The 57,671-nt window shown below is 70.9% G+C and carries 45 protein-coding genes (2 of these 45 only partly in view); 14 read left to right on the forward strand and 31 right to left on the reverse strand.

The features are described 5' to 3' along the window. Nucleotides 1-1,075, forward strand: the 3' portion of a protein-coding gene (locus tag ACZ45E_RS05840; protein ID WP_468216987.1) for a DNA gyrase/topoisomerase IV subunit A. It extends 1,382 nt beyond the left edge of the window; only the last 1,075 of its 2,457 coding nucleotides appear in the window; its start codon lies off the left edge, out of view; it ends in the stop codon at nt 1,073-1,075. A 15-nt stretch (nt 1,076-1,090) separates the two neighbouring features. Here ACZ45E_RS05840 and ACZ45E_RS05845 read toward each other — a convergent pair whose 3' ends face one another. Next, nucleotides 1,091-2,215: a CobW family GTP-binding protein gene (locus ACZ45E_RS05845; protein ID WP_468216989.1), complete on the reverse strand. Its 1,125-nt coding sequence runs from the start codon at nt 2,213-2,215 to the stop codon at nt 1,091-1,093. Nucleotides 2,216-2,609: 394 nt separating this feature from the next. Here ACZ45E_RS05845 and ACZ45E_RS05850 point away from each other — a divergent pair, with 394 nt between their 5' ends. The 5 genes from ACZ45E_RS05850 (at nt 2,610) to ACZ45E_RS05870 (ending at nt 7,119) form a co-directional block, all read left to right on the forward strand. Then, nucleotides 2,610-3,095: a DUF6082 family protein gene (locus ACZ45E_RS05850; RefSeq protein WP_468216992.1), complete on the forward strand. Its 486-nt coding sequence runs from the start codon at nt 2,610-2,612 to the stop codon at nt 3,093-3,095. A 136-nt stretch (nt 3,096-3,231) separates the two neighbouring features. Next, on the forward strand, nt 3,232-3,468 hold the full coding sequence (locus ACZ45E_RS05855) for a hypothetical protein (protein WP_468216994.1): 237 nt from the start codon (nt 3,232-3,234) through the stop codon (nt 3,466-3,468). Nucleotides 3,469-3,785: 317 nt separating this feature from the next. Then, nucleotides 3,786-4,724 (forward strand): sucrase ferredoxin, encoded by a 939-nt coding sequence (locus ACZ45E_RS05860; RefSeq protein ID WP_468216996.1) that lies wholly within the window; start codon nt 3,786-3,788, stop codon nt 4,722-4,724. 77 nt (nt 4,725-4,801) lie between these two features. Beyond that, nucleotides 4,802-6,445, forward strand: coding sequence for a sensor histidine kinase (locus ACZ45E_RS05865; protein WP_468216999.1), 1,644 nt, complete (start codon nt 4,802-4,804; stop codon nt 6,443-6,445). Then, nucleotides 6,442-7,119: a response regulator gene (locus ACZ45E_RS05870; protein ID WP_468217001.1), complete on the forward strand. Its 678-nt coding sequence runs from the start codon at nt 6,442-6,444 to the stop codon at nt 7,117-7,119. The genes ACZ45E_RS05865 and ACZ45E_RS05870 overlap by 4 nt, the downstream gene beginning before the upstream one ends. Before the next feature lie 56 nt (nt 7,120-7,175). Here ACZ45E_RS05870 and ACZ45E_RS05875 read toward each other — a convergent pair whose 3' ends face one another. From ACZ45E_RS05875 to ACZ45E_RS05900, 6 genes are all read right to left on the reverse strand, one after another. After that, nucleotides 7,176-8,762: a solute symporter family protein gene (locus ACZ45E_RS05875; RefSeq protein WP_468217004.1), complete on the reverse strand. Its 1,587-nt coding sequence runs from the start codon at nt 8,760-8,762 to the stop codon at nt 7,176-7,178. Next, nucleotides 8,759-9,346, reverse strand: a complete 588-nt coding sequence (locus ACZ45E_RS05880) for a DUF485 domain-containing protein (RefSeq protein ID WP_468217007.1) — start codon at nt 9,344-9,346, stop codon at nt 8,759-8,761. Before ACZ45E_RS05880 ends, ACZ45E_RS05875 begins: the two co-directional genes overlap by 4 nt. Nucleotides 9,347-9,440: 94 nt before the next feature. Continuing rightward, nucleotides 9,441-10,148, reverse strand: a complete 708-nt coding sequence (locus tag ACZ45E_RS05885; RefSeq protein ID WP_468217009.1) for a response regulator — start codon at nt 10,146-10,148, stop codon at nt 9,441-9,443. Then, nucleotides 10,145-11,302, reverse strand: coding sequence for a sensor histidine kinase (locus tag ACZ45E_RS05890; RefSeq protein ID WP_468217011.1), 1,158 nt, complete (start codon nt 11,300-11,302; stop codon nt 10,145-10,147). The genes ACZ45E_RS05885 and ACZ45E_RS05890 overlap by 4 nt, the downstream gene beginning before the upstream one ends. Beyond that, a complete protein-coding gene (locus tag ACZ45E_RS05895) occupies nt 11,299-11,805 on the reverse strand; it encodes a DUF1453 domain-containing protein (RefSeq protein WP_468217013.1) in 507 nt (168 codons plus the stop codon). The genes ACZ45E_RS05890 and ACZ45E_RS05895 overlap by 4 nt, the downstream gene beginning before the upstream one ends. Nucleotides 11,806-11,951: 146 nt before the next feature. Beyond that, nucleotides 11,952-14,075, reverse strand: coding sequence for a DNA gyrase/topoisomerase IV subunit B (locus tag ACZ45E_RS05900; protein ID WP_468217016.1), 2,124 nt, complete (start codon nt 14,073-14,075; stop codon nt 11,952-11,954). A gap of 441 nt (nt 14,076-14,516) precedes the next feature. Here ACZ45E_RS05900 and ACZ45E_RS05905 point away from each other — a divergent pair, with 441 nt between their 5' ends. Continuing rightward, entirely contained in the window at nt 14,517-14,747 is a 231-nt protein-coding gene (locus ACZ45E_RS05905) for a DUF7455 domain-containing protein (protein ID WP_468217018.1), read from the forward strand. A gap of 93 nt (nt 14,748-14,840) precedes the next feature. On the opposite strand, the gene ACZ45E_RS05910 is transcribed toward ACZ45E_RS05905, so the two are convergent. The 7 genes from ACZ45E_RS05910 to ACZ45E_RS05940 all read right to left on the reverse strand — a co-directional run bounded on the left by ACZ45E_RS05910 (nt 14,841) and on the right by ACZ45E_RS05940 (nt 26,550). Further along, on the reverse strand, nt 14,841-15,671 hold the full coding sequence (locus ACZ45E_RS05910; RefSeq protein ID WP_468217020.1) for a serine protease: 831 nt from the start codon (nt 15,669-15,671) through the stop codon (nt 14,841-14,843). A 164-nt stretch (nt 15,672-15,835) separates the two neighbouring features. Continuing rightward, nucleotides 15,836-17,380, reverse strand: a complete 1,545-nt coding sequence (locus ACZ45E_RS05915) for an RNA polymerase sigma factor (RefSeq protein ID WP_468217022.1) — start codon at nt 17,378-17,380, stop codon at nt 15,836-15,838. 452 nt (nt 17,381-17,832) lie between these two features. Beyond that, nucleotides 17,833-18,714: a FadR/GntR family transcriptional regulator gene (locus ACZ45E_RS05920; RefSeq protein ID WP_468217025.1), complete on the reverse strand. Its 882-nt coding sequence runs from the start codon at nt 18,712-18,714 to the stop codon at nt 17,833-17,835. 163 nt (nt 18,715-18,877) lie between these two features. Further along, nucleotides 18,878-21,073: an ABC transporter ATP-binding protein gene (locus tag ACZ45E_RS05925; RefSeq protein WP_468217027.1), complete on the reverse strand. Its 2,196-nt coding sequence runs from the start codon at nt 21,071-21,073 to the stop codon at nt 18,878-18,880. A gap of 383 nt (nt 21,074-21,456) precedes the next feature. Continuing rightward, a complete protein-coding gene (locus ACZ45E_RS05930; RefSeq protein ID WP_468217029.1) occupies nt 21,457-22,218 on the reverse strand; it encodes an NUDIX hydrolase in 762 nt (253 codons plus the stop codon). Between the two features lie 163 nt (nt 22,219-22,381). Further along, on the reverse strand, nt 22,382-24,292 hold the full coding sequence (locus ACZ45E_RS05935; protein ID WP_468217031.1) for a glycogen debranching N-terminal domain-containing protein: 1,911 nt from the start codon (nt 24,290-24,292) through the stop codon (nt 22,382-22,384). 863 nt (nt 24,293-25,155) lie between these two features. Next, nucleotides 25,156-26,550 (reverse strand): DUF4192 domain-containing protein, encoded by a 1,395-nt coding sequence (locus tag ACZ45E_RS05940; protein WP_468217033.1) that lies wholly within the window; start codon nt 26,548-26,550, stop codon nt 25,156-25,158. A gap of 133 nt (nt 26,551-26,683) precedes the next feature. Between ACZ45E_RS05940 and ACZ45E_RS05945 the strand changes: the two genes are divergently transcribed. Further along, nucleotides 26,684-28,846 (forward strand): RecQ family ATP-dependent DNA helicase, encoded by a 2,163-nt coding sequence (locus ACZ45E_RS05945; RefSeq protein ID WP_468217035.1) that lies wholly within the window; start codon nt 26,684-26,686, stop codon nt 28,844-28,846. A gap of 218 nt (nt 28,847-29,064) precedes the next feature. Next, complete coding sequence (locus tag ACZ45E_RS05950; RefSeq protein WP_468217037.1) at nt 29,065-29,703, forward strand: hypothetical protein; 639 nt, start codon at nt 29,065-29,067, stop codon at nt 29,701-29,703. An 81-nt stretch (nt 29,704-29,784) separates the two neighbouring features. On the opposite strand, the gene ACZ45E_RS05955 is transcribed toward ACZ45E_RS05950, so the two are convergent. The 3 genes from ACZ45E_RS05955 to ACZ45E_RS05965 form a co-directional block, all read right to left on the reverse strand. After that, complete coding sequence (locus ACZ45E_RS05955; RefSeq protein WP_468217040.1) at nt 29,785-30,399, reverse strand: hypothetical protein; 615 nt, start codon at nt 30,397-30,399, stop codon at nt 29,785-29,787. 68 nt (nt 30,400-30,467) lie between these two features. Continuing rightward, the gene (locus ACZ45E_RS05960; protein ID WP_468217041.1) at nt 30,468-31,169 is read right to left on the reverse strand and encodes a ribonuclease HII; all 702 of its coding nucleotides are present in this window, start codon (nt 31,167-31,169) and stop codon (nt 30,468-30,470) included. A 51-nt stretch (nt 31,170-31,220) separates the two neighbouring features. Then, on the reverse strand, nt 31,221-31,847 hold the full coding sequence (locus tag ACZ45E_RS05965) for a TetR/AcrR family transcriptional regulator (RefSeq protein WP_468217158.1): 627 nt from the start codon (nt 31,845-31,847) through the stop codon (nt 31,221-31,223). A 146-nt stretch (nt 31,848-31,993) separates the two neighbouring features. On the opposite strand from ACZ45E_RS05965, the gene ACZ45E_RS05970 reads away from it, so the two are divergent. After that, nucleotides 31,994-33,547, forward strand: a complete 1,554-nt coding sequence (locus tag ACZ45E_RS05970) for an MFS transporter (protein ID WP_468217043.1) — start codon at nt 31,994-31,996, stop codon at nt 33,545-33,547. 168 nt (nt 33,548-33,715) lie between these two features. Here the strand turns inward: ACZ45E_RS05970 and ACZ45E_RS05975 are convergent, their stop codons facing one another. The 4 genes from ACZ45E_RS05975 to ACZ45E_RS05990 form a co-directional block, all read right to left on the reverse strand. Continuing rightward, nucleotides 33,716-34,624, reverse strand: a complete 909-nt coding sequence (locus ACZ45E_RS05975; RefSeq protein ID WP_468217046.1) for an ADP-ribosylglycohydrolase family protein — start codon at nt 34,622-34,624, stop codon at nt 33,716-33,718. Nucleotides 34,625-34,636: 12 nt separating this feature from the next. Further along, entirely contained in the window at nt 34,637-35,296 is a 660-nt protein-coding gene (locus ACZ45E_RS05980; RefSeq protein ID WP_468217048.1) for a histidine phosphatase family protein, read from the reverse strand. Between the two features lie 140 nt (nt 35,297-35,436). Further along, entirely contained in the window at nt 35,437-36,042 is a 606-nt protein-coding gene (locus tag ACZ45E_RS05985) for a YdbC family protein (protein WP_468217160.1), read from the reverse strand. 34 nt (nt 36,043-36,076) lie between these two features. After that, the gene (locus ACZ45E_RS05990) at nt 36,077-36,898 is read right to left on the reverse strand and encodes an arylamine N-acetyltransferase family protein (RefSeq protein ID WP_468217050.1); all 822 of its coding nucleotides are present in this window, start codon (nt 36,896-36,898) and stop codon (nt 36,077-36,079) included. Between the two features lie 77 nt (nt 36,899-36,975). On the opposite strand from ACZ45E_RS05990, the gene ACZ45E_RS05995 reads away from it, so the two are divergent. After that, nucleotides 36,976-37,512, forward strand: a complete 537-nt coding sequence (locus tag ACZ45E_RS05995) for a TerD family protein (protein ID WP_468217053.1) — start codon at nt 36,976-36,978, stop codon at nt 37,510-37,512. 99 nt (nt 37,513-37,611) lie between these two features. Here ACZ45E_RS05995 and ACZ45E_RS06000 read toward each other — a convergent pair whose 3' ends face one another. Both ACZ45E_RS06000 and nrdR read right to left on the reverse strand, forming a co-directional pair. Beyond that, complete coding sequence (locus ACZ45E_RS06000) at nt 37,612-40,527, reverse strand: vitamin B12-dependent ribonucleotide reductase (protein ID WP_468217055.1); 2,916 nt, start codon at nt 40,525-40,527, stop codon at nt 37,612-37,614. A gap of 137 nt (nt 40,528-40,664) precedes the next feature. Further along, nucleotides 40,665-41,210: a transcriptional regulator NrdR gene (nrdR, locus tag ACZ45E_RS06005; protein ID WP_468217059.1), complete on the reverse strand. Its 546-nt coding sequence runs from the start codon at nt 41,208-41,210 to the stop codon at nt 40,665-40,667. Nucleotides 41,211-41,756: 546 nt separating this feature from the next. Between nrdR and lexA the strand changes: the two genes are divergently transcribed. Then, complete coding sequence (gene lexA / locus ACZ45E_RS06010; RefSeq protein ID WP_468217061.1) at nt 41,757-42,542, forward strand: transcriptional repressor LexA; 786 nt, start codon at nt 41,757-41,759, stop codon at nt 42,540-42,542. A gap of 52 nt (nt 42,543-42,594) precedes the next feature. Here lexA and ACZ45E_RS06015 read toward each other — a convergent pair whose 3' ends face one another. The 5 genes from ACZ45E_RS06015 to ACZ45E_RS06035 all read right to left on the reverse strand — a co-directional run bounded on the left by ACZ45E_RS06015 (nt 42,595) and on the right by ACZ45E_RS06035 (nt 51,204). Then, a complete protein-coding gene (locus tag ACZ45E_RS06015) occupies nt 42,595-44,592 on the reverse strand; it encodes an ATP-dependent DNA helicase (RefSeq protein ID WP_468217062.1) in 1,998 nt (665 codons plus the stop codon). Between the two features lie 40 nt (nt 44,593-44,632). Continuing rightward, the gene (locus ACZ45E_RS06020) at nt 44,633-46,705 is read right to left on the reverse strand and encodes an IucA/IucC family protein (RefSeq protein WP_468217065.1); all 2,073 of its coding nucleotides are present in this window, start codon (nt 46,703-46,705) and stop codon (nt 44,633-44,635) included. 57 nt (nt 46,706-46,762) lie between these two features. Next, nucleotides 46,763-47,494, reverse strand: a complete 732-nt coding sequence (locus ACZ45E_RS06025; protein WP_468217066.1) for a GNAT family N-acetyltransferase — start codon at nt 47,492-47,494, stop codon at nt 46,763-46,765. Nucleotides 47,495-47,548: 54 nt separating this feature from the next. Further along, nucleotides 47,549-49,612, reverse strand: coding sequence for an IucA/IucC family protein (locus tag ACZ45E_RS06030; RefSeq protein WP_468217068.1), 2,064 nt, complete (start codon nt 49,610-49,612; stop codon nt 47,549-47,551). Nucleotides 49,613-49,776: 164 nt separating this feature from the next. Then, nucleotides 49,777-51,204, reverse strand: coding sequence for a diaminobutyrate--2-oxoglutarate transaminase family protein (locus tag ACZ45E_RS06035; RefSeq protein ID WP_468217070.1), 1,428 nt, complete (start codon nt 51,202-51,204; stop codon nt 49,777-49,779). 441 nt (nt 51,205-51,645) lie between these two features. Between ACZ45E_RS06035 and ACZ45E_RS06040 the strand changes: the two genes are divergently transcribed. Then, nucleotides 51,646-52,869 carry a trypsin-like serine peptidase gene (locus tag ACZ45E_RS06040; RefSeq protein WP_468217072.1) on the forward strand — a complete coding sequence of 408 codons (1,224 nt, stop codon included), beginning with the start codon at nt 51,646-51,648 and terminating at the stop codon, nt 52,867-52,869. Nucleotides 52,870-53,083: 214 nt separating this feature from the next. Beyond that, nucleotides 53,084-54,289, forward strand: a complete 1,206-nt coding sequence (locus ACZ45E_RS06045) for a trypsin-like serine peptidase (RefSeq protein ID WP_468217073.1) — start codon at nt 53,084-53,086, stop codon at nt 54,287-54,289. Nucleotides 54,290-54,372: 83 nt separating this feature from the next. Here the strand turns inward: ACZ45E_RS06045 and hflX are convergent, their stop codons facing one another. The 3 genes from hflX to ACZ45E_RS06060 all read right to left on the reverse strand — a co-directional run. Further along, nucleotides 54,373-55,878 (reverse strand): GTPase HflX, encoded by a 1,506-nt coding sequence (hflX, locus tag ACZ45E_RS06050; RefSeq protein WP_468217075.1) that lies wholly within the window; start codon nt 55,876-55,878, stop codon nt 54,373-54,375. Between the two features lie 191 nt (nt 55,879-56,069). Continuing rightward, nucleotides 56,070-57,527: a M1 family metallopeptidase gene (locus tag ACZ45E_RS06055; protein WP_468217077.1), complete on the reverse strand. Its 1,458-nt coding sequence runs from the start codon at nt 57,525-57,527 to the stop codon at nt 56,070-56,072. 98 nt (nt 57,528-57,625) lie between these two features. Then, a protein-coding gene (locus ACZ45E_RS06060; RefSeq protein WP_468217081.1) for a RelA/SpoT family protein crosses the window boundary here: on the reverse strand, nt 57,626-57,671 show its end. Its footprint extends 2,087 nt past the window's final position; only the last 46 of its 2,133 coding nucleotides appear in the window; its start codon lies beyond the right edge, outside the window; its stop codon occupies nt 57,626-57,628.

The following is a 57,671-nucleotide window of genomic DNA, read 5'->3' on the forward strand; positions in this document are numbered from 1 at the left end:
GATCGACGAGCTGACCGGCATCCTCGATTCCGACGCGGAGCTGCGCAAGCTCGTCTCCGCGGAACTGGCGGCGGTGGCCAAGAAGTTCGGCACGGACCGGCGCACGGTGCTGATGGAGTCCTCGGGCCCCACGGTGGCCACGGTCCCGCTCCAGGTGGCGGACGACCCGTGCCGCGTGCTGCTCTCCTCGACGGGCCTGCTGGCCCGTACGGCCAACGGTGAGCCGTTCGCCGCGGACGAGGACGGCAAGCGCGCCAAGCACGATGTGATCGTCTCCGCGGTCCCGGCCACGGCGCGCGGGGAGATCGGCGTGGTCACCTCCACGGGCCGGCTGCTGCGCCTGAACGTCGTCGATCTGCCGCAGCTCCCGGACACGGCGGCCGCGCCGAACCTCTCCGGGGGCGCCCCCCTCTCCGAGTTCCTCTCCTCCTTGGAGCCGGACGAGGCGGTCATCTGTCTGACGACCCTGGACGAGTCGTCGCCGGGCATCGCGATCGGCACCGAGCAGGGCGTGGTCAAGCGCGTGACGCCCGACTACCCCTCCCACAAGGAGGAGTTGGAGGTCATCACCCTCAAGGACGGTGACCGGATCGTGGGCGCCGTCGAGCTGCGGACCGGCGAGGAGGACCTGGTCTTCGTCACGGACGACGCTCAACTGCTGCGTTTCCAGGCCTCCGTGGTGCGTCCCCAGGGCCGTCCCGCCGGTGGCATGGCCGGTATCAAGCTGGCGACCGGCGCGAAGGTCATCTCGTTCACCGCGGTCGACCCCGCGGCCGACGCCGTCGTCTTCACGGTGGCGGGCTCGCGCGGCACGCTCGACGACTCGGTGCAGACGACGGCCAAGCTCACCCCGTTCGACCAGTACCCCCGCAAGGGCCGTGCGACCGGTGGCGTGCGCTGCCAGCGCTTCCTGAAGGGCGAGGACTGTCTGAGCCTGGCCTGGGCGGGTCCGGCGCCCGCGCGCGCGGCGCAGAAGAACGGTCTGCCGGCCGAGCTGACCGAGATGGACCCGCGCCGCGACGGCTCGGGCATCTCACTGCCGAAGACGGTGGCGGCGGTGGCCGGCCCGGTCTAGGCGGTTCGGAGGGCGTCAGCGGTCGTCCGTGAGGGCTTCGGCTTCTTCGGCCCCGCCCTTGTCCTGTACGTAGCGGAGAACGCCCCACATGCCGTGCTCGTCGACGGTGTGCGGGGCGTCGCTCGTCCCCGTGTCCCTGCATGCGGCGAGCTGCGCGCGGAGTGCCTCCGTGTCGATGCCCGCGCCGATGAGGACGAGCTGGGTGAGCCGCGCTTGATCGGCGGGCCACGGCTCGGGGGAGAATCGCAGGAACCGTCCGACGACGTGCACCGCGTACCGGTTGGCCGCATCGGCGGCGCCGAAGTCGACGTACCCCTTGATGCGGTAGACCCCCTCGGGTCGGCTGTCGAGGAAACCCATCAACGCGCGCGGTCGCATCGGCTCTTCGGAGGTGAACGCGACGCTCTCATAGGCGGAGTGCAGATGCGCGCCATGTACCCCGCCCGCGTCATGCCGATGCAGGTCGTCGAAGGAGAGCTGTCCGATCCGCTCCCGCGAGGGCCGGCAGTCGAAGAGCAGCTCGGGGTCGATGCGCCCGTACGACGCGGTGACGACGGCGGCGCGCCCGGCCGACGCCCGCACGGCGCCCAGGACCCGCCGCCGCTCGGCGTCGGGGACCCGGTCGCTCTTGTTCACCACGACGAGGTCCGCGATCCCCAGGTGACGCTCCACCTCCGGGTGCTTCTCCCGGGTCGCGTCGAACTCGGCCGCGTCGACGACCTCGATCAGCCCTCCGTAGACGATCCGCGGATTCTCGCTGGCCAGCACCATGCGCACCAGCTCCTGCGGCTCCGCGATACCGCTCGCCTCGATGACGATGACGTCCATGCCCTGGGTGTCACGGCTCTCGCGACCGTCAGCGGTGGGATGGATGGGGCGTGTCAACTTGTCCAGGTACACGTCGAGTTCACTGGCGTCCACCGCGCAGCACAGGCATCCGTTGCCGAGCGAGAGCGTCGAGTCGCCCAACTGTCCCGCCACGGCCATCGCGTCGATCTCGATCGCCCCGAAGTCGTTGACGATCGCACCGATCCGCGAGCCCCCGCTGTGGTGCAACAGGTGGTTCAGCAGTGTGGTCTTCCCGGAGCCGAGGAAGCCGGCGAGGACGACGACGGGGATCTGCGGGCTCACCTTGCTCAACGCGACCTCTCTCACGGCGATCCCCCCGCGACCCCCGGCGGTCCGCCGCCGGAGGCCACCGGTCGGGGACCGGCTCTCCTACGAAAAATGCATGCCGCTTCAGAATAAGCGCGCGTAGAAAGGCGGTGAAGTGAACGATTGTTAGCGCCACCGGCGGGGCAGACGTTGGTCATGGCGCCGGTTTTCGCGACCCAGGCATGCTTCCGTGCGCCTCCTCTCCGCCTCCCTGCCGATCGGAGCCGCTCGGCACCCTGGGAGGCGGCAAGCGCGCCGCCCATCGCTCGCCGGTCCCATGCCCATCGACCCACGCCCGACGACCGGCGGACGGTCGCCTGACTCGGGGGTTGACATGGCCACACAGAGTACGAGGACGTGGCGATCAGTAGTCGCCGCAATGATCACCGGCGGGTTCGCAGGAGCTACCACGGCACATATGTGGCAGCAGTACGGCCCCAACCGCACCGGGGCCGCGGCGGAGTGGCGACGGCAGGCCCGGGCCCATCAACAGCGCATGCACTGGGAGCTCCTGAGCAAGGCCCTCGACGACCCCTCCCTGGCTGTCGTCATCGACAACTACGGGCTGGACCTCTCCCCGGAGAAGCGGCGTCAGTACCTGTACGCCAACCTCTGGTACATCAACGCCTTCCACCTCTACGAATCCGGCGTACTGGACCGGCGTCAACTCCACGGACACCTGCGCGAGCTCTTCCAGAGCGCGTACATCCGGGAGTACTGGGAGGCCTCTCGGCCGCATCGCGCCTCGCTCGACCCGTCGTCCACGGAGGCGGAGGTCGGGCGCATCGCCGAGACGCTGCTCCAGGAGCGGGACGAGTCGGATACGGACGAATGGTGGGTAGTGGGGGAACCGCCGCCCCTCTGACACCCCAACAGGTCACTCGTACCGGTGAAATTCCAGGCCAACTCCCTCTGGAATCCCGCCTTTGGGTACTCTTCAGTCCCGGTGGGCGCATTACTGTAATGCCGTAACGTCGCCCTTGCAGAAGGAACCGGTTCCCTTGAAGATCGTACGCCGCATCGGGGTGCCCCCGAGCGCTCGTGGAAGCGCCTCCGGCGCCACCTGCCCCGATGTTTTCGAACTCAGCGACGGGAACTTCGCCGTGATCGGCACGGAGGCCACCGCTGACCTCAAGAAGGAACTTCCGGCGGACGCGGGGGTCGCCGACTACGAGCGCATCGTCATCGTGAACCGGGAGACCTTGCTGCGCGCCAAGAGCGACATCCCCGACGCCTGACGCCCGACCCGCCCCGCACGTACGACGGCCGCCGACCGGACCTCCGGACGGCGGCCGTCGTCCTGCATTCGCACAAAGCCGTACCGCGCGGGACAACGTGAACCACAGGGCACGTCCGGCGTCCAGGGGCCCCTCCCCACCTGCTACCGCGCCCACAGCGACCCCGCGGTCGGACACGCCCTGCTGCTCGACACCGGCCTCGCTCGCCCGTGGACAGTCGAGTCCCTGGCCGCCGAGGCGTGCATCCCCCGCGCCGCCCCGACATCCGGCTGTGCTGACCGGCCTGGGGAACGCGCGAGCGGGTTAGGCTCGCCTTCGTGAGTACGTGCGCGACCACCTCGATCGACCTCGACGAACCCCTTACGGGGACCGCGGCCACCGCCCGGACCTGGCTCTTGATCGAGCAGCCCGGACCCTGGGGGGCGAAGGCCCTGACCGCGAGCCATCTGGACCCCGATGTGGGCCGCGCCCTGGAGACCGCCGCCGAGGGCACCGGAGTGCGCGTCGCACTCGTGCGACGTCCTGGTCGGCACGCCCACTCGCCCGCTCCGGCGCGCCGCCACGTGTACGTGGCCCACACGGTCCCCGGAAACACCTGGCTGCGTGGCACCACTGTCGCGACGCCGGAAGAGTTGCTGCGGCTCGACTTCGCCGCTCTGGGAGCCGGGGACCACGGCGATTTCAGCGAGCCGCATGAAGGCGCTCCTCTCGCGCTCGTGTGCACCAATGGGAAGCGGGACCGCTGCTGCGCGCTTCTGGGACGGCCGCTCGCCTCCGAACTCGCGCTCTCCGTGGAGGAGGGCGTCTGGGAGATCACGCATCTCGGCGGCCACCGCTTCTCCCCCACCCTTCTGGTGCTGCCGTACGGCTACGCCTACGGCAGGGCCACCGCGGCGGGCGTGAAGGAGATCCTGGAGGCCGTGCGCGCCGACCGGATCGTCGTCCAGGACTGCCGCGGCAACTCCGCCTGGGACCGTCCGGGCCAGGCCGCGGAACTGGCCGTGCGCCGTGCGGCCCACGAGTACGGCGCCGGCGCCCTGACCGTCGTACGTACGGACACCGTGGCCCCCGCGGAGGCCACGGACGCGGAGCAGTGGGAGGTGACCGTCGCCCACACCGACGGGCGCCAGTGGCAGGTGACGGTAGCCCGGGGCGCTTCGCTTCCTCCCCGCCCGGAGAGCTGCGGCGCCGCTCTCGGATCGCCGGCCCGTATGGATGTCGTGGCTGTGCGTGAGGTTCCCGCGGCGCTCGGCTGACGCGGCCGGCGCGGCGTACGAGATCCCTGCCACAAGGGCTTCGACCGGAGGCGGAACGGCCCGTACCGTTCGTCACCATGAGCCCGACCTCCCCCGCCCGCCGTCTGCGCTTCGGTCTGCCGAGGCGGGTGTTCGCGCAGGTGCTGCTCATGCAGGTGGCGATCGCCGCCGGGGTGGCCGTGCTGGCGACCGGCCTGTTCCTGGCACCGTTGAGCGACCAGCTGGACGACCAGGCGATGCGGCGCGCCCTCGCCATCGCGCAGACCACGGCGGCGCAGCCGCGGCTCGCCGCCGACCTCGAGTCCTCGCGGCCGGCCGCGGACGGGCCCGTGCAGGTCGCGGCGGAGCGGATCCGGCGGGCCAGCGGGGCCGAGTACGTCGTGATCCTGAACAAGGAAGGGGTGCGCTGGTCGCACACCGACCGGAGCCAGATCGGCAAGGTCGTCTCGACGGACCCCAGCGACGCGCTGGCGGGCCACGAGGTGATGGAGATCGACGACGGTACCCTCGGCCGTTCCGCGCGCGGCAAAGTGCCCTTGAGGGCCGCTGACGGGGCCATCGTCGGCGCGGTGTCGGTCGGCATCGAGTACGACAGCGTCCGCGCGCGCCTCATCCACGCGATCCCGGGCCTCTTCGCCTACGCGGGCGGCGCGCTGGCGGTGGGGGCCCTCGCCGCGTATCTGATCGCACGCCGGGTGCAGCGGCAGACGCGTGATCTGGCGTTCTCGGACATCTCCGCGCTGCTGGCCGAACGCGAGGCGATGCTGCACGGCATCCGTGAGGGCGTCGTCGCCCTGGACCGGGCCGGGCGCATACGGCTGCTGAACGACGAGGCGCAGCGCCTGCTGGGTGTCGGCTCCGAGGCGATCGGGCGGCCCCTTGAGGACGCGCTGGGCGACGGAAGGACGACGGACGTGCTCACGGGCCGCGTCACCGGCACCGATCTGCTGACCGTGCGCGGCCAGCGGGTGCTGGTGGCCAACCGGATGCCCACCGACGACGGGGGTGCCGTCGCGACGTTGCGCGACCGTACGGAGCTGGAGCAACTGGGCCGCGAACTCGACTCCACGCGCGGCCTCATCGACGCCCTGCGCGCCCAGGACCACGAGCACGCCAACCGCATGCATACGTTGCTGGGCCTGCTGGAGCTGGAGATGTACGAGGAGGCCGCCGAGTTCGTCGGTGAGGTGGCGGGCGCCCATCGGGTCACCGCCGAGCAGATCACCGAGAAGATCCAGGACCCGCTGCTCGCGGCCCTCCTGGTGGGCAAGGCGACCGTCGCCGCGGAGCGCGGTGTCGCCCTGGGGATCTCGCGCGACACGGCACTGCCGGACCGGCTCGTCGATCCGCGCGGGCTGGTCACGATCGTCGGCAACCTCGTCGACAACGCCTTGGACGCGGCGGCCGGCTCGGGGCGCCACGCGCGCGTGGAGGTGGTTCTGCGGGCGGAGGGGCGCACCGCGGTCCTGCGCGTACGCGATACGGGGCCGGGGGTCCCGGCGGAGCGGCGCGAGACCGTCTTCGTGGAAGGCTGGTCCACCAAGCAGCCACCGGCGTACGGCAGGCGCGGCATCGGGCTCGCCCTGGTGCGGCGGCTCGCCGAGCGGCAGGGCGGCACGGCCGAGGTGACCGCGGCGCCCAGCGGGGGCGCCGAGTTCGTCGTGGTCCTGCCGGAGGCCCTGGCGGAGACCGTCCCCAGCGCTGCCGAGGAGGCCCGGTGATCGAGGTCCTGGTCGTGGACGACGACATCCGCGTCGCCGACGTGAACGCCGCCTACGTGGCGAAGGTGCCCGGTTTCCGCGTGGCCGCCAAGGCACACAGCGCCGCCGAGGCCCTGGCACGCATCGAGGAACGCGCGATCGATCTCGTCCTCCTCGATCACTACCTGCCGGACGAGACGGGCCTCGACGTCGCCCGCGCGGTGCGCGAGCGCGGTCACCAGATCGACGTGATCATGGTGACCGCGGCGCGTGACGTGGCCACCGTCCAGGCCGCCATGCGGCACGGCGCGTTGCAATACCTGGTCAAGCCGTTCTCGTTCGCGGGCCTGCGGGGCAAGCTGGAGGCGTACGCGACCTTGCGCCGCACCCTCGACGGCGGGGGTGAGGCCGAGCAGGCGGAGGTCGACCGGATCTTCGGCGCGCTGTCGGCCACGCCCGCGCCCGAGCTGCCGAAGGGGCACTCCCCCACGACCGCCGAACTCGTGCGGCGGGCCATGATGAACGCCGAGGGCCCGCTCTCCGCGCAGGAGTTGGCCGACCTGACCCGGCTCAGCCGCCAGACCGCCCAGCGCTACCTGAAGCTGCTGGAGCGCACGGGGCGGGTGCGGCTGAGCCTGAGGTACGGCGACACGGGCCGGCCCGAGCACCGGTACGAGTGGGCCACCAGCCTCTGAGCCGCTCCCCGCAGCGGAGGGCGGCCCGCCGGGACCGCCGTCGGGAGGCCGTCGGCTCAGACGGCTCCGGCGCCCGTCAGCGCCCGCACCTCGGTCTCCGCGTGTCTCGCCTCGTCCGGCGGTTCGTCGGAGGTCATGGTGCCCAGCCAGCCGGCCAGGAAGCCGAGCGGGATGGAGATCAGCCCCGGGTTCTCCAAGGGGAAGAACTGGAAGTCCAGGCCGGGGAAGAGGGAGGTCGGGCTCCCCGAGACCACCGGCGACAGCATGACGAGGAGGAGCGCCGGCACGAGCCCGCCGTACACCGACCACACCGCCCCGCGCGTGGTGAAGTTCCGCCAGAACAGCGAGTACAGCAGCACGGGCAGGTTGGCGGATGCCGCGACGGCGAAGGCCAGCCCCACCAGGAACGCCACGTTCAGATCGCGCGCCAGCAGCCCCAGTCCGATCGCGAGCACGCCGATCCCGGCCGCGGCGATCCGCGCCACCGCGACCTCGCTGTGCTGCTTCCCGCCGCGCCGGCGCAGTGAGGCGTACAGGTCGTGCGCCACCGATGCCGAGGAGGCCAGCGTGATACCGGCGACGACGGCGAGGATGGTGGCGAAGGCGACCGCGGCGACGACCGCGAACAGCACCGTGCCGCCCGTGGAGTCCGCGCCACCGCCCAGGTCGAGGGCGAGCAGCGGAACCGCCGTGTTCCCGGCGGCGTTCGAGCTCCGTACGGCGCTGGATCCCACGATGGCGGCCGCGCCGAACCCGAGCACGATCGTCATCAGGTAGAAGCTGCCGATGAGCCCGATGGACCACACGACCGAACGGCGGGCGGCCCGGGCGGTCGGCACCGTGTAGAAGCGCGACAGGATGTGCGGGAGTCCCGCCGTGCCCAGTACGAGCGCGAGGCCCAGACTGATGAAGTCGAAGCGCGCGGTCCAGCTCCCGCCGTACCTCAGGCCGGGCACGAGGAAGTCGGAGCCGTGCCCGCTGTGCACGGCGGCCGTGTGCAGCAGCTGGTCGAAGTCACCGTGGAAGCGCGCCAGGACGAGCGCGGTCAGGGTGATCGTCCCGCCCATGAGCAGGACGGCCTTCACGATCTGGATCCACGTGGTGGCCCGCATCCCTCCCAACGACACATAGATCACCATGAGGGCGCCCACGCCGACCACGGTCCATGCCTGCGCCGCCCCGCTCCTGCCACCCAGCAGCAGCGCAACCAGGCTGCCCGCCCCCACCATCTGCGCCACCAGATAGAGAACGGAGACGGTGACCGAGGAAGTTCCCGCGGCGATGCGCACCGGCCGCTCCCGCATGCGGGACGCCACGACATCGGCCATGGTGAACCGGCCGCAGTTGCGCACCAGTTCGGCGACCAGGAGAAGCACGACGAGCCAGGCGACGAGGAAGCCCACCGAGTACAGGAGGCCGTCGTACCCGAAGAGCGCGATCAGCCCGGAGATGCCGAGGAACGAAGCGGCCGACATGTAGTCCCCGGCGATGGCGAATCCGTTCTCCATCGGCGAGAAGAGACGGCCACCCGCGTAGAACTCCTCGGCGGAACCGTGCCGTTTGCGCCCCACCCAGGTGGTGATGGCGAGGGTGACCGCCACGAACGCGCTGAAGAGGACCAGCGCCAGAGTCTGATGCGTCACAGCCGGCCACCCTCGCTCCGCGCCGGGCCGCCCTCGTGGCCGGCGCTCCCCGCGGGGGTCGGACCGGTCAGCCGCGCCGAACCGTTCATCCCGACGGAGTCGTCGATGCCACGGGTCATCTCCTGCGTGTCCCACCGCAGTTCGAGCGCGAGCCGGTCCCGGCGGAGCCGGGCGTGGCGCGCGTACAGCCACGTCAGCAGGAACGTACTGGCGAACTGGCCGAGACCCGCCACCATCGCCACGTTGACCGACCCGGCGACCGGCCGGGCCATCAGCGCGGGCGCGCTCGTGGCGGCCACGACGTACGCGAGGTACCAGGCGAAGAAGATCACGACCGCGGGGACGACGAACCTCCGGTAGCGCCCGCGCACTTCCTGGAAGGCGGCGCTGTGCTGCACCTCCAGGTACACCCCCGCCGTGCTCCGCTCCCGGTGCACGGGCTGAAGGGGCACGACGGGCGCCGGGGCGCTCGTGCCGTCCCATTCGCCCCACCCCGAGGCCAGCGCGTCGTACCAGGGATCGCCGATGCCACCGCGATCACCGGTCAGGGCGGGCGCCGTCTCGCGCCCGTCGTACTTCTCCACCGAACTCTCCTTGTCCGCGGCCCACTACGGCCGCGTGCCCAAGGATGGACAGAACGGGAAGATCCCGGACTCTCCTCGCAAGCCCTTCACCCCATTAGGTGATGGACGCCCCCGGCGGAGCGGCGAGCCCGTGCCGATACGCGTAACGGACCGCCTGGGCGCGGTCCTTGAGCCCCGTCTTCGCGAACAGGTTGTTGATGTGGGTCTTCACCGTAGCCGTGGAGACATGGAGCGCTCCGGCGATCTCCTGGTTGCTCAGGCCGTCGGCGATCAGCGCCAGAACCTCGGCCTCCCGGGCCGTCAGTCCGTCCGGCGGCTCCTGGGGCACGGGGGTGGCGGGCTCGGGCTGCGACAGTCTCTCCAGGAGCCGCCGTTGGATCTTCGGCGAGAGACCCGCGTCGCCGGACAGCACGTCCTCCACGACGCGGACGATCTCGTCCCCGCCGGCGTCCTTCGTCAGGTAACCGCGCGCTCCCGCCTTGAGCGCCGGGAAGAGCGACGCGTCGTCGGCGTACGTGGTCAGGATGATGACCTGGGTGCCGGGATGCTCCGCGCGAATGCGGCGCGTCGCCTCCACGCCGTCGCAGCGCGGCATGCGCAGGTCCATCAGGACGACGTCCGGGTCCAGTTCGGCCACGAGCGCGACCGCCTGCTCCCCGTCCCCTCCGGCCCCGACGACCTCGATGCCGGGCAGCAGCCCGAGCAGCATCACGATGCCTTCGCGGACCACGGTCTGGTCGTCGACCACGACCACGCGCGCCGGCGCCCGCCCGGCACCGCCCTCCGCGTCGGCCCCGCTCACCGGGGAACCTTCAACGTGACCACAAAGCCCTCCTCGCACGGCCCGGCCTCCAGCGTCCCGCCCAGCAGCTCGGCGCGCTCCCTCATCCCCAACAGACCGTAGCCGGAGCCACTGACAGCGAGCTCCTCGTGCGGGCGGGACGCTCCCGAGTCCCGTACCTCCAGGACCACCTCGCCCGGCCCGTACTCCAGCCGCATCACGGCCTTCGCACCGGGCGCGTGCTTGCGTACGTTCGTCAGCGCCTCCTGGGCGACCCTGCGCACCGCCTGGGACGCCTCGGCCGACAGGGGCCCGCGCGCACCCGTGACGGCCAGTGAGGCCCCGTCGCAGGCCGCGGTCAGCTCCCGCAGGAAGTCCTCCAGCGGCGTCATCTCACCGCGCAGGGCGGAGAGTGACTGCCTGGTCTCCGCCAGCCCGTCGCGGGCCATGCCGCGCGCCGCCACGACCCGCTCCAGAATCTGCTCCCGGTCGGCCCCGCGCTCGATGAGCAGCCGGGCCGCCTCCAGGTGCACGAGTTGCGCGGAGAGGCTGTGGGCGAGAACGTCGTGGATCTCGCGGGCGATTCTGGACCGTTCGGCGAGCGCCGCGGATTCGGCCTCCGCGGCCCGCGCCGCGCGTTCCTGCACGAGCAGCCGCTGGGCGCTGCCCCTGGCCTCGGCGTCGAGGCGCAGCACGTAGCCGGAGAGAAAGAGCCCCACCGCGACGACGGCGGTGGTCAGCCAGGCGTCGTTGTTGACGAGCGCAAATCCGGTGAGCGCGACCGCCGTGGCGGGCAGCGCGGCGGCGAGCGGCATGCGCTCCAGCGCGGAGATCGCACAGCCGCACCACAGCACGATGGCAGGGCCCAGGAACCCGACGTGCTGGGCGCCCGTCGCGAGCAGCAGGAGGAGCGCGAGCAGTCCGAGCGAGGGCCACAGCCGGTGTTCGAGCGTGGTGCGGAAGAAGGCCCAGGCTGCTGCCGCGCAGGCCAGCAGCCCCACCGGCGCCGCCATGACGGCCCAGTCGGCGATGTCCCGCTGCGTGACCGCGGTCCACAGCAGGATCACAAGCACGGCTGTCCGGACGGCCCCCGCCAGCATCCTTCGCGCGCGTGTGAGCCCCTCGCGGGAGAGCGCCTCCCGCGAGGGCCACGTCGTCCAGTGGTCCCGGCTCACCCGCGGTACTCCCAGGCCGGCTGCGCGAGGGGACCGACGTACGCCGACCGCAGGCCGCCGGCCCGCCACATCAGGAGGCCGGAGCGGACCAGGAGCGAGAGGGCGAAGCCCAGCATGAGCGCGGAGCTCCCGAGGTGGACGCCCATCGCCAGGCCGATGCCGACGACGGCCGCGCGGGCCGCGAGGCCGCCGAGCCACGTGCCGGCCGTCGCCACTGTGCCCTTGGTCCACACGTCGCCCTGTTCGTCGGCCCAGACGCGTGTCGTGAACGCCCATCCGATGCCGAGGCCGAGGCTGACCAGCAGTTCGACGACGAGCAGGGCGACCGAGCCCGTCAGGTGGTGCGGGTCCGTGACGGAGCCGTTTTGCAGAGCGAGGAAACCGAGGAGCCCGGGGAGCAGCCACCACTTGCGGTCCATGGACAGACGCTCGGTCCTGAACTGGCGCACAAGGACGAGCACGGCAACGGCGACGATCACCAGAACATCGGTGAACCCGGACATGACAGCCTCCGTGGAACGGTCGGGAGCGGAGAGTGGTTCAACGCCTTCGACGCTACGGAGAACAGCGGGTCAACGGATCGGAGCCGGGGTGGATCGTGGGTGGATCATGCGGCTCCACCCAGGGGTGGAGCCGCATGGCGGGAGCGCTACGCGTCGATCCGCGAGCGGTCGAGCGTCGCGGCGGAGCTGCTGATGAACTCCTTGCGCGGCGCCACGTCATTGCCCATGAGCAGGTCGAAGACCTGCTCCGCGGCGTCCAGCTCGCCGATGTTGATCCGGCGGAGCGTGCGGTGTCGCGGGTCCATCGTGGTCTCGGCCAGCTGGTCGGCGTCCATCTCGCCCAGACCCTTGTAGCGCTGGATCGAGTCCTTGTACCGGACGCCCTTGCGCTGCAGTTCCAGCATCGTCTCCCGCAGCTCGCGGTCCGAGTACGTGTAGACGTACTTGTCCTGGCCCTTCTTCGGCTGGACCAGTTCGATGCGGTGCAGTGGCGGCACGGCGGCGAAGACGCGGCCGGCCTCGACCATGGGCCGCATGTAGCGCTGGAACAGCGTCAGCAGCAGGCAGCGGATGTGCGCGCCGTCGACGTCGGCGTCCACGAGCAGGATGATCTTTCCGTAACGCGCCGCGTCGAGTTCGAACGTGCGGCCGGATCCAGCCCCTATGACCTGGATGATCGCGCCGCACTCGACGTTCTTCAGCATGTCCGAGACGGACGACTTCTGTACGTTGAGGATCTTGCCGCGGATCGGCAGGAGCGCCTGGAACTCGGAGTTCCGGGCGAGCTTGGCGGTGCCGAGCGCGGAGTCGCCCTCGACGATGAACAGCTCGCTGCGCTCCACGTCGTCGCTCCGGCAGTCCGCGAGCTTCGCGGGCAGGGACGACGACTCCAGGGCCGTCTTGCGGCGCTGCGCGTCCTTGTGCTGACGGGCCGCGATGCGCGTACGGGCCGCGGCGACGGCCTTCTCCATGACGGAGCGGGCCTGCGCCTTGGCGTCGCGCTTGGTGGACGTCAGGAAGGCCTTGAGCTCCTTGGCCAGGACGTTGGCGACGATCCGGTTGGCCGCCGAGGTGCCCAGGACCTCCTTGGTCTGCCCCTCGAACTGCGGCTCCGCCAGGCGCACCGTGACGACGGCCGTCAGGCCCTCCAGGGCGTCGTCCTTGATGACGTCGTCCTCGGCGACCCGCAGCAGCTTCTGGGAGCGCATCACCTCGTTCATCGTCTTCGTGAGCGAGCGCTCGAAGCCGCTCACATGGGTGCCGCCCTTGGGGGTGGCGATGATGTTGACGAACGACTTGATGTTCGTGTCGTAGCCGGTGCCCCAGCGCATCGCGATGTCGACACCGAGCTCGCGGGTGACCTCGGTCGGCGTCATCTGGCCGTACTCGTCGAGCACCGGCACGGTCTCCTTGAAGCTGCCCTGCCCGGTGAGGCGCAGGACGTCGCAGACCGGCTTGTCCTGGGCCAGGTACTCGCAGAACTCGCTGATGCCGCCGTCGAAGCGGAAGCTCTCCTCGCCCTTGCTGCCGCCGTCGCCGAGGCCGAACTCGTCGCGGACGACGATGGTCAGGCCGGGCACCAGGAAGGCGGTCTGGCGGGCGCGCTGGTGCAGGTTCTCCAGCGAGAGCTTCGCGTCCTTGAGGAAGATCTGCCGGTCCGCCCAGTAGCGGACACGCGTGCCGACGCGGTTCTTCGGCACCTTCTTGACCTTGCTCAGCCGCACCGAGGGGTCGAAGGGCGCGTCGGGTCCGGGCTTGGAGAACGCGCCGGGGACACCGCGCCGGAAGCTGATCGCGTGCGTGTGGCCACCACGGTCCACCTCCACGTCGAGGCGTGCCGACAGCGCGTTCACCACCGAGGCGCCCACTCCGTGCAGACCGCCGGAAGCGGCGTAGGAGCCGCCGCCGAACTTGCCGCCCGCGTGGAGCTTGGTCATGACGACCTCGACCCCGGAGAGGCCGGTCTTGGGCTCCACGTCCACGGGGATGCCGCGGCCGTTGTCCCGCACCTCCACGGAGGCGTCGTCGTGCAGGATCACCTCGATGTGGTCGCAGAACCCGCCCAGAGCCTCGTCGACGGAGTTGTCGATGATCTCCCAGAGGCAGTGCATCAGTCCGCGGCTGTCGGTCGAGCCGATATACATGCCGGGACGCTTGCGTACGGCTTCGAGCCCCTCGAGGACGAGAAGGTGCCGCGCGGTGTAGTTGGAACCGTCCCGGTCTGATCCGGACAGCAACGCTGTGGACGGCACGGACGTGTCGGCGGTCACGCGGTTCGCTCCTCGCTGAATTTCAGATGGGGCCCTCATGGGTAAGGGGCCGGCTTCGGTCGCCCGTCAGAGGGTACCGAGGCCTGGTAGAGCCGTTGTAACGCCACCCTCACCTCCGCCCAGACTAGTCCAACGTCGCATGCGTGTTCGATCCTTCGATGGAGTGAAGCACACATCACGTTCCCTTCCAGGCATGAACCATTTAGGCTCCGGGCACGTCCTCTTGAACAACCGGCAAGCCGGCCGGTGAGGACCGACCTGACAGAACGCGCGAACCCGTAAGACACGTAAGAGACGCAATACGGCACATTCGCCGCCACCCGGCAGCAGACAGCCGGTCTCGAAGAAAGTTTTCGAGGAAAAGCCGCGAGCGGGAACGTTTTCGGCCTGGTTGGATGTTGACCCTGGTACGACAGCTCGTCGAGCTAGAGAAGAGGCGACGTGACTACTGTTCTGACCCCCGCGAGCCCACTGACGGCCGCTGACCGTTGTGACCGTTGCGGCGCCCAGGCATATCTGCGCGTCCTTCTGTCCAGCGGTGGTGAACTGCTCTTCTGCGCCCACCACGGACGCAAGTTCGAGCCGGAACTCAAGAAGATCGCCGCTGAGATACAGGACGAGACCGAGCGGCTCACCGCTGTCCCGGCAAGTTCCGAGACCGAGGAACGCTGACGCCTCGCACCCACGACGAGCCAGCTCCGGCGTCAAGCCGGTGAACGGGCGGCCCCCCTCACCGAGGGATGGCCGCCCGTCCTCGTATCCGCGTCATGCGTGCTGTTGCAGCACCTTGACCACGTCCGAGACCCGGGTATAGACACCGGGGCTCCGTGGGCGCCCGCAGCCGCTCCCCCAGGAGACCAGGCCGACGAGGCGCCCCTCCGCCACCAGCGGGCCGCCGCTGTCGCCCTGGCAGGCGTCCTTGCCGCCGCCCAGCTCCCCCGCGCAGAGCATCGTTTTCGGCACGAACGTCCCCTCGGAGTTTCCGGGGTACGCCTCCTCGCAGACGGCGTCCGCGAGGACCTGCACCTTCGCCGCACGGAGCGTGTTCGCGTAGGCACCGGAGCCGCTCGTGTCGCCCCACCCGTAGACGGTCGCGGCCGTCCCCGCCTTGTAGGCAGGGTCGCCCTCCTCGGCCATCGGGATCACGTCCCCCGCGGGCAGCGGTGTGGCGAGCGTGAGGACCGCGACGTCGCCCGAGTTCGCGTGGGCGTCGTAGTTCGGGTTGATCCACTCGTCGCGAACGGGGATCTCGGCGCCCTCCGACGTCCGCAGGTCGGTTCGTCCGGTGATCACCTTGAGGTCGCTCACTCTGGTGCGCGGCACCCCGAGCACCTCTTCACTCATGCAGTGCGCCGCGGTGACGACCGTCGACCGTGCGACGACCACGCCCCCGCAGAACTGTCCCGAGCGCGCACCCCCGAACCGGTCACGGCTGCCGAGGGCCACCACCCAGGGATAATCGGACGTCTTCACAGGGCTGCCGCCGATGATCCCCTCGTCGGCGACCGCGGGGGCCGACGAGGACAGGGGCAGCACGGCTGCCGCGATCAGCGCGGCCAGCGGCCCGGTCAGTGTTCGGGCGAATGGACGACTCATACGATCTCCTCACTCCAGGTTGCCATGGAACACCCAGAGTGATCCCACCGTACGGTCGACGCACCGCAAGACACCCCCCTCAGCCGCCTACGACGAAGGCCCGGCACCGCAACCGCGAACGGGTGCGTGCCGGGCCTTCGTGGGGCCGTACAGCGACGTCTCGACTAGTCGAGGTAGTCCCGCAGGACCTGCGAACGCGACGGGTGGCGCAGCTTCGACATCGTCTTGGACTCGATCTGACGGATGCGCTCACGCGTCACGCCGTAGACCTTGCCGATCTCGTCGAGGGTCTTCGGCTGACCGTCGGTGAGACCGAACCGCATGGAGACGACGCCCGCCTCGCGCTCGGACAGGGTGTCGAGCACGGAGTGCAGCTGCTCCTGGAGGAGCGTGAAGCTGACGGCGTCGGCCGGGACCACGGCCTCGGAGTCCTCGATGAGGTCGCCGAACTCGCTGTCGCCGTCCTCACCCAGCGGGGTGTGCAGGGAGATCGGCTCGCGGCCGTACTTCTGGACCTCGATGACCTTCTCCGGGGTCATGTCGAGCTCCTTGGCCAGCTCCTCCGGGGTGGGCTCGCGGCCCAGGTCCTGGAGCATCTGGCGCTGCACACGCGCGAGCTTGTTGATGACCTCGACCATGTGCACCGGGATACGGATGGTGCGGGCCTGGTCGGCCATCGCGCGGGTGATCGCCTGCCGGATCCACCACGTGGCGTACGTGGAGAACTTGTAGCCCTTGGTGTAGTCGAACTTCTCGACCGCGCGGATCAGACCGAGGTTGCCCTCCTGGATGAGGTCCAGGAAGAGCATGCCGCGGCCCGTGTAGCGCTTGGCCAGGGAGACCACCAGGCGGAGGTTGGCCTCCAGCAGGTGGTTCTTGGCACGGCGGCCGTCCTCGGCGATGATCTCCAGCTCGCGCTTGAGCTTGGGCGCGAGCTTGTCCGCGTTGGCCAGCTTGTCCTCGGCGAACAGTCCGGCCTCGATGCGCTTGGCGAGCTCGACCTCCTGCTCGGCGTTGAGCAGCGGGACCTTACCGATCTGCTTCAGGTAGTCCTTGACGGGGTCGGCGGTGGCGCCGGCGGCCGCGACCTGCTGGGCGGGCGCGTCGTCCTCGTCGTCGTCGGACAGGACGAAGCCCTGGCCCTCCTCGGCGGGCTCGCCTTCAGCGGCCTTGCCCGTGGCGGGGGTCTCCTCGGTCGCCTCGTCATCGAGGAGCTCGTCGTCCTTCTTGCCGCCCGCCTTCTTGGCGGTGGCCTTCTTGGCGACCGTCTTCTTGGCGGTGGCCTTCTTGGCGACCGACTTCTTGGCAGCGGTCTTCTTGACCGACTCGGCTTCCTCGACGCCGGCCTCGGTGGCCGTCGGCTCGGGAGCGGTCGTGGCAGCGACCTTCTTGGCGGTGACCGTCTTCGCCGCGACAGTCTTGGTGGCGGTGCGCTTGACCGGGCTCTTGGCTGCGACGCTCTTTCGGGGACGCTTGGGTTCAGCGGCACTGACCATCAGCGTCACACCCTCTTCCTCGAGGATCTGGTTGAGGCTGCGCAGAACGTTCTTCCACTGAGTGGCCGGAATCTGGTCGGCCTCGAACGCACGGCGTACGTCATCGCCGGCGATCTGGCCATCAGCCTTTCCCCGCTCAATGAGCGCCATGACAGAGACGGACTCGGCGATCTCCGGCGGGAGCGTACGGGATGTGCTGGCCGACACGAACAACCTCTCGGAACGTTGGAAAACGGCTTCCGGCCCCGTCCTGTGTGGACCGGAGCCGACGACCGACGGCTTGGGGATGAGCCGACGGCGCGGGCGGGGGCCGGGGAGAGGGACAGCGCCGCGAACGGTTGCTGTATTCCCTCCTCGGCCATCACCTCTTAGGTCATCGCGTGGCCCCGAGGAGCGTTACGCCCAATCTGCGTGGCCCGAGTCACACCGCGTAATTGGTCAAAAACTCACCGATAAGGGCATAACGGGGCAACCAGGGTGGGTCACGCCAGGCAGTCGACCGACCGGACGGCCACGCGCGCGAGCGGCAGTCCCGTACGAGCGACTCACCCACACAGCCGAGTCGCCGAATGGCGCCCGCCTACACATGCACAGGGCATATGGGGTGGGCGCCGTCCGGCGACACCAGATTCGTACTGCTTCGCTCCGCTACCGCCCGGGGGCGGTCAGTGCTCGCGCGGTGCGGGCACCACGCGCTCCACCTCGGGGTGGACGAGGAGCAGGTGGCGCATGGCCGCCTCGGCGCCGGAGCTGTCGCCCGCGGCGAGCGCGTCCGCGATGCGGGCATGGTGCGCGATGACCGTCTCGTTCGGCCGGTCGCAACCGGTGACGGGCCCGCCGGAGACGTGGAGGGCGGCGGAGACGATGCCCGCGAGGTGCTCCAGCATGCGGTTGCCCGCGAGCTGGATGAGCAGGGAGTGGAACTCCGCGTCGGCGCGGGAGAACGTGATCGAGTCCCCCTGCGCGTGGGCGTGCCCCATGATCTCGACCATGTCGACAAGGCGCTGCTGCACGTCCTCGCGGCCGTGCCCGGCGGCGAGGCGCGCGGCGAGCGGCTCGATCGTCCAGCGCATCTCGCTCAGCTCGCGGCGCTGATCGTCACGCTGCGGGCCGAACGCGCGCCACTCGATGATGTCGGGGTCCAGCAGGTTCCAGTCGCTGACCGGTCGCACGCGCGTGCCCACGTTCGGCCGGGCGCTGACCAGGCCCTTGGCCTCCAGCACGCGGAGGGACTCACGGACGACGGTCCGGGACACCTCGAATCGCTGCCCGATCTCCTCGGGCACCAGCGGGCGGTCCGCGCCCAGGTCGCCGGAGACGATCATCTGTCCCAACTGCTGGACGAGTTGGCCATGCAGACCGCGGCCCCGGCCGCCCGCGGCGCGTCGGCCCACGCGGCCGAGGTCCTGGTCCGGGCCGTCCCAGACAGGGGCGCCGACGCGGTCGGTCGGCCCTGTGTAGGGGTAGCGGTCGAGTTCGCCCGGTCCGGCGAGGCCTGAGTCGGCGGAGCGGGCGGCGGTCATCATGGTGTGCGCAAGGGTACTCACGGAATGTGTTGTCGGCTCGGTCCCCAACTCCCTTGAGGTCTTTGGTGAAAAGCACACGAAAGGGTGATCTCCCCCCTCGCTGCAATTGACGCCTTATCGGAAAGAAGTGGGCGCAACAGAGGAAGTTGCGTACAACGAAGGCCCTGAAGGCGCCGGATGGTCGTCATCGCACCCTGGGGCGCAGCACTGTGAGCAGATATGCGCAGAGCAGAGCGCTGAGCGACAACATCAGGGCGCCACCCACGGGTTGGGCGACCATCCGCACTCCGGCGGCGACGAGCCGCTCGGCACCGAACGGCCAGTGCACCAGTGCGAGATCGCGCAGCCTGCCGGGAAGACCTGCGGCGGTTCGCACAGACGGGCCCTCCAACGCCTTTTGTACGAGCGGCACGATGACGATGGGTACGGCCACCACGGCAGCGAGCCCGGCCGCGGTGGACCGGAACACTCCGGACGCGAGAACCCCCGCCCACGCGCACGCGACGACGAGCGTGAACCAACTCGCGGCCAGCGAGCGCCAGTCGGCGGGAACTTCTGTGAGCTCCGGTCCGTATACGAGGTGGAGCAGCACGGCGCCGCAGCCGATGACAAGGACGGCCATGAGGAGCGCGGTCACGGCGCTGATGAGCAGCTTGGCGGCGAGAAGACCCAGCCGGCGCGGGACGGTGCCGCGGTCGGCGGCGAGCGCGGGATGGCGGAACTCGTCACCGAAGGCGAACGCCCCGAGCAGCCCCGCGCCGAGGGCGGCGGGCGGCAGGGGCAGTTCCTGCGGCCAGGCGGCGAGCAGGCGGGGCTGCGGTGTGTGTCCCACGCGAGCGAGCAGGACGGTCAGGAGAGCGGAGAGGGCGAGGACCAGCGCGACGGTGACGTATCCGGTGGCGATGCCGGTCGTGCGGTGCAGTTCGTAGCGCAGGGGACGCAGGGGGCCCCGGGCCGGGCGGACGGTGATGGGGGGCGGCAGCGGGGACAGGACGGCCGCGCGACGCCTGGACGCGTCGGCCTCTAGGGGGGCTACGGGGGCCTGCCCGCGTCGTTCGACGACGCCTCTGGAAGCTCCGGAGGCCGTGGAGGTACTGGGAGCCACGGAAGTTCCGGAGGTTGCGGAAGTTCTGGGGGCTGCGGGAGTTCTGGAGGCTGAGGTGCGCGGGGGCGCGTCGGCGAGCGGCACGAACGTGCTTGTCGCGGCTGCGGCTCGTGGAGGGCCGGGGGGTGTGGCGCGGGGACCAGCGCTGCTTGCGGTCGCGGGGTTCAGGGTCGCCGGGTCGGCGGGCGGGACGCCGGGGGTTGCGGGGGTTGCGGCGAACTGGTTGGTGATCGGGAGACCGGCGGCCGGAGGGGTGGTTGTGGGAGGGGTGCTTGCTGCGGGAGTGGGGGGTGCGGTGGGCCCGGAGACGTGTGGTGCCGCCTCGGCCTCGGTGGCGGCGTGCGGGGTGACTGTCCGGGTGTCCGGGCTGTCGCCGGAGGAGAGAGGCCGCGCCCCCGCGGGTCCCGCGTCCCCGATCTCGTCGGCGAGCTGGTGAATGAGGATGCCGTGCCGGTACGCCGTCTCCCCCACGTCCGCGCAGGTGCTGCCGTACACGGAGAGGCGACTGCCGCCCTCCGGAACCACCTCGACCGTGCGCCTGGCGGTGCGCGCCTCCTTGGCCAGCAGGACGCCGAGACGTGCCGCGTACGGGCTGCGCACGACGACCCGGGGCCGCAGTCGGGTGCGCGCGAACTCGGCGGCCTCCTGGTCCGCGACCACTTTCCCCTCGACGAGAGTGACGACCCGGTCCGCTGTCCGCGCCGCCTCCTTGGGGTCGCTCGTGGTGAACAGGATCGTGCCGCCGAGACCCGCGTGCGCCCGCAGAATGCCGTGCAACCACCTGTTCTCGCGGATCGACAAACCGTCCGCCGGGCCGTCGAGCACCAGCGTGTGCGGATCCGCGAGCAGGGCGCAGGCCAGGCCGAGCCGCCGGTCCATGACGCGGGACAAGGTGCCGAGGCGCTGGTCGCGCAGGCTCACCAGGCCCACGACCTCCAGGACTTCGTCGGCGCGCTGGGCCGGCACCCCGGCCGCCGCGCAGAGCATGCGCAGGTGGCCCCGGACCGTTCGGGTCGGGTGGCCGGGCACATCGCCGAGCAGGACGCCCACTTCCCGTGCGGGATGCGCGAGGCGGTGCAGCGGGCGGCCTCGGAAGTAGGTGATACCGCGGCCCTGTTGGAGTTCGAGCATGAGCCGCACCACGGTCGTCTTGCCGGCCTCCCGGGCTCCGAGCAGCGCCGTGACACGGCCCGTGTGCGCGTCGAAGGACACGTCGTCGACCGCGGACGGGCGCTCCTTACGGGCGTTACTGGTCAGTCCGATGGCCTGGATCATCGCTTCTCTCACAGGATGGGCGACCGCCCGGCGGCCGGGACCCGCCCACCGCTCGGGCGGCAGGCGAGCCCCGTGAGTACCCCAGCAACATAACGCTATATTTCTGTCTTTTCGGGCAGGGCGGGGGCGTGGAATGTCCGCGAGACGCGGCGCTGGACACGCACAGCGTTACGACACCCAGACGGCCCGCCTCATGGCGCCTCTCGGCCAGCAAGCTGACGCACAACCCGTCGCAACGGCCGACATGCAGGCTGGTCGCAGCCGGGGCGCCTGGGCAGCAGCTCACCCTGGTCAGCAGGGCAACGTGTCAGTAGGGCAGCAAGGCAGCAAGTCGATATATCGGCAGATCGGTAGTCTGCGGTCCCGGTAAGGCGGCAGACCGATCAGACTTCCGGCCGCAGCATCGGCGGATTGAGCAGCGTCGCGCCGCCCGCGCGGAAGAGCTGGGCGGGTCGGCCGCCCTGACGCGTGGTGGTGCCTCCGGTCGGCACCAGGAAGCCGGGCGTGCCGGTCACCTTGCGGTGGAAGTTGCGCGGATCCAGGGCGACGCCCCAGACCGCTTCGTACACGCGGCGCAACTCACCCACGGTGAACTCCGGCGGGCAGAACGCCGTGGCGAGCGAGGAGTACTCGATCTTCGAGCGGGCCCGCTCGACGCCGTCGGCCAGGATCCGCGCGTGATCGAAGGCGAGCGGTGCGGCCAACTCGCCCTCCCGCCCGTACCCGCCCTGGTGGAGCAGCGCCTCGACCGGGGCCCAGCGGGCACTGTGCGCGTCACCGCCCGCCCTCGGGGCCGGCAGATCGGGCGCGAGCGCAAGGTGCGCGACGCTCACCACGCGCATCCGGGGATCCCGCTTCGGGTCGCCGTAGGTCCCCAACTGCTCCAGGTGCGCGCCATTGTCCTGGGCGGGCTCGGCGGCATCGTGGGCACACAGCCCCGTCTCCTCGACCAGCTCACGCGCGGCGGCCGCGGTCAGATCCTCGTCGTCCCGCACGAAGCCACCAGGCAGCGCCCAACGTCCCTGGAACGGCGATTCCCCCCGGCGCACCGCCAAGGCACACAACGCGTGGCGGCGCACGGTGAGCACGACCAGGTCGACGGTGACAGCGAAGGGCGGGAAGGCCGACGGGTCGTAGGGCGACATGGAACGATCATAGTCGTCTGCCTGACGATAAACAGTCCCTTCGTTCGTTGCTTCCCCAGTTCGCGGGCGCCGCGCACCTGCTCCGATCCGGCCATGACCGAACCGGTCACGCCCCTGTCCACACCACCGGAACATCACCGGAGCACCGCAGGTCGGAGCGGAGTCACCCGCCCAACTGCAGATGCCCCGCGGCCTCCTCGACCATGGCGAGTCCGAGTCGGCTGATCCGCACGGAGAAGGCGTGTCCGGCCACGCGCAGCCCTGTCAGACCGATCTCGCCCAGGGGTGCACCACTCATCGGCGACAGCGTCACCGTCCGGGCAGGCGCGTCCGGGCGGATGCCCGTGAGAGTGGCCAGAAGGTGCACGCCGGCGGCCGCGGCGACGGCTGCGGGTCTGCAGGCGGCCGGGTGCGGCAGCGGGGCGCCGCCCTCGACGCGCTGCTCCCCCGCGTACATCTCCGGCAACCGGTACGCGAAGGTCTCCGCGGCGGCCAGGACGCCTCGGAGCAGGGACGCCGCCTCCTTCTCGTACCCGGCAACCGCCAGACCCGCGACAGCGACCGCGGTCTCCTGCACACGTACCGCTCCCGCACGATGCCCGAACGGGTTGTACGCCACGTCTTTCACGCCCAGGGTCCGCAGCCCCCAGCCGGCGTCCAGGTCGGGGCCTCCCAGCAGCCGTGCGAGCTGCTCGGTCCGCACCTTGTCCAGCAGGCCCGGAGCGTACGCACCCCCTCCGAGCAGCCCGGTGTCCAGGAGATGGGCAGCACTGCTCCCCAGGAGCGGAATCGGCCGCCCGTCCGCGGTGCGCGCTGCCGCGGGCCTGCCGCCGCCCCTGTCCTCGACCCAGAAGTCTTCCCGGAACCGCGACCGCAGCTGCCCCGCCCACTGCCGCAGCTCCTCGCCGCCGGGTCTGTCGTACGCGTCGAGCAGGTCAGCACCGAGGACGGCCGCCCGGTGGGCGTGGGCCTGTGTCTCGCAGCGCAGCGGTCCTCCCGGGCCGGGGTCCGGGAGGTACGGACCCTCGCGAGCCGCGGAGCGCAGCCATCGCAGGCACCGCTCCGCGGCGGGGAGCAGCTCCGCGACCTCCTGGTCGGAGAGGCCCCAGCGTCTCGCCTCGGCCAGCAGCACGGGAAAGAGGAGCGTCGCCTCGATGCCGGTGCAGCTCGGGGGCAGGCGCGCACCCATGTGCCGCAGCGGGCCCGGAAGCCGTCCGAACTCCCTGCCTGGCGCGACCAGTTGCGTACGGGCAAGAGCGCGGAGCGTGCTTGCGGCCAGGCGGGTCCCCAGGGGCAGCACCATCCTGGCGGCCGCCAGCGCCTCGGCCGGCGCCGGACCGCAACGCCAGGGTGCGCCTGCCGCCAGGCAGACGTCCGACGGGTGCGCGGGGTCCCGCACCATCAGCGCCTGCAAGTCGTCGACGCAGGTCCGCAGCAGGGGCCCCACGCGCGGGTCGTCGCCCTGTGCCCGGGCCGCGGCCAGCGGACGGATCGCGCTGGGCCCTGCGGCTCTGCCGATCCCGGTGCCGTCGGCCCGCACTCTCAGCTCCACGGTCAGCGCGCCGCCGGGTGGCAGGTCGAGCTCCCAGCGCAGGAGTCCGGCGGAGGCCAGTGCGTCCGTGGGCGGCGGGGCCGTCGTGACCAGGGCGTGGCCGAGCGGGGACGACCATCGCAGGCCGGAACCATGGACTGTCGCGGGCAGTTCACGCCCCGGGTCTCCGGCGGCCACCGCGCCGAGTTCGGCCAGGTCCGTGCCGAGCGCCACTTCCAGGGGCAGTCGCAGGGGCCGCGTGGCGGAGCTGTGCAGGGTGATGCGTTCCGTGCCGTCGGCGTGCCGGATCCGCTCCACGACGACGTCCGGGTCCGGCCCTGCCTCCGGGGTGGCCCGCACGGTTCCCATGAAGCGGGCGCGGTCGGCCGAGACCATGCGTGCCTGCACGGCGAGCGGTTCCCGGCCCGCCACGGTGACGCGGCACCGCGACAGGAGCCGCCGCCCGCCGCGATAGAAGCCTTCGAGTCCCCGGGCCGTCAGTTGCCCGTCCTCGGAGGAGATCGCGAGCCCCGGCAGAGCCACGCAGATCAGCGTCGAATGGATGGGCGGGAGTTCGACGGATCGCCGCGGCCCCGCGACCGGCTCCGCCGGAGTCGGGCGCGGAGAGGAGCGGCCCGGGTGCGCGCGTGGCCGATCGTCTCCGGAAACCGCTGGTCCGGCTACGCCCCGCGGCGCCACCAGGGCCTCGCCGGGCGGTGAACTCGCGGGTCTGCGCGCGGCGTTCGCCGTCACGACCGTCCCCCTCCCGAGAATGCCGCGCGTCCGTCGGCTGCCCCGCCCATCGTCGTCATGACTCGCCCGCACACGGGCCAGGTTCGGCGTGCGGTTCGAGCCGAGGAGACGCGTGCGGAGGTGATGCGCGGCGCGTAGACAAGTGCGCAGACGGTTCGGGGCGCGCGGGAGGTTACGTGGGTGGGCCACTGCGCGCAGGTGTTCTCGTAGGTGGTCTGCGCCTCGTGGGCGGCGGTGCGTACGGGGCGCGCCGCGTAGATCGACTCGCCGAGGGGCCGCACCCCGTAGCGGGTGATGCGCAGGGACCGCGCCGCATGGACCGACTCGCTCAGAGGCCACAGCCCGTAGGTGTGCAGGCGGGCTCTCGGGCAGGGCACGCTCCACACGCCTGCGCGACGCCGCCTGTGTCGGCCGCTCGGCCCGTGAACGCCGCCTCGGCCCGTGATCGGCCTCTGTCGCATCCCCCGCATGGGGCGCCTCCCTTCGCGCACGGTCGCGCGAGGCGCCGGCATCCTGCCGGGCTGGTGGATGCGCCGACGGGGCCCGACCGCCGCTACCGACACCCAGATGAACGGAGCCGCCCCGCCCCAAGTAACGCCACAGCGCGGCGAACCACCGACCCCCCGGTCGACGGGGCATGGGCGTGGCCCCGTTCATCCGTCGTCCCTGGTGCGCCGCCTGCCCGCGCGGCGGCTTCCTGCCGGTCGCCGTGGTGCACGCGCTCCCGCCCGGGCCGGCCGGGTGCCCGCCCGCTGACGGCGCTCGCCGCGCCGCCGCAGTGCGGCCTCCAGACCGCGTGCCGCTCGGGACACGCCCGGGTCCACGGTGCCTCCCGGACGCGCGGGGGCCGCCGCTCCGGCAAGGCCCCTGTCGGTCGAGAACCCCGTGTCGTCCGCGTCCTGGGTGGTCGGCTCCGTCTCCCGGTCCGCCCGTTTCCCGCGCAGCGAGCGCCGGACCGGCTCCAGATCGATGCCGTCGGCCCGTGCCGCGTTCAGGAGCTGGGCGAACGTGTAGCCCGGGTCGACGGTGAGGGCCATCTCCAGTGCCTGGTCGGTCTCGACGGTGTCGCCGAGCGACCAGGCGATCCAGCCCGCGAGGGTCAGGGGCGCCGCGGCGTGTTCTCCGTAGGGTCCGACGCAACGCCGGGCCAGTGCCCTCCACAGACGGAGCGCGCAGACGGCTTCCGTGCCTTCCATCCACTCTGCCGCACGGTCTCTGGTCAGTCGGTCCTGGAGGCCGAGGATGAGCGTCGCGGCCTCGTCGTGGGCCACCAGCTCGTCGTCCCTGAGGTCCGCTTCCAGATCCGCGTCCTCGCGCGGAGCCTCCGAGAGCCGGCGCATGACGCGGCGTGCCAGGTCGAGCGTCTCCGCCTCCACTTCTTCGCGTGAGACGCCGGCGAAGATCCTCGGTACGAGATCCATCGCCGCCGCGTCCAGCGCCCGTGTCTGCTCCGCGACGAGTGCCGTCTCCAGCGGGGCCAGGCGCGCCCGTACCTCCTGCACCGACCCGCGCACGTGAATGCCCGCGTACGCCGCCGTGGCCGCCATCACCGAGGTCCCGTCGGTGACGATGAGGTTGCCCTCCGGCGGGCAGCAGTCGGGGCGCGGGCAGCAGTAGGACCAGTACCGGCCGTCCGAGAGACACAGCGCCTCCGTGACCGGCACGTCGAGGCTGCCGCACGCCGTGCGCAGCAGCTGGGCGAGCGGGCGCAGCCGCTCCGTCACCCGCCGCGCCGGGTCCGCGCCCGAGGTCTTCGCGTCCTGGCAGAGGAACACGACGACGCTGTCCGGCCGACCGTCCCTGCGCTCACACTCGCCGATCAGGCAGCGGGCCATCTGCTGCGCCACGGACGGCCAGTCCTCGGCCCGCTCGGGAATGCCGATGCGCACCCGGCCGCCGAACCGCCCCTTGTGCAGGGCGACGAGGACGACACTGTCGTCCGGACGGAACCCGAGCAAGTACGGCAGCGCCTCGGCGAGTTGTCCGGCCGTGCGCAGGGTGATCCTTGCCTCGCCGGTCGCGCCGGCGGGCTCGATGTGATTCGTCATGGGACGACCATGCCGCGGATCGGCAAACTCCGTTTCTGGCTGTGGATAACCTCGATCAGGGACACGACACGAGTTATCCACAGCGCGCCGCCTCGTTCGCGCGATGTCAGTCCCATCGGGTTGCATAGGGGCCATGAGCAACGAAGAGCTACGGACGGCCGCCGATGCCGTGCTCGCGCGTCTGGTCTCGGACCCGAGCGGGACGGCCCGCCTGCGCGAGGATCAGTGGCGCGCGATCGAGGCACTGGTCGCCGACCACAGACGTGCCCTGGTCGTGCAGCGCACCGGCTGGGGCAAGTCCGCGGTGTATTTCGTCGCGACAGCGCTGCTGCGGGAGCGGGGAAGCGGCCCGACCGTGATCGTCTCCCCGCTCCTCGCGCTGATGCGCAACCAGGTGGAGGCCGCGGCCCGCGCGGGCATCCGGGCCCGCACCATCAACTCCTCGAACGTCGAGGAGTGGGACGCCGTTCGGGCCGAGGTCGCGGACGGGGAGGTCGACGTGCTCCTGGTCAGTCCCGAGCGGTTGAACAACCCCGACTTCCGGGACAATGTCCTGCCTCAGCTGGCTGCCGCGACCGGCCTGCTCGTCGTCGACGAGGCGCACTGCATCTCGGACTGGGGGCACGACTTCCGCCCCGACTACCGCCGTCTGCGCACGATGCTGGCCGAGCTCCCCCAGGGCGTCCCGGTCCTGGCCACGACGGCGACGGCCAACGCGCGCGTGACGGCGGACGTCGCCGAACAGCTCGGCACCGGCGGCGGCACCGACGCCCTCGTCCTGCGCGGCCCGCTCGACCGCGAGAGCCTGAGTCTGGGCGTACTGCAACTGCCGGACGCCGCCCACCGGTTGGCCTGGCTGGCCGGGCACCTCGACGAGTTGCCCGGCTCGGGGATCATCTACACGCTCACGGTCGCCGCCGCCGAGGAGGTCACCGCGTATCTGCGCCAGTGCGGGCACACCGTGACCTCGTACACGGGGAAGACGGAGAACGCCGACCGGCAGCAGGCCGAGGAGGACCTTCTGGCGAACCGGGTGAAGGCCCTCGTCGCCACCTCCGCGCTCGGCATGGGCTTCGACAAACCGGACCTCGGGTTCGTGGTGCACCTCGGCTCGCCCTCTTCCCCGATCGCGTACTACCAGCAGGTGGGACGCGCGGGACGCGGCGTCGAACACGCGGAGGTGCTGCTGCTCCCGGGCAAGGAGGACGAGGCGATCTGGCGCTACTTCGCCTCGCTCGCCTTCCCCCCGGAGGAGCAGGTGCGCCGGACCCTGGACGTACTCGCCGACGCCGACAGGCCGCTCTCGCTCCCCGCCCTCGAACCCCTGGTGGAGCTGCGCCGTTCGCGCCTGGAAACCATGCTCAAGGTGCTGGACGTGGACGGCGCGGTGCACCGGGTGAAGGGCGGCTGGGTCGCCACCGGGCAGCCGTGGACGTACGACACCGAGCGGTACTCGTGGGTCGCCAAACAGCGGGAGGCCGAACAGCAGGCGATGCGCGACTACGTCACGACGACCGACTGCCGCATGGAGTTCCTGCGCCGGCAGCTGGACGACGAGGCGGCGGCCCCGTGCGGGCGGTGCGACAACTGCGCGGGAGCACGTTTCGAGGCCGCCGTCTCGCCGGACGCGCTGAACGCGGCGCGCGGGGAACTCGGTCGCCCCGGGGTCGAGGTGGAACCCAGAAAGATGTGGCCCACCGGGCTCGCGGCGGTCGGTATCGACCTCAAGGGCCGCATTCCGGCGGGCGAACAGATGGGCGCGGGGCGGGCCCTCGGCCGCCTTTCGGACATCGGCTGGGGCAACCGGCTGCGCCCGATGCTCGCACCCCAGGCCCCGGACGGCCCGGTACCGGACGATGTCGCACGGGCCGTCGTGGAGGTCCTGGCCGACTGGGCCAAGGGACCGGGCGGGTGGGCGAGCGGAGGCCCCGACGCACAGCCACGCCCCGTGGGCGTCGTCACGCTGGCGTCCCACACGCGTCCCCAGCTCATCGAATCGCTGGGCGCGGGCATCGCACAGGTGGGTCGCATGCCGCTGCTGGGGCGCATCGAGTACGCCCCGGGCAGTGACACCGCGCACATCCCGCGGAGCAACAGCGCACAGCGCCTTCGTGCCCTGGAGGGCACATTGATGCTGCCGCCCGAGCTGACCGAGGCGCTCGCGCGCGCGGGCGGCCCGGTTCTGCTCGTCGACGACTACACGGAGACCGGCTGGACGCTGGCGATGGCCGCACGACTGCTGCGCCGGGCGGGCGCCGAGGCGGCGTTGCCGCTGGTCCTGGCGGTACAAGGCTGAGCCACGCGTCGAACGACCATCCTGTGGGCAGGGATATAGAAGACGCATCGCCAGATACCGGCACCGGACCACAATTGCTCGTTGCCGTGTGCCGACGCGACGGGAAGAATTGGCAGTGCTCCTCGCGTGGCTCCGCCGTGGTCCGGTCGTGCGGTGCCGCGGTGCGCTCCCCCTGTCCGACCCTGCCCGTGTCCGGGCGTGTAGCCGAAGGGAGGATCGTGACCTTCGGATTCGCCTCGTCCTCGGCCGCGTCGCTGTCCGCGTCGTCGATACGCACCCAGAGGTCCGCCGATTCCGGCAACCGGCCGACCCGGCTGCTGGATCCCGCCGAATGGGCGGCGGCGGGCATCCCGCTGCTGCGCAATCCGCGCGATGTCGTCAGCGGCCTGCACACGCGTCACCAGCCGATGCCGCGCACCGCTGTGGTGGCCGTGCTCGATCCGGAGGAGCGGCTGAGCGCCAGTGCCTCGTTCGCCCGCCGCGAGAGCGCGACCGACGGCTGGACGTTCCGCAACGCCCTGCTCGCCCAGTTGCGCCGGATCATCCCGCACGACCTGCGTCGTCGCACTCCGGTCCGTACAGCGGTCCTGCTGTACTGCCGGGAGGGGAACACCCGTTGGACGGAGGAGGACGGAGCGTGGATGTGGGGGCTGCGCGACGCCTGCACGTTGCACGGCCTGCGCTGCGGGGCGTACATCACGATGACGAGCGACGGCTGGCAGGTGCTCGGCGAGGGCCGAGGGGGACGGCGCCCGAGTGTGGGCTCAGTGGCCGAAGTCCTCGGCGGCGACGAGCAGCCTGCACCGCGGACCGGTGGCGCCGCGACGGAGATGCTCCGCCGCGCGGCGGCACGCTGAAGCGTCCCGCCGCGGTCGCGCACCGGCCTGCCGGGCTCCCCGGACGCCGACGGACGGTGCGGGCAGCCGGCAAGCGGCGCGTCAGACCCCGGCGCTCAGCAGCGCGTTGACCCGCTGGGGGTCGCCGCACACGATCAGCAGGGTGTCGGCCCGGCGGAGAGCGAGCGGCAGCGCCGTCGTGGCTGTCTCGTCGGCGCCGCCGTTCACGGCGACGACCACCACGGGCCGGGCCGCGGCACGGCCCAGGGCGGAGGCGTCGGCGTAGAAGACGTCGTCGCCGGCGTCGTGCTGCGCCCAGTAGGCGCCCTCGCCGAACGACAGCTCGTGAGCGGCCCACGGGTGCGGCTCACCCGTAGTGATCACCAGGATGTCGCCGGGCGTACGGCCCGTATCGAGCAGCAGGTCGACGGCTTCCTCCGCGGCGTCCAGCGCACCTTCGGCCGAGGCCGGGATGAGCTGGACCTGCGGCTGGGAATCCGAAGTCGAGGGGACAGCCGGGGCGTTCGGCCCCGGCTCGGCGGCCGGCGCCGACTCGCGCGGGGTGCGCTGCGCGGGCGGCGTGGGCCTTGCGGGACCCGGACGACCGGGTCGCGGCGGCGCCGCGGGACGCGGGCCGGGTACGGGGCGGGGGGTCGGCGCGGTGCGGGGACCCTGGGCACTCTCGTGAATCTGAGGCTCCTCGGGAATGAGAGGCATGAGCTGATATCTATCAAACGCGGGTGCGACTCGCGTCAGCGGGTGGCACATCCGTACGAACGCAGTGGTCAGAAGTCGAAGCCGAGCTGGCCCTCGATCTCTGGAACGCCTGCCTCCGCCCAGCTGCGGGCCTTCTTGAGGTGCCGCCACTGGGGCAGCGCATCAAGATACGCCCACGAAAGCCGGTGGTGCGGGGTGGGCCCCCGCTCCTCCAACGCGGCGCGATGCACCGGCGACGGGTATCCGGCGTTGGCCGCAAACCCGAAGTCTGCATGGTCGATGCCCAGTTCGGCCATCATTTTGTCGCGGCGGACCTTGGCGATCACCGATGCCGCAGCGACCGCGACGCAGGAACGGTCCCCCTTGATCACCGTGCGGACCTGCCAGGGGGCACCGAGGTAGTCGTGCTTCCCGTCGAGGATCACCGCTTCCGGCCGCACCGGCAGCCCCTCAAGGGCGCGGACGGCGGCGAGACGCAGTGCCGCGGTCATCCCCAGGTCGTCGATCTCCTCGTGCGAGGCGTGCCCGAGGGCGTGCGCGGTGACCCAGCCCTCCAGCACCTCCGCGAGGACCTCACGGCGCTTGGGGCTGATCAGCTTGGAGTCGGTGAGCCCGTCCGGCGGGCGCCGCAGTCCTGTGACCGCGGCGCAGACGGTGACCGGGCCCGCCCAGGCGCCGCGGCCGACTTCGTCGACACCGGCGACGATCTTGGCACCGGTGAGGGCGCGCACGGAGCGCTCGACGGCGTGGGTGGGTGGTTCGTACGGCATGGCGGCAAACAGCGTACGCCGCCCAGGTCGGGCCGCTCCACCCGGCCGGGCTCAATCCACGTGCCGCCGCAGCAGGGGCACCATGACCTGGTCGATCAGCGCCACCAGGTCCGCCTCGCCCCATTCGCTTCCGCACACCTTGGAGCGGTACATCATCATCGCCGGGATGGTGTCGTACACCGCGGCGTCCGCGGCGTCGGGCCGCACCTCGCCGCGCTCGATGCCCCGGCGCACCACTTCCTCGATGAGCTGAACGCCGGGCTGAACGACGCCTTCGATGATCACCGCGTGGAAGCGCTCGGCGGTGAAGGTGTCGCACTCGTGAAGGACAGAGCGAAGCGCGAAGCCCGGCCTGGAGTACATCGCCTTCCGCATCTGCCGGCACAGCTCCAACAGATCGTCGCGCACGTTCCCGAGATCGGGGGCCGAGTCCAGCCGGGGCAGCCCGGCCTGGAGTGCGTCGACGACAAGGTCCTCCTTGGAGGGCCAGCGCCGGTACACCGCGGCCTTGCCCGTCTGGGCACTCGCGGCCACGCCTTCCATGGTCAGGCCGTTCCAGCCGACCGTACTGAGCTGGTCGAGCGCGGCGTCGAGGATGGCCCGTTCGAGCACGGGGCCACGCCTGCGCATGGACGTGGCCGACTGAGCGGAGGCGGCCGTCCATCGCGAAGTAACCATCGTCATCTCTCCGTTGAGCAGATCGAGCGGCACGAGACGCACGGCAATAAGTTCAGTGAACGGTTGCGTTCACTGAAGGGGAGTCACTACCGTTGACGTGACAGTGAACGGGCTCGTTCACTAATACGCTCGTGGGGGGATCCATAGTGTCAACCTCTCAGTTAACGCCAGATCAGAAACCTGGAGCAGCACGCCGGGAGGGGCATCCGGGCATCGCACTCGCCGTCATCGCCGCCTGCCAACTCATGGTGGTCCTCGACGCGACGATTGTGAACATCGCGCTCCCGCATATTCAGAACGCCCTCAGTTTCTCCACCACGGACCTCACTTGGGTCGTCAGCGCCTACACGCTCACTTTCGGCGGTCTGCTGCTTCTCGGTGGCCGGGCCGGTGACATCCTCGGCCGCCGCCGCGTCTTCATGACCGGCATCCTGCTGTTCACCTTCGCCTCCCTGCTGGGCGGACTCGCCCAGGAGCCCTGGCAGTTGCTGGCCGCGCGCGCCCTTCAGGGTGTCGGTGGCGCGATCGCGTCGCCCACGTCGCTGGCCCTCATCACGACCACGTTCCCCGAAGGACCGGAGCGGAACCGCGCGTTCGGGGTCTTCGCGGCGGTCTCGGCGGGCGGCGGCGCCGTCGGACTCCTCGCCGGCGGCATGCTCACGGAGTGGCTGGACTGGCGCTGGGTGCTGTTCGTGAACGTACCCATCGGCATCCTGATCGCGGTCCTCACCCCGCGGTACATCAACGAGTCCGAGCGCCACCCGGGACGGTTCGACATATCCGGCGCGCTCACCTCCACGCTCGGCATGGCCGCTCTCGTGTACGGCTTCATACGCGCGGCCGAGGAGGGCTGGAGCGACAACCTGACCGTGGGTTCGTTCGCCGCGGCCGTCGTGCTGCTGCTGGCGTTCGTGGCCATCGAGAGCCGGGCCAAGGAGCCGATCACTCCGCTGAGGATGTTCGCCGACCGCAACCGGTCGGGGACGTACGTGATCATGCTGAGCCTCGCCGCCGCCATGTTCGGCATGTTCTTCTTCATCGTCCTGTTCGTGCAGAACGTGCTGAGCTACTCGCCGATCAAGGCCGGTCTCGCCTTCCTGCCGGTGACGGTGGCGATCGCCTTCGGCGCCGGCCTCTCGCAGCGGTTCCTGCCGGCCCTCGGGCCGAAGCCGTTCCTGGTGGCGGGGTCGGCCTTCGTGGTGGTCGGGCTCGCCTGGCAGACGCTGATCAGCCCCGAGAGCTCCTACGTGGGCGGGGTGCTCGGCCCCATGGTGATCTTCGGCTTCGGTATGGGCCTGAATTTCGTGACAGTGACCCTCACCGCGGTCTCCGGAGTGGCCCCGCACGAGGCGGGAGCGGCCTCGGGCCTGCTCAACACGACGCAGCAGGTGGGCGGTTCGCTGGGCCTGTCCATCCTGACCACCGTCTTCGGCACGGCGAGCCGTGACGAGGGCAAGAGCCAGGTGGCCGACTTCATGGCCCATGCCTCACCGGAACAGAAGGCCGCGTTCGCCAGGACTCATGAGCTGCCCAGCCCGTGGAGCCATGAGGTGCTGGCGCACGGCATCTCTACGGCCTTCATACCGGCGGCGGCCATGGCGGTCCTCGCGCTGGTCGTCGCACTGGTGGTGATCAAGGTTCGCAAGAGCGATCTGGAGGCACTCTCCGGCACAGCGAGCGCAGCCGCGCCGGTCGCCTGAGGGGGGCGGGACCCCGGAGGGGGCGTGGGGGCCGGGCCGGGCGGCGAGGTCCGTTCCGGCCCGGCATCCGCGCGGTCTCCTCGCCTGCTTGCCCCCTACGCGCGCGTGCCCCTGCATCTGCTTTTCCTCACGGCCGCTTTTCCCTGCGTCACCGGGCAGCGGCGCGTCTCAGACCGATGCGGCGAGCGCCCACCCGGGAAGTTCCTCGGTGCGCGCCAGCCAGTCGCCCGGTGGCGCGGCATCCTGGCCGGAGGCGACGACACCGCCCACGATCGCGCAGGTCGTGTCCATGTCCCCGCCCACCTGGGCCGTGCTCCAGAAGGCCCGCTCGAAGTCGCCGAGCCCGCGCGCGGCCGACCACAGGGCGAACGGCACGGTGTCGTGCGCGGTCGTCCGCCGCCCGCACCCGAGCACCGCGGCCACGGTCGCGGGGTCCCCGTAGTCGAGCATGTCCTTGGCCCGGCGCAGACCCGCTTCCACCGCACTGCGCGGCACGAGCGCGATCACCCCGTCCAGGAGGCCCTGCGGGCTCGACGGCCCCGCCGGGTCGGCCACGAGCGCCGCGGCGGCGGCCACGGCCATCGCACCGACGACGGCCTCACGGTGCTGATGCGTCGGGTACGCCGAGATCTCGGCCTGGTGCGTGGCCTGCTCCGGATCGTCGGCGTAGTAGGCGCCGAGCGGCGCGATCCGCATCGCCGCCCCGTTCCCCCACGAGCCCTGCCCCTTGAACAGGGCGGAGGCGAGGGTCCGCCAGTCGCCGCCCTCCCTGACCTGCCGCAGCAGGCGGTTCACCGCGGGGCCGTATCCGCGGTCGACGTCGTGGTGCTCGGCGAACGAGCGCGCCAGGGCGTCCTGGTCGACGCGTTCGTGTGCGGCCAGGACAGCCACCACGGAGCACGCCATCTCGGTGTCGTCGGTCCACTGCCAGGGGCCGTCCGGCAGCTCCCGGCGCTTGAGCAACGGATACTTCGCCGGAACGAAGAACTGTGAGCCCAGCGCGTCACCCACGCAGAGTCCGCGCAGGCTGGACAGGGCGCGGTCCAGGCGCTTGCCGGGAGAGGAATCAGCGATCATCGGCCTGCCACTCTATCCAAGGGCCCCATAGGACCTGGGGTCGCACCAGCGTTCGAATGGCCGGTTCATTTCATACTTCCCGTTCTCCCCGAGGACGAGCGCCCGCATCTCGGCGTTCCCCGGGTTCGACAGCGACTCGAACTCCGCGACCGTCCAGTGGAACCAGCGCATGCAGAACAGCCGCATCGTGAGCCCGTGCGTCACGAGCAGCACGTTCGGCGGATGGTCCGGCTGCTCGAAGCTGCGGTACAGGCTCTCCAGGAACGCTCCCACGCGGTCGTACACGTCCGCCCCGGACTCGCCCTGGGCGAAGCGGTAGAAGAAGTGCCCGTAGGCGTCGCGATAGGCCTTCTGGAGCCGTACGTCGTCGCGGTCCTGCCAGTTGCCCCAGTCCTGCTCCCGGAGGCGGGGCTCCTCGCGCACCCGCACGAGATCGGGGTCGAGGCGGAAGGCCTGGAACGTCTCATGGGTGCGCCGGTACGGCGAGACGTAGACGCTCACCCGCTCGTCGCCGAACAGGTCCCGGAGCGACTTGCCCGTCTCCTCGGCCTGCCGCCATCCCGTCTCGGTGAGCGCCAGGGCATGGTCGGGCTCGCGCTCGTACACGGTGTCGTCGGCGTTGCCTTCGGACTCGCCGTGCCGGACCAGAACGATGCGCCGCGGTCGTGCCATGCCCAAACACTAGATCGCTTCGGCCGGTTTCGAGCACTCGTACGGGCTCCATCCGGCGTAGGCGGCACGGAACGCGCCCGTACCTGCACAGCCCGCGCACATCCGTACACACAGCCGTGCACGCGCGCGTGGTGGCGCGTTCACACGGTCCAGGTCGGCTCCAGTTGCACGATGTCGCCACCGATGGCCTCGATGTCCTCCTCGGTCCGGGCCCGCACGGACAGCCGCTCCACCCGGGCCGCCTGGTACTTGCCGTGCTCCGCGGCCGACAGCCACATCGACAGGACCAGGAACTCGTCGCCCGGCGCCTCCGCGAAGAGACCCCGGACCATCCCCGGCGAGCCGGCCATCGCCGGGTTCCAGACCTTCTGCTGCATCAGCGTGAAGTGCTCGGCCCGCTCGGCGCGCACCTTGCAGTGCGCGATCCGGACGACGTCCGCGTCCGTGAACCTCGGCTCGAACCCCGTCTTCAGGTCGAAGAGGTGGTCGAACAGCTTCGCCTGTATGTCTTTGTAGGTCCCCGTCTGGGCCGCGGCGAGCCGATCGTGGGAGCGCGCCATGAAGGAGTCGTAGAAGGCACGGCTCTCCCAGAATCCGAAGACATGGGCCACGTCGGGCCGTTTCCTGCTCCAGCCCCCGCCCTGCCCCCGGAACCCCGGCTCCCCAAGGAGCCCCGCCCATTTCCGCTGACCCCGCTCGAACCCCCGACGGTCCACCACAGCGCAGCGAATCCACTTGACCAGCACCGCGCCATCGTACGGCGCGGTGCCTGGCACGGGGTCACTCTCCGGTGTAGTGCGCGCTTACCAGTTCGGCGAGTTCGGCCTCGCTCAACTCGATCCCGAACTCCCGGCCGAGCACCGCGCTCAGCTCTCCCACGTCCAAGCTCCGTTCGGCCCGCCTGCCGTCCGCGTACTCGATGACGAACTCCCGCCCTGTGAGCAGGCGGCGGGCGTCCCCGGTGCCGTACTGCACCACAGGGCGCCTGACGAAGGCGGACCGCGGGTGCGTGGAGGTGTAGTGATTCAGCACCACGTAGTCGACAGGGAGGCGTTCCTCCGTCGTGAAGGCGTAGAGGTCGCGCCAGCCGTCGGGGTGCCGACTGCGCAGCACCCAGACGTCGTCGCTCTCCTTCGTGATGCCGAACTCCCAGGAACCCTGCTTCATTTGAGCTCCGTCGCGCAGGGGGATCGGCTCGCGCAGCCCCGAGGCCCCGAAGCCGACGTCGCAGAGCCACTCCTCGCCGTCGACCTGAACGCGCGTCATCATGTGCGTCACCGGCCGCACGGAGCCGGCCCCCAACCGCACGCGAGCGCCGAGCCCTCGCACCGGGAAACCGGTGTGCTCCAGCGCGGCGGCGAACAACAGGTTGTGCTCGTAGCAGTAGCCGCCGCGGCGCTTGCGCACGAGCTTTTCCTGCAGCGCGGGCAGTTCGAGCGGCACCGGTCTGCCCAGCATCATCTCCAGGTTCTCGAACGGAATCGCCCCCGCGTGAGCGCGGTGCAGCTCGTGCAACGTCTCCGCGTCGGGTTTGAGCTCGCCCGTAAAGCCGATCCGTGCCAGGTAGGCGTCCATATCCAGTTCTTCCGCGTTCCAGGTCATTCCTCAATGATCCTTTGTCAGTGGGAGGACGTAGCGTGTCGGTAGCACTCAATGTCGCGCCGAGAAGGGGGAGTTCGGTGAGTAGTCTCCGCAAGGGGATCGAGAAGATCGAGGTCGGCTTGAAGTGGGACCCGAGCCCGTTTGGTTCGCCTCCCCACGACCTGGATCTCGTCGCTGCGACGTACACGGGCGAGGACCCGCACGGCAGCCCCGCCTACATCGTCCACTTCGACAGCCGCTCCCCCGACGGGACCATCCATCTGGACCGGGACAGCAGGACCGGACAGGGCTTCGGCTTCGACGAGGTGATGACTCTCGAACTGGAGCGGCTCGCGCCGCGGTACACGCGCGTGGTCGTGGGCGTGGTCATCCAGCAGAGCGAGCAGCAGCAGGGCCCGGCCACGGTCTTCGGTGACGTGGCGAACACGGCGGTGCGCGTACGGGAGGGCTACACCGACCTGTCGCAGCACGATCTCGCCGTGGCGGACAGCAGTTCGGCGGCCACGATCGCCGAGTTCACCCGCGGGGCCGACGGCGAGTGGGCGTTTCGCGAGGTGATCCGCGGCTTCGACGGCGACCTCACCGCGTTCGCCGCCGCGATGGGCGCCCTGTAGGGCACGCGGCACCCGTCAGGAGCAGGTCACTCCTCGGCGCGTACACGCCAAAGGAGCGGCGGGACCGTAGTGGTCCCGCCGCCCCTCCGGGTCAGGCGATCAGCTGCAACCGCTGGTCGAGCCGCAGCCCTCGCAGATGTAGCAGGAGCCGGCGCGCTGCATCTTCGTACCGCACGAGAAGCAGAGCGGGGCGTCGGCCTGGATGCCCAGCTGCATCTCCACGAGCTCGGCGCTGGTGTGCACCTGCTGCGGGGCGGGCTGGACGGTGGCGGCCTCGGCCTTCGGCGTCTCGACGGCCTTCAGGGGCTCGGCCTGCGGCGTCTGGACGGGCGCCGACTGCGCCAGACCCTCGACGTCGACCTCGTCCTCGGAAGGCTCGTAGGAACCCGTCTCCAGGTGACGCTGACGCTCATCGGCGGAGTGGATGCCGAGCGCGGAGCGCGTCTCGAAGGGCAGGAAGTCGAGCGCCAGGCGGCGGAAGATGTAGTCGACGATCGACTGCGCCATCCGCACGTCCGGGTCGTCCGTCATGCCAGCCGGCTCGAAGCGCATGTTCGTGAACTTCGAGACGTACGTCTCCAGCGGCACGCCGTACTGAAGACCCACGGAGACGGCGATGGAGAAGGCGTCCATCATGCCCGCGAGGGTGGAACCCTGCTTGGACATCTTCAGGAAGACCTCGCCGAGACCGTCGTCCGGGTAGGAGTTGGCGGTCATGTAGCCCTCGGCGCCACCCACCGTGAAGGAGGTGGTGATGCCGGGACGGCCCTTGGGGAGGCGCTTGCGGACCGGGCGGTACTCGACGACCTTCTCGACCGCCTTGCGGATCTCCGCCTCGGTCTTCTCCGTGACGGCGTCGGTCGCGACCTTCTCCTTCTCCTTGGTCTTGGCGGAGAGGGGCTGGCCGACCTTGCAGTTGTCGCGGTAGATGGCGAGCGCCTTGACGCCCATCTTCCATGCCTCGAAGTAGACCTCCTCGACGTCCTCGACCGTCGCCGTCTCCGGCAGGTTGACGGTCTTGGAGAGGGCGCCGGAGATCCAGGGCTGGATCGCGGCCATCATCCGGACGTGGCCCATCGCGGAGATGGAGCGCTCGCCCATGGCGCAGTCGAAGACCTCGTAGTGCTCGGTCTTCAGACCCGGGGCGTCGATCACATTGCCGTGGTCGGCGATGTGGGCGACGATCGCCTCGATCTGCTCCTCCTGGTAGCCCAGGCGGCGCAGGGCCTGCGGGACGGTGCCGTTGACGATCTGCATCGAACCGCCGCCGACCAGCTTCTTGAACTTGACCAGGGCGAGGTCGGGCTCGAGGCCGGTGGTGTCGCAGGACATCGCGAGACCGATGGTGCCGGTCGGGGCGATGACGGACGCCTGCGAGTTACGGAAACCGTTCTTCTCGCCGAGGCGGACCACGTCCTGCCAGGCCTCCGTGGCGGCGGCCCAGATCGGGGTGTCCAGGTCGTCCACGCGGACGGCCGTGGTGTTGGCGTCGGCGTGCTGCTTCATGACGCGCTGGTGCGGCTGGGCGTTCTTGGCGTAGCCGTCGTAGGGGCCGACGACCGCGGCGAGCTCGGCGGAGCGCTTGTACGACGTACCCGTCATCAGCGAGGTGATGGAGCCGGCGAGGGCGCGGCCGCCGTCCGAGTCGTAGGCGTGGCCGGTCGCCATGAGCAGGGCGCCCAGGTTCGCGTAGCCGATGCCGAGCTGACGGAAGGCGCGGGTGTTCTCGCCGATCTTCTGCGTCGGGAAGTCCGCGAAGCAGATCGAGATGTCCATCGCGGTGATGACCAGCTCGACGACCTTGGAGAAGCGCTCGACGTCGAAGGACTGGTGGCCGAGGCCGTCGTCCTTCAGGAACTTCATCAGGTTCAGCGAGGCGAGGTTGCAGGACGTGTTGTCCAGGTGCATGTACTCGCTGCACGGGTTCGAGCCGTTGATGCGGCCGGACTCCGGGCACGTGTGCCACTGGTTGATGGTGTCGTCGTACTGGATGCCGGGGTCGGCGCAGGCCCAGGCGGCCTCGGCCATCTTGCGGAAGAGCGACTTGGCGTCGACCTCCTCGATGACGTCACCGGTCATCCGCGAGGTCAGACCGAACTTGCCGCCCTCCTCGACCGCCTTCATGAACGTGTCGTTCACACGGACCGAGTTGTTGGCGTTCTGGTACTGGACGGACGTGATGTCGTCGCCGCCCAGGTCCATGTCGAAGCCCGCGTCACGCAGGGCGCGGATCTTCTCCTCCTCCTTCACCTTGGTCTCGATGAAGTCCTCGATGTCGGGGTGGTCGACGTCGAGGATGACCATCTTGGCCGCGCGACGGGTGGCGCCGCCCGACTTGATCGTTCCTGCGGAGGCGTCGGCGCCGCGCATGAAGGAGACCGGGCCCGAGGCGTTGCCGCCGGAGGAGAGGAGCTCCTTGGAGGAGCGGATCCGGGAGAGGTTCAGGCCGGCGCCTGAGCCGCCCTTGAAGATCATGCCCTCTTCCTTGTACCAGTCGAGGATCGACTCCATGGAGTCGTCGACGGCCAGGATGAAGCAGGCGGAGACCTGCTGGGGCTGCGGGGTGCCGACGTTGAACCAGACCGGCGAGTTGAAGCTGAAGATCTGGTGCAGGAGGGCGTAGGCCAGCTCGTGCTCGAAGATCTCGGCGTCAGCGGGGGAGGAGAAGTACTTGTAGTCCTCGCCGGCCTTCCGGTACGTCTTCACGATGCGGTCGATGAGCTGCTTGAGGCTCACCTCGCGCTGCGGGGTGCCGACGGCGCCCCGGAAGTACTTGCTGGTCACGATGTTGACCGCGTTCACCGACCAGAACTCGGGGAACTCGACGCCACGCTGCTCGAAATTGACCGAGCCGTCGCGCCAATTGGTCATGACGACGTCGCGATGCGCCCATTCCACCTCGTCGTACGGATGCACGCCGGGGGTGGTGTGGATGCGCTCGATCCGCAGACCCTTGCTCACCTTGGCACCCTTTGCGCGGGAACCTCGTGCCGGGCCGCTCGCCGTCTCTGTCATGCCGCCTCCCATATACCGGGCTAAAACGCCCAAAAGTGCCGCGTAATTCCTGTGGCACGGTGTGTGTCTTGTGCTGCGGCCGCCGCTCTCGCCGCCCCGCAGCAGGTCTTTGGTCGCCGCCGTCCGCCCCTGGCCGGTCAGTCGGTGGCGTGTGCGGGCACGGGGACTCCCACGGTCCCGCCGGGCCCGCCGTCGCTCTCCACGCGCTCGTCGCCCGCGCGGTCCGCTTCCGCGCCGGTCACCTGTTCCCTCAGCTCCGCGATCGCCGACTCGAAGTCCTCCAGCGAGTCGAAGGCGCGGTACACGGAGGCGAAACGCAGGTAGGCGACGAGATCCAGCTCCTGAAGCGGTCCGAGTATGGCCAGCCCCACGTCGTGGGTGGTCAGTTCGGCGCTTCCGGTGGCTCGTACCGCTTCCTCCACGCGCTGACCGAGCAGAGCCAGCGCGTCCTCGGTCACCGGCCGCCCCTGGCACGCCTTGCGCACGCCGTTGATGACCTTGATGCGGCTGAAGGGTTCGGTGACCCCGCTCCGCTTGACCACCATCAGTGAGCACGTCTCCACCGTCGTGAAACGACGGGAGCAGTCCGGGCACTGACGGCGGCGGCGGATCGAGGTGCCGTCGTCGGTGGTGCGGCTGTCGACGACACGGCTGTCGGGATGCCTGCAGAAGGGACAGTGCATGAACTCCCAACCCTCCTTCACGGCACGACTCGATAGCCCCGAGATGCGGTTTCCGCCCCTCGAAGCAGCCCCAAGCATAGGCGATGGCCTGGGCCCCGAAACCACCGGGACCACAACCCCTGGGCTGCTGATGCCATCCAACCACTAGATGTGGTGCCTGGCTGCCTTTGGGGCACCAGAGCGTGTCGCGAAAGCGGAGTCGGTCGCACACGGCCCGGAAACACCACAGGCCACAGCCCTCGGCCGGAGCGCGACCGGTCTCCGAACCGACTTCGATCGGCACGACGCGGACGAGAAGGGGGCGGTGACCGGTCGGCGAGGACGCCAGTGGCAGACTGGGGCGGTCCTCGGAGCGGGTCTCGGCTTCGGCGGTGAAGCGTACCGGATTGAACCGAAATGCCGCTCTTTCGGTCGCGAGCCATACACCCAGGCACATGATCACAGCAAGTAATCTACGAGTTTTCACTCGAACGTGTGTTTGGCGCAACCTTTCGAAAGGAACTACCGTTGGCTAGCTAGGGAGACATTCGAGAGGGGCCGACCGACGTGACCACGACCGCAGACAGTGCCACCATCACTGCCCAGGGCCGCGCCCAGGGCCGACTCGAGCCGGTGCATGCCATGAATGACGCGACCACGAGCCCGGAGGGGCCCAAGCCAGGCCGCTCCATGCCCGGCCGACCCCCGGGGATCCGCGCGGACAGCTCGGGGCTCACCGACCGCCAGCGGCGCGTGATCGAGGTCATCCGGGACTCGGTGCAGCGCCGCGGGTACCCGCCGTCGATGCGGGAGATCGGCCAGGCGGTGGGCCTGTCCAGCACGTCGTCGGTCGCCCACCAGCTGATGGCTCTCGAACGCAAGGGCTTCCTCCGCCGCGACCCGCACCGCCCGCGCGCCTACGAGGTCCGCGGTTCGGACCAGCCGAGCGCGCAGCCCACGGACACCACGGGCAAGCCCGCCGCCTCGTACGTGCCGCTGGTCGGACGGATCGCCGCAGGTGGGCCGATTCTGGCCGAGGAGTCGGTCGAGGACGTCTTCCCGCTCCCTCGGCAGCTGGTCGGCGACGGCGAGCTGTTCGTCCTGAAGGTCGTCGGTGACTCGATGATCGAGGCAGCGATCTGTGACGGCGACTGGGTCACCGTCCGCCGTCAACCCGTCGCGGAGAACGGTGACATCGTCGCGGCGATGCTCGACGGCGAAGCCACCGTCAAGCGTTTCAAGCGCGAGGACGGCCATGTGTGGCTCCTCCCCCACAACTCGGCCTACCAGCCGATCCCCGGTGACGAGGCGACGATCCTGGGCAAGGTAGTGGCCGTTCTGCGCCGCGTGTGACCCCTCCCTGACCGGGCCCCGGAACCAACTGCGCCGGTTCCGGGGCCCTGCGCTATCTCCCCTCGGCCTGCGCCGACGCGTCGATCGCCGCGAGAGAGCGCCGCGCCTGATTCCGGTCCGTCGTGTACCAGAAGTCCGGCATCGATGCCCGCAGATAGCTGCCGTAGCGGGCCGTCGCCAGACGCGGGTCGAGTACGGCGACGACACCCCGGTCACCGGTCGCGCGCACGAGGCGGCCCGCGCCCTGCGCCATCAGCAGCGCCGCGTGCGTCGCCGCCACCGCCATGAAGCCGTTGCCCCCCGCGTCCTCCACCGCTTTCTGCCGGGCGCTCATCAGCGGGTCGTCGGGCCGGGGGAACGGGATCTTGTCCATGACGACCAGCTGGCAGCCCGTGCCCGGGACGTCCACGCCCTGCCACAACGACAACGTGCCGAAGAGGCAGGTCTTCGGATCCGCCGCGAAGTTCTTGATCAGCTCTCCGAGGGTGTCCTCGCCCTGGAGCAGGATCGGGAAGTCGGGGATCCGCTCGCGCAGCTCCTCGGCCGCCGCCTGCGCGGCGCGCATCGAGGAGAAGAGGCCCAGCGTCCTGCCGCCGGCCGCCTGCACCAGCTCGGTCAGCTCCTCCAGCATGTCGCTCCGCGTGCCCTCGCGTGCGGGACGGGCCAGGTGCTTGGCGACGTAGAGGATGCCCTGCTTCGGGTAGTCGAACGGCGAGCCGACGTCGAGGCCCTTCCATACGGGCATGTCGTCGCCCTGGGTGCCCTCGGGGGCGAGGCCCAGTGAAGCACCCACGCCGTTGAAGTCACCGCCGAGCTTCAGGGTCGCCGAGGTCAGCGTGACGGAACGGTCGGAGAAGAGCTTCTCCCGCAGCAGACCCGACACGGACATGGGCGCCACCCGCAGGGACGCGCCGCTCTGCCGGTAGGTGGATCCGGGGCGGGGCTCATGACGCTCGTACCAGACGACGTCCCACTCCGAACCGTTCGTGATCCGCTCCGCGACGTCGTGGATCGTCTCCACGGAGGCGAGGGCCTGCTTGCGTACGGCGTCCTCGTCCTGGACGGACTTGTCCCGGGTGGAGCCGATGGCGGTGATGACGGTCCGCGCCGCGTCACGCAGCGCCATCAGCGCATAGCCGAGGTCTTCCGGGATCTCCTCGAGACGGCCGGGCAGGGCCAGCTCCATGAGCCGCTCGAACCCCTCGGCGGCGGTCTGGAGCTGGTCCGCCGCCTTCTCGTTCACCAGCTTCGCGGCTCGCCGCACCGCGCGGTTGACCTGGCCCGGAGTCAGCTCGCCGGTCGCCACCCCGGTCACCCGGGAGACCAGCTCGTGGGCCTCGTCCACGATCAGGACCTCGTGCTCGGGCAGGACCGGCGCGCCCTCGATGGCGTCGATCGCGAGCAGCGCGTGGTTGGTGACGATGACGTCGGAGAGCTTGGCCCGCTCCCGGGACATCTCCGCGAAGCACTCCTGTCCGTACGCGCATTTCGAGGCGCCCAGACATTCCCGCGACGACACGGACACCTGGGACCAGGCCCGGTCCGAGACACCTGGCGTGAGGTCGTCCCGGTCGCCGGTCTCCGTCTCGTCCGCCCAGTCCCGCATCCGCAGCAGGTCCTGTCCGAGCTTGCTGGTCGGCGCGGCCGCCTCGAACTGGTCGAAAAGCCCCTCCTCCTCGTCCTGCGGCATGCCTTCGTGGAGGCGGTGCAGACACAGGTAGTTCGACCGGCCCTTGAGCATGGCGAACGTGGGGCGCCGGCGCAGCAGCGGATGCAGGGCGTCGACCGTGCGCGGCAGGTCCCGCTCGACGAGCTGGCGCTGGAGGGCGAGCGTGGCCGTGGCCACCACGACGCGCTCCCCGTGGGCCAGGGCCGGCACCAGGTATCCGAGGGACTTTCCGGTGCCGGTGCCCGCCTGGACAAGGAGATGGGAACCGTCGTCGATCGCCTCGGCGACGGTCTCGGCCATGGTCACCTGGCCAGGGCGCTCCGTGCCGCCGACGGAGGTGACGGCGGCGTGCAGGAGCTCGGGGAGTGAGGGCTTCGTCATAGCTCGACCACCCTAAACGGCCCCACTGACAATCCCGCGATCACAGCTGGTGCAGGGGGTTGGCGACGGTGCCGTGCACGGCGGCGTGCGGGCGGTGCGCACGGTCTCGGTAGCCGTCGAGGTGAAGGCGGTTGCGGTTGAGACACAGGCGCTCGATCCGCGGGGTGAGCAGGTCGAACATCTCGTACCGCTCCTTCAGCTCCGGGAAGCGGGCGTGGTGGCGCAGGATCTCGGTGCGCACCAGGGTCCAGAACTCCGCCTCCGGCACCCCGAGTTGTTCCTCGCACAGCGGGGCCAGGTAGCGGAAGACGCCGACGAAGAGACCGGAGTGGATGAACTGCGTCAGGAAGGCGGGGCTCTCCGTCAGCAGGACGTCACGTACGACCTGCGGCATGGAACCGTGCTCCGGTAGCGGCTCCGCGCTGACATTGACGTCGTCGACGAAGTCCTTGACCGCGAGGCGCACGGGTACGTCCTGCTCGTCGAAGACGACGATGGCGTTCTCCCCGTGCGGCGAGAACACGGTTCCGTAGCGGTAGAGGAAGCGCAGCAGCGGCGGCAGGAGAGCGGCGAACAGCCGGCGCAGCCAGGTCTTCGCGTCGAGCCCCGAGCGTTCCACGAGCTCCGCCGTGAACGCGCGCCCGTGCGGGTCGACGAGTAACAGGGAGGCGAGTGTGCGGGCGCGCTCTCCGGGGGCGAGATGGCGCGCGACGGGCTCCCGCCAGATGGCTCCGAGCAGCTCCTTGTACTGGTAGGGGACCTCTTCAAGCCCTCCGTACAGAGGGTGCTGCACCGCCACGGAGGCGACCTCGCCCAGCAGGATGACTCCGCACTCGTCCTTAAGGAAGGGGTCGGCGTCGCGCAGGGCGAGCATCCATGTGGTGACGGCGGGGGCGGCCAGGGTGCGCTCGGTCGGAAGTCCGCGCCACACAAGGGTGTTGAGCACGGAGAGCGGCAGTTTGACGGTGTGCCGCTCCGGGTGGGTGATGTTCAGGAACGTACGGATCGACTGCTGGGGCAGTCGCTGGTCGCCGTCGGTGGGGAGCGGGACGATCGCGTCGGCGGCGACGGAGGGCGCGAAGAGCGGGAGCACGATGTCGTCCCACTGCCAGGGGTGCACCGGCAGATAGAGGTACGCGGCCGGGTCCAGGCCCCGTGCGCGGAGGCTCTCGGCGAACAGTTCCCGGGTCGGCGCGTCCAGTTCGCGGGTGTAGAGGGCGTCGGCGGTCTCCAGACCCGCGGCGCCCCGGTAGGCGGCGAGGCTGGTGTGCACGGCGATCCAGGGGAGGCTGGTGCGACAGCGCGCCTCCGGGGCCCAGCGGGCGGTGTCGGCCGCCGAGAAACCGAGGCGGCCTTTGTTGAGGACGATCCAGGGGTGGCCGGTCTGGTGGCCTTCCAGTTCGGCGTATCCGAGGTCGGCGAGGCGCGGTGCGGGCAGCGCGGTGTGGTCGAGGCGGGCGTCGGCGGCGAGGGTGACGGAGAGTTCGCGGATGAGGTGGCCGAGGGTGGCGCCGTCGAGGCCGAGGAGGTGCTTGGTGCGGACGAGGAAGGCGAGCGGGTCGGTGCACGGCTCGGGGGCGCGGGGAGCGGTTGTCTCGTCGGTTGCCGCGTCCGGCTCGGGGGCGCGGGGAGCAATTGCCTCGTCGGTCGCCGCGTCCGGTGCGGGGGCGCGGGGAGCGGTTGCCTCGTCGGTTGCCGCGTCCGGCGCGGGGGCGCGGGGAGCAATTGCCTCGTCGGTTGCCGCGTCCGGCGCGGGGGCGCGGGGAGCAATTGCCTCGTCGGTTGCCGCGTCCGGCGCGGGCACCCATGCGATGGTCCCCGGGTCGACCTGCCAGCTGCCGTAGGCGCCGCGGCGGGCGTGGAACCGGAGCCGGTCCCCGGCCGAGCCGCGCCGGCCGGGGACGGTCAACGTGTAGGGGTGGTGGCGGCCGGGGGCCACGGTCGCGTCGGGGTCGGCGGGCAGCGGCCGGAGGATCTCTTCGTACGCGAATTCACCGATCAGCTTGGCCAGCAGACGCGCTCCCGCCCTCTCCCAGTTCTCACGCGTGAGCTCGGGCGGGTCGTAGAGCGCGGGCGGTTCTGCGGGGTTCGGGACGACGGGCGGATTCGGCACGGGAACTCCTCGCGGGGGAACCGGGTCGGGTCGAGCGGAGTATCAGGGGTGACGGGCTCACAGCAGGGTGCGCAGGGCTCGGTCACGGACCATGAGCGCGGCCCGCTTGTCGGGCAGGTCGACCTCGGCGGCGAAGCGGAAGCCGGCGCTCAGAAACGCGGAGACGGACGGGGTGTTGCGCAGGTCGGGTTCCGCGATGACGCGCGCGCATGCGGGGCGGTGGTCGAGTACGAGGTCGGCGACGGCCCTGAGCAGGGTCGTCCCGAGCCCGCGGCCGCGGTCGCCGACGCCACCGATGAGGAGGTGGACCCCGGTGTCGTGCGGGCGGGCCGGGTAGTGGCGGGCCAGCGGGTCGAGGTCGGCGCGGTAGATCTCCCAGTAGCTCATCGGCGTCCCGTCCAGGACGCCGAGGCAGGGCACGCTGCGGCCGTCACCGGCGAGTTGCGGGGCGAGGTGGTCGGCGGTGACGGTCTCGGGGCCCGCGAGTTCCCAGAAGGCGGCCACGGCGGGGTCGTTCATCCAGCGGCTGATGAGCCCGAGGTCGCGGTCGATGCGGGCGGGGACGAGCTGGAACACGCCCGAGGGGGTGGTGGCCGGCCCCCACTCCCCCACGCGGTCGAGCAGATCGCCCGTCGCGTCGCCCGCTCTCCCGTCGGCGGGTCGCGGCCCGTCCTGATCGGCGATGAACTCGATCAGCTCGTCGGGAAGGCGCAGGTCAAGGGTGTCCTGGCAGTCCGGGTCGGCGACGGGGGCCGCCTCGGCGTCGGTGCTCGCATCGGTGGGGGGCACGGCGACGCTCCTCTCAGGAAGTGGTGCGGGGCGTGGTCCTCGGGTGGCCGGGTCTCAGCTGTGCAAGGGGTTGGCGATGGTGACGTAGACGGACTGGGTGTCGACGGGGCCGACGAGTTCGTCGAGGCCGTGCAGCCGGGTGAGGAGGTTCGCCTTGCAGCGCAGTGTGGGCGAGTCCAGGAGGCGGTTCGGCAGCGGGCTGCTCAGCCGGCCGGGGCCGCCGGCGGCCTCGCCGAGGAAGCGGCGGAACGCGGCGAGCAACAGGCGTTCGTCGGCGAGGCGCTGGGAGCCGAAGGCGCCGATGAGGCCGAAGACGTTGTTGATGGCGAGGTAGTAGGCGAACCGTTCGTCGGTGACCTCGTCGGAGACGAAGGTGTCGCTGAGTTCGCCGATGCCGGGCAGTCTCTCGTCGAGTTCGGCCCGGCGGGACTCGCGGAAGTAGTAGCCCTGGTTGTCGCGGTACCGGCCGCCGGTGGGCCAGCCGTCGGCGTCGAGCAGGAGGAGGGTGTTCTGCTGGTGTGCTTCGAGGGCGATGCCGGCTTCGCTGTCGAGCCACAGGACGGGGCGCACCACGTGGTGGAGGTAGCGCAGGAACCACTCGGTCGCCACGGCGCCGCGCGGTCGTCCGGTACGGGCCGCGAGGCGGGTGATGGTGTCGGCGAGCCGTGAGGTCACCGGGGTGCGGTCCAGGGGGCCGGCCGGGTCGTGCGGGGGCCGGGGCGAGACGAAGCCGGCGATGCAGGTGGCGTCGTCGCCGGGGCCGAAGGGGTTGTTGCGGATCATGACGTCGAGGCCGGGGACGGGTTCGCCGGCCGGGTCGTCGACCGCGAGCCAGGCCGGGTCGCGGACGATGTCGAAGCGGGGGTGGACGGCGTGCCACTGCTCGGCGAGGCCGCCGCGCAGCAGGCGGTGGACCTCGACGCCCCGGTGGAGTTCCTTACGGAGGTTCTCCCGGCGGGAGTTGGTGATCCGCAGGCCGAGCGAGAGTTTCAGCATCGCCGGTGCGCCGGGCCGGTACAGGGTGCGGACGGAGGAGGTGGGGAACCAGGGTTCGCCGTACGGGCCGAGGTCGCGCAGGACGCCCGCGTCCAGGAGGGCGGCGGTGCCCGGGCGGTGCTGGAGCTCTCGCAGTTGCCAGGGGTGCAGGGGCAGGGCCGCGTAGCCGTCGGGCACCGCGAGCCCCGGGCCCGCCAGCCGGGCGGTGAGGCGGGGGGCGGGGACGGTGCGGCCGCGTTCGGTCCAGGCCGAGTCGTGGGCGAGGACGTCGGGCGCGACGGCGATCCAGTGCAGGGGGAAGGAACCGCGGAGTTCCGGTGAGTACAGGCGGACTTCGGCCTCGGAGAGCCCCTCGCGGCTCTTCGGCGTCGGGTGCAGCGGGTGGCCGAGGAGGAGGGCCTGCTCACCGGCGAGGAACCGGTCGGGGCCGTCGCCCCGGTGGCGGCGCCGGTCGGCGATGAAATCGGCGGTGCGCCGCACGGAGTCGGCCACGCGCCCGACCAGGTCACCGCCGTCGCCGGACGGGGTGCCGGTGACGGGAGGGGACGGAGCGGCGGCGGGGGCAGACGGGGGCAGCGTGGCGGGGGCTTCGGAAGGTACGGCAGCGGTAGCGGTGGGCGCCGCGGCCGCACGGGGCAGCGCTGCCCCAGCGGAATCCGGCCCGCGCCGGGCGTCCCGCTTCTCGTCAGGTGGGGCGGATTCGCGGCTCAGGAACGCGGCCAGAGTCACCGCGTCGACGCAGGGCGCGCCCTGGGGGCCGTCCTCCAGGTACGGCAGGCCGAAGCGGTGCCAGCCCGTCGGGGACCAGTAGTGGACGGGGACGAGGAGGGTGGTGCCGCTCGCGGGGAGGGCCACGCGGAGGGCGCCGACGGGCGGTGGGGCGAGGTCGTTCTCACGCACCCAGCAGCGCAGCAGGTTCTCGACCGCCGCGAGCTGGGCGGCGGTCGCGGGGTCGGGGTGTTCCAGCAGGTCGACGGGGGCGGCGGGCAGTCGTTCGGCCTCCTGGACGCCGTCCTTCTGGCAGGGGACGGTGTCACGCTCCGGCCCGGGCGGGGTCTGCGTGTCGCAGGCTCCTCCGACTGGGGGCTGGGGACGGCCGTCGGATGCGGGAGTGGCGTTCACGAGTGCTTCCTTGCGTGGGGTGGGGCTCCGAGAGGCGATGGTCCGGCTGGTCCGGTCGCCCCGGCTGTCGCCGGGGCGGGGCGCGCCGCCGTGTGCTGGTACGGCCGGGGCGTTTCCGCGGGATCTCCGTGGGGGGAGCGGCGGAGACTTGTCGGCAGAGCGCCTTACGTGTGCGCGCGGGCCACGGCCGCGAGCGCGTCCGCGAGGCGGTCGACGACTGCCGCCGCCTGTTCGTCGGTGATGGTGAGCGGGGGCAGGAGGCGTACGACACTGGAGTGCCGGCCGCCGAGCTCGACGATCAGACCCCGGTCGAGGCAGGCGTCGCGGACGGCCGCGGCCAGGCCGGGGGCGGCGGGGAGCGGTGCGGCCGCGGGTCCGCCGAGGAGCGGGTCGGCCGAGAGGTCGACGCCGTCGACGGCGGCGCCGGCCGCGGGGGCGCCTTCCGGGTCGACGAGTTCGACCCCGATCATGAGGCCGCGGCCCCGTACGTCACCGATGCACGGGAACTCCTTGGCCAGGGAGTGGAGTTGGCCGATCATGCGGGCGCCGAGCAAACCGGCGCGTTCGGCGAGTCCGTTCTCGCGTACGTGGGCCAGCGTCGCCGCGCCGGCGGCCATCGCGAGCTGGTTGCCGCGGAACGTGCCCGCGTGGGCGCCAGGCCCCCAGACGTCGAGGTCGTCGCGGTAGACGATCACCGCGAGCGGGAGGCTGCCGCCGATCGCCTTGGACAGGACCATCACGTCCGGTACGACCCCGCTGTGATCCACGGCCCAGAACGCGCCGGTCCTGCCGACCCCGGTCTGCACCTCGTCGGCGATGAGCGGGATCGAGCGGGACTCGGTGATCGTCCGCATGCGGCGCAGCCAGGCGTCGGGGGCGGGGATGACACCGCCTTCGCCCTGCACCGGTTCGAGGATCATGCCGGCCGGGCGCGGCACCCCCGATTTGGTGTCGTCGAGGAGCGACTCGGTCCAGCGGGCTGCGAGTTCGGCTCCGCGGGGGCCGCCGATACCGAAGGGGCAGCGGTAGTCCTGCGGGTAGGGCAGGCGTGCGACGCGGACGTCCTGCGCGCCGCTCGACGCTTCGAGGGCCCCGGCGGTCATCCCGTGGTACGCGCCGGTGAAGGCGAACAGGCCCGGCCGGCCGGTGGCGGTGCGGACCAGTTTGAGCGCGGCCTCGACGGCGTCCGTCCCGGCCGGCCCGCAGAACTGGATGCGGGCGCGGTCGGCGAGGGCGCGTGGCAGCGTACGGAACAGCTCGGTGGTGAAGGCGTCCTTGACGGGGGTGGCCAGGTCGAGGACGTGCAACGGCGCACCCGAATCGAGCACTTTGCGGATGGCCTCCAGCACCACGGGGTGGTTGTGGCCGAGCGCCAGGGTGCCCGCGCCGGAGAGGCAGTCCAGGTAGCGACGGCCGTCGGCCCCCTCGATGGTGAGGCCGCGGGCCCGCACCGGCACGATCGGCAGGGCGCGCGCGTAGGTGCGCGCCGCCGACTCCCGCGCGGCCTGACGGCGCAGGATCCCTTCGTGCACGGCGCTCTCGTGTGCGGCTGTCCCGCGCGCCTCCTCGTCGGAGGGGGTGGGCGCCGTCACGGGCGCAGGGTCGTTCACGGCCACGGCTGCTGGTCCTCCCGCTGGAGATACGGTCGACTGGTCCCGTCGACTCACCGGTGGCGACTCACCGGTGGGCGGCGCGAGTTGGCGGACACAGCATCGAAGGACCGCCCTGGCGGCACACCAGGACGGTTCCAGGGCTGAGCGCCGACTGCGGGTCCCCCGTACGCCCTAACGACGAGGGGGCGGGAGGAACACGGGCCGCTCGAAGACTCGTGACGAGACCTGCGCCACACCCGTCGTCCGGCCGCGCGGCGGGCGGGGCGCCATGATCCCTCCGTGACGGAACCGTTGCGGTTCCGTCGGTCGTCCCCGACGGCACCGGCATAGTGTGGGGTGCCGTTCGGGGAGGGGTCGCACATCCGTCCACCGCACCTGTTCGGCAGTGCACTGATCTCGAAGCCCAGGGGGATTCACACCATGCGATCCATACGTCCGCTGTCCACCGTTCGCCGCGCCGGGAGCGCGCGCGGCAGAACATCCCCCGTGGCGGCGGCCGTCGCTCTCGGCGCGGTGCTCGCCCTCACCGCCACCGCGTGCGGTCCGAGCGAGGACGACGCGAGTGACAAGGCGTCGTCCTCCGCGGCGGCGGGCGGCGACTCGATCCGGATCCCGGACAACATCAAGGAGAAGCTCAGGGAACACGGGATCGATCCGGACAAGTGGAAGAACGGCGAGTGGAAGAACTGGGACAGGGACAAGTGGCTGCGTGAGGCACAGGACTTCGTCAACCCGATCATCGACGGTCTGTGGGACTCCGACCGGATGCGTGACGCCGACAAGAACCCCGGCGGCGAGGTCGACGAGAACGACCTCTCCGGCGACCAGGGCGTGACGGACCCGACGCCGCGGCCGGTGCAGGCGGCGGATGCCGGGGCTCCGTACCACGAGAGCGCGCCGTACGCGGGGAAGCTGTTCTTCGACGGCCCCGAGGGGTCGATGGTGTGCTCGGCGACCGTGGTCTCCGACCCGGCCCACCCCGGCAAGTCCGACATGATCTGGACGGCCGGCCACTGTGTGCACGCGGGCAAGAAGGGCGGCTGGTACCGCAATATCGCGTTCGTGCCCTCGTACAACAACGACGGCAAGAGTGCGGCGGAGTTGCAGGGGGCGCCGAAGAGCGAGGTCGCTCCGCTCGGCGTGTGGTGGGGCAACTGGGCGCAGACGTCCGACCAGTGGATCGAGCAGGGCGGTCCGACCGGCGGCATGGGCGCCCCGTACGACTTCGCCGTCATCCACGTGACGCCGGAGAAGGGCAGCACGGGCAAGTCGCTGGAGGAGACGGTCGGTTCGTCGCTCCCGGTGAACTTCAACGCCCCGGCGGTGCCGAAGATCTCCCAGCTGACGGCGAAGGGGTATCCGGCGGCGCCGCCGTTCGACGGCCAGAAGCTGTTCCAGTGCGCCGATGAGCCGGGGCGGCTCTCGCTGAACACGACGGACCCGACGATGTACCGGATCGGCTGCACGATGACCGGTGGTTCGTCCGGTGGTGGCTGGGTCGGGCAGGGCGCCGACGGCAAGCCGGCGCTGGTGTCGAACACCTCGATCGGCCCGGTCTCCGCGGGTTGGCTGGCCGGTCCGCGGCTGGGCAAGGAGGCCAAGACGATCTACGAGGCCGTGAGCAAGAAGTACGCCGGCCAGTAGCCCGTGACGGCGGCGGCGGTGAGGTGCGTAAACCTTCACCGTCCCGCCGCCGTTCATCCCCAGCCCCAGGGGCATAGTGGGGTGCTGTGTCGGAACGGGGTGCGCGCGACGCCCACCCCGTCGATGACACGCTCATGACAGATCTTGCGCGCCTACGACCGCGGCCAGTCGCCACGGCGTACCGCGCGCCGCGTTTCTCGGGGGTTATCGCGCCATGCGTTCCATACGTCCGTCCGCCGTCCGGGGCCGGGGGCGGCGCACCGTCCTCGCCGCGACCGGGCTCGCCGCCGCCCTGGCGCTCACCGCCACCGCTTGCGACGACGGCAAGGACAGCCAGGCCACAGCCGGGGAGAAGCCGGCCGCCGCCTCGTCACAGGGATCCGACAGCGGCGCCGGGCTGCCGGCCGACGTCGCCGACCGGCTGAAGAAGCACGGCATCGACCCCGACAAGTGGAAGAACGGGGCCTGGAAGAACTGGGACAAGGACGACTGGCTCCGCGAGTCCAAGGACTTCGTCAACCCGGTCATCGACGATCTGTGGAAGCCCGAGCGGATGAAGTCCGCAAAGGACCCGGAGAAGACGATCGCGGCGAAGGACGCCGTCGGCGACCAGGGAGTCTCCGACCCGGAGCCCGAACCCGTCCCGGCGCAGGCCGAGAAGGTGCCGTACCACGAGAACGCGGCACCGGTCGGCAAGGTCTTCTTCGACTCCCCCGAGGGTTCGATGGTCTGCTCCGGCACCGTCGTGAAGGACCCGCGCAACCCGGGCAGGTCGAACCTGGTGTGGACCGCGGGCCACTGTGTGCACGCGGGCTCGGCGGGCGGCTGGTACCGCAACATCGCGTTCGTGCCGTCCTACAACGACCAGGGCAGGTCGGCGGACGCGCTGCGCGACGCGACGCAGACGGAGACCGCCCCGTACGGCACCTACTGGGCCGACTGGGCCTCCACCTCGAACGAGTGGATAGACCAGGGCGCCGAGTCGGGCGGCGCGGGCGCGCCCTACGACTTCGCCGTGCTGCACGTGAAGCCGGAGCAGGGCACCAAGTCCCTGGAGGAGACGGTCGGCAACGCGCTGGACGTGGACTTCTCGGCGCCGTCCGTGCAGTCGGTCGGTTCGATGGGCGCGTGGGGCTACCCGGCCGCTCCGCCCTTCGACGGGCTGCTCATGAACAAGTGCCTCGACCGGCCCGGCCGGCTCTCGCTCAGCCCCGGACAGCCGACGATGTACCGCATCGGCTGCACGATGACGGGCGGTTCGTCGGGCGGCGGCTGGTTCCGCGTCCGTGACGGCAAGACCGTCCTGGTGTCGAACACGTCGATCGGCCCGGCCACCAACACCTGGCTCGCCGGACCGCAGTTGGGCCCCGAGGCCCAACAGGTCTTCGACACGATGAGCGAGAAGTACGGCAGCCGGTAAGACGTTCGCGGAGGACCGAGAGAGCCGTACGTGAAGGAGCCCCGCCCGGTGGACCCGGGCGGGGCTCCTTCACTTGGTGCGGGTCAGCTCGCCGCCGCGGGAACGTACGGCACGAACTCCGCCGCCAGTTCCTCGTGGACGCGGGCCTTCAGCAGCGTGCCCTCCGGGGTGTGCTCCTCGGAGATCACGTCGCCGTCGTTGTGCGCCCGCGCGATCAGCCGGCCCTGCGTGTACGGCACGAGGGCCTCGATCTCGACCTCGGGCCGCGGCAGTTCGACGTCGATGAGCGCGAGCAGCTCCTCGATGCCCATGCCCGTGCGGGCCGAGACGGCGATCGAGTGCTTCTCCTGGCGCATCAGACGCTGGAGCACCAGCGGGTCGGCCGCGTCCGCCTTGTTGATCACCACGATCTCGGGGACCTTGGTGGCCCCGACGTCACGGATCACTTCGCGTACGGAAGCGAGCTGCTCCTCGGGCGCCGGGTGCGAGCCGTCGACCACGTGCAGGATCAGGTCGGAGTCGCCGACCTCCTCCATCGTGGAGCGGAACGCCTCGACGAGGTGGTGCGGCAGGTGCCGGACAAAACCGACCGTGTCGGCCAGCGTGTAGAGCCGGCCGCTCGGGGTCTCGGCCCGGCGCACGGTCGGGTCGAGGGTGGCGAACAGCGCGTTCTCCACCAGGACGCCCGCGCCGGTGAGGCGGTTGAGCAGGGACGACTTGCCCGCGTTGGTGTAGCCGGCGATGGCGACCGAGGGCACCTTGTTGCGGCGGCGCTCCTGGCGCTTGATCTCGCGGCCCGTCTTCATCTCCGCGATCTCACGGCGCATCTTCGCCATCTTCTCGCGGATCCGTCGCCGGTCCGTCTCGATCTTCGTCTCACCGGGACCACGGGTGGCCATGCCACCGCCGGAGCCGGAGGAGCCACCGCCACCCATCTGACGGGAGAGCGACTGCCCCCAGCCGCGCAGTCGCGGCAGCATGTACTGCATCTGCGCGAGCGCGACCTGCGCCTTGCCCTCCCGGGACTTGGCGTGCTGGGCGAAGATGTCGAGGATCAGGGCGGTCCGGTCGACCACCTTCACCTTGACGACGTCTTCGAGGTGGATGAGCTGGCCGGGGCTCAGCTCACCGTCGCACACCACGGTGTCGGCGCCGGTCTCCAGGACGATGTCCCGCAGCTCCTGGGCCTTGCCGGAGCCGATGTACGTCGCGGCGTCGGGCTTGTCGCGGCGCTGGATGACGCCGTCGAGCACGAGGGCACCCGCCGTCTCGGCGAGGGCGGCCAGCTCCGCGAGGGAGTTCTCCGCGTCGTCGACCGTGCCCGACGTCCAGACGCCGACGAGGACCACACGCTCCAGGCGGAGCTGGCGGTACTCGACCTCGGTTACGTCCTCGAGCTCGGTGGAGAGGCCCGCCACGCGGCGCAGGGCCGCGCGCTCGGAGCGGTCGAACTGATCGCCGTCCCGCGCTGTGTCGATCTCATGGCTCCAGGCGACGTCCTCTTCCATCAGGGCATCGGCCCGAAGACCTTCGGTGTGGTTCTGCGCGAGATTCTGCGCTTCCTGGGAAGGGGAAGAGGAGGAGGTCATTGGATCCTTACGTCGCTGGAGTGGGTCGGTGTGACGGACGCCTCGTCCGTCATCTCTGACAACGCACGACCGGCCTCCGGGATTCCCGGCGGGCCGATCCGGCGCCGGAGTGAAGATGTTCGCACGGAACGGGCCGTCTCGTCATCAGGGTTATTTCCCGTGATCGCCGGGGTCAAGCCTGCCCCCTGGGCCTACTTCTGCACGGGTTCGGCCTTCCAGTCCGGGTGCCCCGGCATCGGCGGTGTCTTCTTCCCGTACAGCCACGCCTGGAAGAAGTCCGTCAGATCGTGCCCGGAGACCTGGGAGGCGAGGGAGACGAAGTCGGCGGTCGTGACGGAGGAGTCGCGGTGCGTGCTCACCCACAGGCGCTCCAGCAGCTCGAACGCTTCCTTGCCGATCTCCTGCCGCAGCGCGTACAGGACCAGGGCGCTGCCGTCGTAGACGACCGGCCGGAAGATGCTGATCTTCTCGCCCTGCTCGGGGCCCTTGGGCGCGGCGGGCGGGCCGCCGGCCGCGCGCCAGCCGTCGGAGGCGCGGTAGGCGTTGCGCATCCGCTTCTCCAGGGGCGCGTGCGCCTTCTCCTCGGTGTACAGGGCCTCGTACCAGGTGGCGTGGCCCTCGTTCAGCCACAGGTCGGACCAGGTGCGCGGGCTGACGCTGTCGCCGAACCACTGGTGCGCGAGTTCGTGGACCATGATCGACTCGACGTACCACTTCGGGTACTCGGGACGGGTGAAGACCTCGCGCTCGAAGAGGGAGAGCGTCTGCGTCTCGAGTTCGAAGCCGGTGTTCGCCTCGGCGATGAGCAGGCCGTAGTTCTCGAACGGGTAGCGGCCGACCTTGCTCTCCAGCCAGGCGATCTGGCCGGGCGTCCTGGCCAGCCAGGGGCGCAGGACCTTGGCGTCCTTGGCGGGGACGACATCGCGGACGGGCAGCTCGTGCGGCCCTTCCTGGTGCAGGACGGCCGACCGGCCGATGGAGACCTGGGCCAGTTCGGTGGCCATGGGGTGGGCGGTGCGGTAGACCCGGCTGGTGGTGGAGCCGGCGCGCTCCGTCGCGACGGGGAGCCCGTTGGCGACGGCCACGAGGTTCTTGGGGGTGGTCACCCGGAACGTGAAGTAGGCCTTGTCCGAGGGATGGTCGTTGCACGGGAAGACGCGGTGCGCGGCGTCCGCCTGGTTCGCCATGGCGAGCCCGTCCTTGGTGCGGAGCCAGCCGACGTCCACCTTGCCGGGTAGGGGGTTGCTGGTGTGGTGCACGGTGATGCGCAGCGGCTGACCCGGCACCACCGGGTGGTCCGGCGTCACGATCAGGTCCTCGTCGCCGGTCGCGAATCGCGCGGGGGCGCCGTTCACCTCCACCGACCGCACCGTTCCGTGCGAGAAGTCGAGGTTGACCTGGTCGAGCCGGTCGGTGGCCCGCGCGTCGATCTTGGTGACGGCGGAGAGCGGCTTGCTGTTGTCGCCGCGGTAGGTGAAGGAGATGTCGTACGACGCCACGTCGTACCCGGGGTTGCCGAGGTGCGGGAAGAGGCGGTCGCCGATGCCGAGCGGGGTGGCCGCCGGTGGCGCGGCCGCCGCGAGGAGGGCGACGGAGACACCTGCGGCGAGGAGCGCGGCGGTGCGGGGCGTTCGGGAGCTGAGCAGCATGAACTACGGCTATCAGCGCGGCGCCCCGCGACGGGGCCGGTACACGCCGCTCCCACCCGAACGAGGCTCCCTGCGGCCCACAGGGGGCGACGGCCGAGTCAGACCGCGGCCGTCGCGTGCTGGGCGCGCCCCACGTCGTACACC

The sequence above is a fragment of the Streptomyces sp. NPDC030991 genome (assembly GCF_055571235.1).

What these genes read in the sequence shown, in the direction of transcription:
- ACZ45E_RS05955 (WP_468217040.1), bottom strand. Translation starts at nt 30,399, where the DNA reads ATGCCTCTCATTCCCGAGGAGCCTCAGATTCACGAGAGTGCCCAGGGT.
- ACZ45E_RS05990 (WP_468217050.1), bottom strand. Translation starts at nt 36,898, where the DNA reads ATGACCTGGAACGCGGAAGAACTGGATATGGACGCCTACCTGGCACGG.
- ACZ45E_RS05965 (WP_468217158.1), bottom strand. Translation starts at nt 31,847, where the DNA reads ATGGTTACTTCGCGATGGACGGCCGCCTCCGCTCAGTCGGCCACGTCC.
- ACZ45E_RS05960 (WP_468217041.1), bottom strand. Translation starts at nt 31,169, where the DNA reads ATGCCGTACGAACCACCCACCCACGCCGTCGAGCGCTCCGTGCGCGCC.
- hflX (WP_468217075.1), bottom strand. Translation starts at nt 55,878, where the DNA reads ATGACCTCCTCCTCTTCCCCTTCCCAGGAAGCGCAGAATCTCGCGCAG.
- ACZ45E_RS06040 (WP_468217072.1), top strand. Translation starts at nt 51,646, where the DNA reads ATGCGATCCATACGTCCGCTGTCCACCGTTCGCCGCGCCGGGAGCGCG.
- ACZ45E_RS05850 (WP_468216992.1), top strand. Translation starts at nt 2,610, where the DNA reads ATGATCACCGGCGGGTTCGCAGGAGCTACCACGGCACATATGTGGCAG.
- nrdR (WP_468217059.1), bottom strand. Translation starts at nt 41,210, where the DNA reads ATGCACTGTCCCTTCTGCAGGCATCCCGACAGCCGTGTCGTCGACAGC.
- ACZ45E_RS05940 (WP_468217033.1), bottom strand. Translation starts at nt 26,550, where the DNA reads ATGACGAATCACATCGAGCCCGCCGGCGCGACCGGCGAGGCAAGGATC.
- ACZ45E_RS05865 (WP_468216999.1), top strand. Translation starts at nt 4,802, where the DNA reads ATGAGCCCGACCTCCCCCGCCCGCCGTCTGCGCTTCGGTCTGCCGAGG.
- ACZ45E_RS06045 (WP_468217073.1), top strand. Translation starts at nt 53,084, where the DNA reads ATGCGTTCCATACGTCCGTCCGCCGTCCGGGGCCGGGGGCGGCGCACC.
- ACZ45E_RS05930 (WP_468217029.1), bottom strand. Translation starts at nt 22,218, where the DNA reads ATGTCGCCCTACGACCCGTCGGCCTTCCCGCCCTTCGCTGTCACCGTC.
- ACZ45E_RS05910 (WP_468217020.1), bottom strand. Translation starts at nt 15,671, where the DNA reads ATGAGTCGTCCATTCGCCCGAACACTGACCGGGCCGCTGGCCGCGCTG.
- ACZ45E_RS05945 (WP_468217035.1), top strand. Translation starts at nt 26,684, where the DNA reads ATGAGCAACGAAGAGCTACGGACGGCCGCCGATGCCGTGCTCGCGCGT.
- ACZ45E_RS05980 (WP_468217048.1), bottom strand. Translation starts at nt 35,296, where the DNA reads ATGGCACGACCGCGGCGCATCGTTCTGGTCCGGCACGGCGAGTCCGAA.
- ACZ45E_RS06015 (WP_468217062.1), bottom strand. Translation starts at nt 44,592, where the DNA reads ATGACGAAGCCCTCACTCCCCGAGCTCCTGCACGCCGCCGTCACCTCC.
- ACZ45E_RS06055 (WP_468217077.1), bottom strand. Translation starts at nt 57,527, where the DNA reads ATGCTGCTCAGCTCCCGAACGCCCCGCACCGCCGCGCTCCTCGCCGCA.
- ACZ45E_RS05975 (WP_468217046.1), bottom strand. Translation starts at nt 34,624, where the DNA reads ATGATCGCTGATTCCTCTCCCGGCAAGCGCCTGGACCGCGCCCTGTCC.
- ACZ45E_RS06000 (WP_468217055.1), bottom strand. Translation starts at nt 40,527, where the DNA reads ATGACAGAGACGGCGAGCGGCCCGGCACGAGGTTCCCGCGCAAAGGGT.
- ACZ45E_RS05895 (WP_468217013.1), bottom strand. Translation starts at nt 11,805, where the DNA reads ATGTCCGGGTTCACCGATGTTCTGGTGATCGTCGCCGTTGCCGTGCTC.
- ACZ45E_RS05925 (WP_468217027.1), bottom strand. Translation starts at nt 21,073, where the DNA reads ATGATCCAGGCCATCGGACTGACCAGTAACGCCCGTAAGGAGCGCCCG.